Below are 56616 nucleotides of genomic sequence, written 5' to 3'. Positions count from 1 at the left end.
CGGCTCGTCCATCAGCCGAGCCTTAGCTGGGCGTGTCGGGCCCTCTTTCAACTCCACACCATCGCGCAAAGCCTTCAGGGCGGCTGCATCCGGCACACCTTCGACCTGAACCCAGTACGTTTTGGGCATCTTGTGTTTCGGATCCGAGATCTGCGCCTGCAGCTTGCCGATATCCGTCAGCAGCATCAGTCCTTCGCTGTCGCGATCCAGACGGCCCGCGGGATAGACGCCGGGCAGGTCTATGAAATCCGACAAAGTGTTTCGCGGCGAATCGGCATTCGCGCGGTCGGTGAACTGCGGCAGCACGTCGAACGGTTTGTTGAAGCGGATGAACCATGACATGGGCAACGCCATATCCCGGCGGCCAAATCGGTGCAACCTGTGGATAACTGTCACGATCTTGTCACGGATTGGGTTTAATCAATCCCCGAGATATTGTGGAAACTCAGGACTTGTCAGAGTTTTAACACGATATATAGTTAAGTTAAGGCCGGGGCGGGTGTTCCCCGCTCTGGTGTCAAAACGGGCAGAGCAGAGCGAGGAGCGATTCTGATATGGACGGAGACTTCAGGACCGAATTTGTCAGGGAACCCGGTGCTCTCAAGCATCATCCCGCGTTGGTTTTGAACGCTGATTATCGCCCACTTTCCTATTACCCACTATCACTCTGGCCATGGCAGGAGGCTATTAAAGCCGCATGGCTGGATCGGGTCGACATCGTCGCAGAGTATGACGAAGTGGTCCGCAGTCCCAGTACGCAGATACGAATACCATCGGTCGTTGTCCTGAAAGACTATGTAAAACCCAGAAAGCGCGTGGCCTTCACGCGCTTTAATTTATTTTTGAGGGACGAATTCTGTTGTCAGTACTGTGGCAGCCGCGGTGATCTGACCTTTGATCACGTGGTGCCGCGCGCTGCGGGGGGCGTGACAAGTTGGCAGAACGTGGTTGCTGCCTGCAGCCCGTGCAATCTGCGCAAGGGTTCGAAATCGCTGCGGCAGGCTAGAATGACGCTGCGAAAGCCGCCGCGACAGCCGGATGCCGAATCCCTACGTAATGTCGGGCGCAAATTCCCACCGAACCACCTGCACGACAGTTGGATTGATTTTCTCTATTGGGATGCCGAACTGGATCAGCAGTAGAGCTTAGCGCGCGCGCCAGGCAGCGATCCAGATCAGGGCCAATCCAGCGGATATGACGGCGTTCCAGCCTGCCATCGACAGACCAAACAATTCCCATGGAATATCATCACAACGAACCAGCGGGGCGGCCATAATCTGGTTCAGCAGATCTTCTGCCGACAATCCGCTTATGTCGCCCGAGGTACAGCTGGTTGGGCCTTCCCACCACTTTCGCTCGACACCTGCGTGATACGCACCGATCCCGGCGGTGATCATAGCTGCAACCGCTCCTAGGAGTGGAAGCGCCCGAAGGCTCGGCAGGGCCAGTGCAACGGCGCCGATCAGGAAAGCCGCCCCGTGCGGGTAGCGTTGCCAGATGCACATTTTGCAAGGCGCCATGCCGCCGAGATACTGGAAGCCCCATGCGGCCAACAACAAGGCGGCTGACCCGCCGGCTGCAAGAACAATTAGTGATGATCGATTTATCATAGGTACCGCACCGCAAAGAACCCGCCCAATAGCAGCAGAATGAACAGGGTGAACATTAATCCCAACCGTTTTTCGATGAAATCGCGGATCGGTTCACCAAATTTCCACAACAGTCCTGCGACAACGAAGAACCGCAATGCCCGCGCGAGGATGGATGTCGCAATAAATGTGCCCAGTGGCATTCCCGTCCAGCCGGACATGATCGTGATGACCTTATAAGGGAAAGGCGTGACCCCAGCGGTCAGCACCGCCCAAAAGCCGAAATCGTTGAACCGTACATTGAACTCTTCCATGGCTTGCGCTTTGCCCATGGCCTCGAGAATAGGCTGGCCGACACTTTCGTAAAAGAAGGCGCCGATTGCATATCCCAGCATTCCGCCCAACACCGAAGAAACAAGAGCCACCGATGCAATCAGCCAGGCGCGTGAAGGTCGTGCCAGGATCATGGGAATCATCAGAACGTCAGGAGGGATCGGGAAGAACGAGCTTTCGACAAAAGCCACAATGGCAAGCGCCCAAAGGGCATGAGGGTGATCCGCCAGACGAATGGTCCAGTCATACAGTGATCGCAACATAAAATACAAAATCCATGCCTCGGGACGGGCAATCCAAATCACGCACCCGAAGTACCGTCAACCTCCGTCGGGCGAACAAAGGTGGGAAAGGTTGATTTTTGCCTCTGGACCTTCCTGATGCGGGACGCTAATCCAAGGAACGTGGCCCAAGTGGCGGAATGGTAGACGCAGGGGATTCAAAATCCCCCGGTAGTGATACCGTGCCGGTTCGAGTCCGGCCTTGGGTACCAAAGTAAAAACAGAGAGTTAGGGGAACCTGCTCTCTGTTTTTTCTTTTCTGACATTGCGTACCCCCGCACAGCTAACTCACACTTTCACGCTCTCGTCTAATCTCAGATTCGACGTGTTTGCGCAACTTTGGACAGCTTGTGATTATCAGCAAGGCTTTGTCGAAGTGTGTAGTTAACCGTTTCGCAAGCCCACTTACTGAGGATGACCCACGTTCCGAGATCTCGTGGAACCGTGGTCGGGCAAGTGGAATAATTACACCTTACCCTTGATCGAACTGGCGGCGCGTAACCTTAGGGAGATACCCGCCGGCCAAAAACAAATCTAAAGGTCAGAGGAAGGCTGCTATTTGTAATGCTAGTCTACAACGCACGGCTTCACTAATGTGGAATTGATTTGACAGAAAAGTGGTTTAGCAATGCGGAAACAATTGGGCCGGGTTGATCGACAGGACCCCCGACTGGAACTTGACCGTATGCGTGACCGAGAAACCGCCACGCGGAAAATACTGCAGGCCATCAATGAAAACCGCCACGACGATCGGCCCGTTTTCGAGACGATCTTGGGCCATGCAGCACGCTTGTGCAACGCACCGATTGCTTGGCTGTTGCTCGCAGATGATGGTTTGAAGAAGCTGAGTCTGGCCGCACATCATGGGTTGCCACGCCGCGCGTTGGAAATCGACCAGACGTGGACTGTAAACTGGGATGGTCCTGTAACCGGTCTCGGGATCGCGTTGCGCGATGCTTACACAACTCAGGACGAAGACCTGTCGCAAAGCCAAGCGTATCTGACCGGCGATCAGGATATGTGCCAATTGGTTGATGATGAAGGTCTGCGGACCCGAATTTCTGTTCCGCTCGTCAAGGAAGGCCGCGCGATCGGGGTTATTGTTCTAAGTCGCCGTGAAGTCTCCAAATTCAGCGCTGACGACATCCGACTGGTCGACACTTTTGCCGAGCAGGCCGTAATGGCAATTGAAAATGTGCGCCAGTTTCGTGAGGTACAAGAGCGCTTGCAACGTGAGCGCGCCTCGTCCGAGGTACTGAAGGTTATCAGCCATAGCCGCGACGACGAAAAACCTGTCTTTGATGCGATTCTCAATAACGCCTGTAAGCTTTGCAATGCGCCCTTGGCCGGATTGATATTGGGAAGGCCTGAAGACAGCGTTCAGATTCTGGCTGCACATAATGGAATGTTTCCTGAGGCAATCGAGTTGTTCGAGACAGGGCAAATGCGGATGGACGGGGAACTGTCTTACGCCGCTAAATCCATTATCGAAGGCCGCTTGATCGCTTTTGATGATATGGGGGACAGTGATCTATACAAGGCGGGCAGTCCGGTTGTTCGCTCGATGGTGGATGCATCCGGTATACGAAGCGTGTTGTTTGTCCCGCTGATGAAAAACGGTAAGGGGATAGGGAATCTGACGCTCTTCCGCAACGAGGTCAGCCCGTTCAATCAGTCGGAAATCTCTCTAATCCAAACCTTCGCCGATCAGGCCGTGATTGCCATTGAAAATGTGCATCAATTCAATGCGCTGGAAAAACTCAACTCTGAATTGGGTGAACGGGTCGAAGAACAGGTGGGCCAGATTGAGCGGATGGGCCGCCTTAAGCGTTTTCTGCCGGCAGCGGTGGCCGACACCGTAATCTCTTCTGGTTCGGAACAGTTGCTCTCAAGTCATCGTGCGCTATTGGGTGTATTGTTTTGCGACATCCGAGGCTTTACCGCCTTTTGCGAAACGGCGGAGCCGGAAGAGACCATCGAAGTTCTGCAAACATATCATGAGGAAATGGGCAAGCTTATCAATGAGCACGAAGCTGGCGTCGACCACCGGATGGGCGACGGGATCATGGTCCTGTTCAACGACCCATTGCCATGTGACGATCCCGCAGGCGATGCTGTACGGCTGGCAAACGCGATGCGCGAAAAGATGGTTGAACTGAGTGGGAAATGGAAGCGACTGGGTTATCGGCTTGGGTTCGGCGTTGGTGTTTCTCTTGGGTATGCCACGGTAGGTTTGGTGGGTTTTGAGGGGCGTTTCGACTACACGGCTTCTGGAACCGCCATAAACCTTGCCGCACGTCTTTGCGACGAAGCCAGGGACGGGGAAATTCTTCTTAGTCCTCGGGCTGCTATTGCAGTTGAGGATCACTACCAAGTCGATACCAGAGGTGAAATCAGCCTGAAGGGTATTCGTGAGCCGCTCGAAGTCTTCAAGCTTGTAAGCTGAAAAGAAACACGAATCATGACAACGCCAGCAAATCTGGCGTTAGCGAGACTGGGTTGTACCGGAGCTTCGATACTCACCCATAGTGTTGCGAATTGGGTTGAACAGGCAATACCAGCATTCTTGGTGGGCAGTATCCGGATTAGTGACGAAGAACCGCAACAATTGAAAAACTGGTCAGGGGATGTTGCGCTTGTTCAGTTTCGGAAGGGTTATTGCCACAACTGTTGGTTTGAAAGGCTTTCATTATGTCGCTTACAATCCCACAGAGAACGCAGTCAAACCAATCTGTCACCACCAACACGAAAATTCGGGAAGCGTTTGATACACGCCCTGATGGTATTTTCACCTCTACGCCCACTAAGTGCGGAACCACTTGGATGCAGCCCATCTGCGCGACGCAGATATTTGAGGACCCATTGGTTGATCCTAGGCTCGGTGAGGTTTCCAGATGATTGGACAGCGCTTCTAACGAAGAGGGCGAAACCCTCTCTGAGTTGAATGCCCAGGCGCATCGTCGCTACCTGAAAACCCACACTCCACTGGATGGCATCACCTATGATGCAAACTGCAAGAATTTAGCTGGCTACCGGCATGCTCTTGATGCTGCCATTTACGCGCCCTCTGCAAATCGGGGATATGGAAGAAGGATACAAATTTACCTGACAGCGGAAGCAGTAACAAATGGAAGGTGTTTTGGCGCAGCATACGCTTTCAGTCTAAAGGGCGCGGATGAACGAACTGCCTGCGCGGGAAGAACGTACGTGGCTCGAGTTTGGCTATAAAGATTAGTTTTGTATGGCTTCCCGCGGCTGAACAGCGGGTGTTACGACACCATTGATGATAACCCTCAAACTCTATTTGGGACATGAAAACCCACGCCAGAAACGTCCGACAGGTTTCTGACTTCTTGTCTCCAAATCCGTTCTGTGTAGTCCCCGTGACGTCGCATTCTTAACTAACCAACCTTGGCGGTTGTGCCAAATAGCGGGGAAAGTTCGGTTTTTTCCGTCAAATCTGAAGCTTTGCGGAAATGATACTGGCTCTGGCCTTGACAAGCGTGATCTCGGAATGAAACCTCGAAATGGTTGGGAGACATTGGAAAATTCACATAGTTGCACCCGTTGCATGACGGGCTGAACTGGCTTATCGGCACGTTCCCCGGATATGGGGCATTCGCCTTTTTCCGCCCACAAAATAAAAATGGGAGTTCTTAAATGAAAAATAGCAGCAAGCTTAGCCTCGGCGCATTCGTGACCGCTGCAATGATGGCTCCGGCGGCTTATGCCGAAGAGTTCATCACCATCGGTACTGGCGGCGTCACCGGCGTTTATTATCCGACCGGCGGCGCGATCTGCCGTCTGGTGAACAAGGGCCGCAAGGAACATGGCGTTCGTTGTTCGGTCGAATCAACTGGTGGTTCGGTCTACAACATCAACACCATTCGCGAAGGCGAGCTGGAGTTCGGTGTGGCTCAGTCCGACTGGCAATACCACGCCTTCAACGGCAGCTCGAAATTCGAAGAGGCTGGCCCCTTCGAAAACCTGCGCGCTGTATTCTCGGTTCACCCCGAGCCGTTTACCGTTGTTGCACGTGCCGATTCCGGCATCACCAACTTCGAAGATCTGAAGGGAAAGCGCGTCAACATTGGTAACCCGGGCTCCGGTCAGCGCGGAACCATGGAAGTTCTACTTGGCGAAATGGGCTGGACCACCGGCGATTTCGAACTGGCGACCGAGTTGAAAGCAGCTGAACAGTCTGCCGCTCTGTGCGACAACCAGATTGACGCGATGGTCTACACCGTTGGTCACCCTTCGGGTTCGATCCAGGAAGCCACCACCGCTTGTGACTCGGTTCTGGTGAACGTAAGCGGCGATGCGGTTGACAAGCTGGTCAATGACAACTCGTTCTACCGGACCGCAACCATCCCAGGTGGCATGTACCGTGGTTCGGATGGCGACACCGCGACCTTCGGCGTTGGTGCTACTTTCGTGACCTCGGCGGATGTGTCTGAAGACGCGGTTTATGCGGTTGTCAGCTCGGTCTTCGAAAACTTCGATGACTTCAAAAAGCTGCACCCGGCATTTGCCAACCTCAAGCCCGAAGAAATGATTGCAGACGGCCTGTCGGCTCCGCTGCACCCGGGCGCCGAGAAGTACTACAAAGAAAAAGGCTGGATCCAGTAAGCCAGACCAAATGCAGGGTGCCTTCGGGCGCCCTGCACCAAACCCATTGAAACGGGTGTCATAAAAGGCCGAAAACGGCTGCGACGGGGAGACACTTCATGAGTTCCGACACACAATCCAATCGACCTCTATCTGAAGAAGAGCTGCAGGAGCTTGTAGCCTCGTCAGACGCGGGCGGGCGCAATCCAATTGGTAATGTCGGAATCTTTCTGGCCATAGTCGCGGCGATCTGGTCGATATTTCAGGTCGTGTTGGCGTCTCCGCTAGCGAATTATGTGCTGCCGGGCAGCGTTGTGAATAACGCGCGACAGTTTCACCTGGCTTTTGCGATGTTTCTGGCCTTTGCGGCCTATCCGGCGCTGAAATCCAGCCCACGCGATTATATCCCGATTCAGGATTGGTTGATGGGGATTCTGGGCGCGTTTGTAGCGCTTTACGGGTACTTCTTTTACAATAAGATCGTCGATGCAGGTGGTCTTGCGGATGACACCGACAAGTGGGTCGCTCTGGTCGGCCTGCTGTTGCTGTTTGAGGCCGCGCGTCGCGCGCTTGGCCCAGCGATGGCGATTATTGCCACGATCTTTCTGGCCTACGTGTTCTTCGGCTCGTCCGAATGGGTGCCGGAAGTTATCCGCTGGAAAGGCGCCAGCCTGAAAAAGGCGATGAGCCATATGTGGATCACGTCCGAGGGCGTGTTTGGCATAGCTTTGGGCGTATCAACTAAATTCGTGTTCCTGTTCGTCCTGTTCGGAGCGTTGCTCGATAAGGCCGGGGCAGGGAATTACTTCATCAAGATGGCGTTCGGCGCACTGGGTCACCTGCGCGGTGGTCCAGCCAAGGCCGCCGTTGTCGGTTCTGCCGCGACCGGTCTGATCTCGGGTTCGTCCATTGCAAACGTTGTAACCACCGGCACGTTCACCATTCCGCTGATGAAGCGGGTTGGGTTTTCCAGCGAGCAGGCGGGTTCGGTCGAGGTTGCCTCGTCGGTCAACGGTCAGATTATGCCGCCGGTTATGGGGGCTGCGGCCTTTCTGATGGTCGAGTATGTGGGTATTTCCTACGTTGAGGTTATTACCCACGCGTTCCTTCCTGCAGCAATCTCTTACATCGCGCTGGTCTACATCGTTCATCTTGAAGCGGTGAAGCGGAACATGCCCACATTGGGCGACCGCGATGTGCATTTGGCGCGGACCGTTGTAGGGATGTTGTCCTTCTTTCTGGTATTTGCAGGCCTCTGCTATGGTTCGCAGTACCCAGTTGAAGCGGTCACAAGCTGGGTGCCGTCTGCGGCAGGTCTGATCCTGAGCCTGATCGTTTGTGCTGTCTATGTGGGCCTGCTGTATCTCGCTGCGCAGGTGCCTGATCTTGAGCCTGATGATCCAAACGCCAAAGAGGTGACACTGCCGGTCATCGCAGATATCTACAAAGCGGGCCTGCATTACCTGTTGCCGATCATCGTTCTTGTTTACTTTCTGATGATTGAACAAAAATCGCCGGGGCTTTCGGCATTTTGGGCAACCGCGCTGCTGTTTGTAATCCTGCTGACACAAAAGCCGCTCAAGGCGTTGTTCCGGGGACAGAATAGTCTGAATGACAAATTCATCGACGGTGTCGCGGATCTTTGGCAGGGTTTGATTGATGGCGCGCGCAACATGATCGGTATCGCGCTTGCGACAGCCACGGCAGGCGTGATCGTGGGCACCGTGACCCTTACAGGTGTCGGACAGGTGATGGCCGATCTGGTTGAGTTCCTGTCGGGCGGCAACCTTATCCTTATGCTGGTGATGGTAGGTATCCTCAGCCTGATCCTGGGTATGGGCCTGCCGACCACGGCGAACTATATCGTTGTCAGCTCTCTGATGGCCGGGGTTGTAGTCGAACTTGGGGCACAAAGCGGATTGATTGTGCCGCTGATCGCCGTGCATCTGTTCGTCTTCTACTTTGGCATAATGGCGGATGTGACACCGCCGGTGGGTCTGGCCAGCTTTGCCGCCGCCGCTGTGTCGGGGGGTGATGCGATCAAGACTGGCTTTACCGCGTTCTTCTACAGCCTGCGGACCGTAGCTTTGCCGTTTGTCTTCATCTTCAATACCGATCTATTGCTGATCGATGTGACTTGGGTTGAAGGCATAATCGTTGCGATTTCGGCGACTATAGCCATCCTCGTCTTTACAGCCGGGACTATGGGTTATTTCATCACGCACAGCCGTATTTACGAGAGCGTTGCTCTGATCCTTGTGGCTTTTGCACTGTTTCGGCCCGATTACCTGATGGACCGTGTCTCACCGCCGTTTACTACGGTCGAGCCTGCGGCTTTCGAGGAGACAATCGGTCAAACTTCACCGGGGACTCAGGTCAGGCTTGTCATAGCAGGACCGGATTTCGATACATTGAAAATGGTGGATAAGACCGTCGTCGTTTCTGTCGGCGATGAAGAGGGCGGTGCTGCCCGTGTCGAAGCTATGGGCCTGCTGCTGATCCCTGAAGATGGGCTGGTCAAGCTAGAAGAGCCGGCGTTCGGTTCACCGGTCGCCGATGATCTGGACATCTTTGACTATTACGGGGATGAGGCCGTGCGCCTGACATCCGTCAGCCTTCCGGCAAGTCAGCCACCCAAACAGCTGATGTTTATTCCGGCGCTGATCCTGCTGGGTCTGATCGCCTTTCTGCAACGCGGCCGCGCCGCCAGACAAGAGGTGCCTGCATGACACGTTCTGTTTTATGCGCAGTAGACGCTGGAAAACCGGAATCAGACGCCGAGGTGTTGCGACAGGCAGCACGATTGGCTGATCTGGATGGTGCACAACTGGATGTGGTGACGGTGCTGCCGGATTTTGGCGAATCCTTTGTCGGCAGCTTCTTTGAGCCCGGACATCACGAGCATGCAGTTGAAAGCGCTCACAAGGCGCTGGAGAATTTAGGAAATTCTGTTCTGGGGGCCGAGCGCAACGCCAAAGTGCGCCATGTTGTGGCCACCGGTACAGCTTATCAGGAAATCCTGCACACAGCTGAGTCTGCTGGAAGCGATCTGATCGTTATTGGAGCGCATCGACCTGATCTAAAGGACTATCTTTTGGGTCCGAATGCTGCCCGAGTCGTTCGACACTCGACCGTTTCCGTCTACGTGGTCCGATAGTCTGCTTGCAGGAATCGTTTATTCAGCCGGCCAAACTTACACAGGCGTTCGAGTTTGGTCGTACATTTGCGCTGTTTCGCTGCTCCACCAATAGCAATGCGGATGGCTGGAGTTCGATCTTGCCAAGCGTCGACAGAGTTTTCTGTAAACGGAATCTACTAAACATCCTGGCCGCACAGCCGTCCATCAGGCGGGACTTCAGCTTACATCAATAGCCGGTCATTTCCAGATACCCGCGGCCCGAGTGGCTGCCCGAGACGCTTACCGGGCCTTCCCAGTATTCGAAACTTGTGCCCATCCATGCGTCAGGATTCAGGGCCATGACTTCGACATCCAACCCATGTTCAGGAAGGGTCACGTGCCATTTCACGGGAACTTCACGGCCTGCGACATCTGCCGTTTTCTGCGGTAGGAAAGTTGTCGAACCATCGGGCAGGGCGGCGCTTTGACTATCCGCATCGATCCAGGTGGCGGCGGTGAAGTCCCCGCGCGCTCCACGTAGGCGGAACGCCATCAGCTTGTTTCCGTCGTCAAGGCTGAGCGAGAACCAGTCCCAACCGCTCTGATCTGCGGCCAGGGGCTGTGATGACCACTCGCGGTCCAGCCAGCCTTTGCCGGTTACCGCCACTTCTCCGGTCGGCAGGCGCAGGACGCCTTCAACCGCGTAGGCGGGTTGTGAATAATAGTAGCTGGCCTGCCCATCTGCGGACTTTACGGAATAGCCTTGATCGCCATGAAAAACCAATGGCCCGGTGGCTTGCAGTGACAGGTCATACCCAAATTCTGCACCGCTGGCGGCCAATTCAAGCGTGTCGATCTCTTCCCCTCGCATGTGCCAATCGTCAATCCAGGCTTCGAAAGGAACGGCGGTAACCCCGGCCTGACCAATACCGCCGCGCGACAGTCGCTCGGCAAAGAAATGATCCTTGGGGGTGGTTACCGCGGCATGCCCCATCCACAATTGAGGGCTCTGCCAGCCCTCAGCCTCACCTGGTTTCAGGGCCGAACGGAACAGTGTCCACTGTATCCCATAATCCAGCCCGTCTTCGCCCCTCAGGTTTGCGGTCAGATACCACCATTCGATCTTGTAAGAGGGGTGCGGCCCATGATCCTGCGGAAATGTGAATTCGTAACCGGGTCGGGGAACATCAAAACCATCGGCCGTTCCACCCAGCCCGGCAAAACCTTGCGCCCAAGCGCCGAGCGGCAACCAGAGAAGTAGCAAGAGGATCTTAGCGTTCATTACCAAATACCCTCAGCAATTCCACAGGCGGCAGGCGCAGCAGTCGCCACGCAGGCAGGGCTGCAGCAATTGCTGCCGCCAGCAGCGTCAAGGCAAACAGACGAATCCAGTCTGCGGGAAAAAGAAACATGGGCAATCGCCAGCCGAAGGCCTGAACGTTGATTACAGCTAATAACACCCAGGCCAGCACCAACCCCAGTGGCAGTGCCAGACAGGCGGTCAGTGTCGCCAGCAGAATGCTACGCAACAGCTCCAGCCATGCGAGTTGAGCGCGCGTCAGGCCAAGAGCCCAAACCGGCGCAACCTGAGGCAGGCGCTGGGTCCAAAGGGTCAGCAGGCTGGTGAGGATCGCGAACCCGGCAACCCCCAGCGTCAGAACGTTCAACGCGGATGTGACCACGAATGTTTTGTCGAATATCGCCAGCGATTGCGCCTTCATCGCCCCCTGCGGGACGACTGCTCGGGTGGGCAGGTCGAACCGCTCACGCATGGTTTGCGCCAGATCGGCGGCGCGCTCAGGCGCCACACGAATACCAAAGCGCCGGGCCGAGGTTGATGGCGCGATAGCATCCAGTTGCGACATCGCAACGATGGCCTGGCCGGTTGGATTGCCATAGTCGGAATACACACCCGCGATCCTCAGGGTGTCGTTTGGCGTGAGGGCAAGAGTGTCGCCCGGCCACAGGTCAGCGCGACGCGCCAGTTGTTCGTTGATAAGAACAGCGCCGTGATCCATCACCATATCCCAGGCATCAGGACTGCGTGCGATCAAAGGCCAGTGCTGTCGATAGGTTTCGCTGTCGATGACTCCATACAGGAACAACGGTCCGGTTTCATGGGCCAGTTCGGTGCTGCGGATCGGAAGAACCGTATCGACCTGCGGTTTCAGCCAGTCCGCAATCCGGGCGGCCTGTTCGTCGTCAGTGGCTGTGACGTAGAGTTCAGAAGTCAGGCGCTGATCCAGCCAGCCGGTGAATGTCAGCCGGAAACTGGAAACCATTGTACTGACCCCAACATTTGCGGCCAGAGCCAGAAGCAAGGCCATCAGCGCCAGTGAAAGACCCGGGAGTTGCGCGCGCATGTCCGCCCAAACCCACTGGGCCAACGGTCCGCGGGCCCGCCGTGCCAAGGCGGCCAGCAGCCAGGACAGGATGACAGGCAACGTCAGGGCCGCACCAGTCAAAATGCAGGCCAGCATTGCAAACCCGGTGACCAGGTTTTCAACGCTTGCATACAGAACAAACCCTGCAATCAAAAGGGTGAAGCCAACGCCGCCTGCCACGCGCTGAGACATAGCACCCCTCCAAGCCAACAAGCCTGGTCCGGCAAGCAAGGGCATGTGCGACAGTTTCCAAAGGGCATGACCGCTGGCGACCAAAGTGCCCCCGACGGCCATCGTTAGGCCGGAAAGTACCCACAGTGGGCGCAAGGTAAGCTGGCCTTCAACCGGCGCGCCGTAAAGCCCACGCAAGGTTGCCGCCACATCGGGGATCAACGCGCCCGCAACTAGGTAACCCAGTACGAGCCCGAGTAGACCACCAGCAAAGGCGAGCAGGACAAGCTCGGACAGGATCAGCCAGACGAGGCGTCGCATCGGGACGCCCAGCGCTCGCAACGTACGGATCATCCCGCGTCGTTGGGCAAAGGCCAGGCCGACAGTGCCGTGGACAATGAACAGGCCAACGGCGAAAGACAGCAGACCAAAGGCAGACAGGTTCAGGTGAAAACTGTCAGTCAGCCGAGCGGTGTCGGTACGAGAGGAAGGGCTGGTACGTTCCAACTCGGGGGCAATCTGCGAAAGAGTTGGCAGATCCGCGGGCTGATCCGGGAGGATAACCAGACGCGAAATCAGATCGCGATGGTTTAGCAGGTTCTCGGCCACGCCGATATCGGTGAGGATGAGGTTCGGGGGCAGGGCGGTACTGGTGATGATTGGTGGATATCCCTCCAATCCGTCAAAGAACGTCTCCAGTTCGGAAGCCATCAGCAGGCGACCCGGGGATGTCAGAAAGTCTGAGGGGTCAGTAGGCGCTTCGCTTTGCTCGACTTGGGTAAAGGCGGGCAACGCGGGATAGCTGAGCATGTCCACACCCATCAGGCGGACTGAGCGTCCTTTCACCCGCAAGGTTCCTTCCAGCACGGTAGCCACTTGCCACCCCGCGCGGCGCAATGCGACGTAGCGGGACAATGGGATCATGCCGGACGGATCATGCAACTCGTCGAACTGACCAAGGGCAAGCTGGGCGCTGGCCTTTGCATAGCTGGCTCGGGCCTCGGCATTGATAGCTTGGACAGCAGACCACAATCCTGTCGCCAGTGCGATACCGGTTAGCAGGGTAGCAAGCTGCAACCGATGGGTGCGCCAATGGGACAGTAGAACCTGGAGGCACGCACCGGTCATGTGATGCGACCGCCAGCCAAATGCGCGCGCTGGTCCAGCCGTGCGGCGATGTCCGGTGAGTGAGTCACCAGTAACAGGGCTGTGCCCGTATCGGCGACCAGAGACAGCATGAGGTCCAGAACTACTGCGCTGGCGGTTTCGTCCAAATTTCCTGTTGGTTCATCCGCCAGTAAAAGTTTAGGCCGCGTTGCCATCGCGCGGCCAATCGCTACTCGTTGCTGCTGTCCACCTGACAATTGTTCAGGGTAACGATCCAATACATCGGAAAGGCCCAAATGATCAGCCAGGTGCGCGGTCCATTCTGGATCGTCGCGCCCAGCTAGGCGGGCATGGATCGAGAGGTTTTGGGCTGCTGTCAGCGAGGGGATCAGATTGAACTGCTGAAACACCAGCGACAAAGTCGTACGCCGCAATGCTGCCCGCCCTGCGTCGTCCAGAGATGAAAAACGCGCGCCGTCCAGCCTGATTTCGCCTGCATCGAACTCGTCCAATGCAGCGGCGAGATGCAGCAGAGTGCTCTTGCCGCTACCGCTCTCTCCAGTCAGGGCCAAGGTCTGGCCCGATGCAAGTGTCAGCGAGATGTCGTTGAGAACAGGGCGTCCACCGGGGTAGGATTTCCGAACATGTTCAATGGTAAGAAGCATTCTCAACCTCATCTGGTGCATGTCACAATGTGCAACCCGCGCTTGTTGTGTCCAGTGTTGAGAGCGGTCCGGTTCTATTCGCCGCAGCGCCACCCTTTGGGTCAGGGTTGTTCAATGCGCCGCAAAAGCTCATGCTGCCAAACAGCAAACTAAAAACACGAGGGGCACGCGCAATGACGTTGCCACAGCAAATACTGTGGGGCAGCCTTTATTTGGGGATCTGCTTTCTGATCGAAATCATGTTGCTGACGTGGTGTGTCCTGGTTGTTCGTCGCTTTCTGGAGAAATGGGATAGCAAGAGCGCGATCCTGGCCACGGCCGGCCCGATCACCATCGCGTTGTTGTTCATCATCTTCACGCATACTGTTCAGGTCTGGATCTGGGCTATCGTCTGGGTTTTTGGCGACGTGCTGCCGGATTGGAATACAGCTCTGTATTTCTCGCTAGTGACATTTACGACCCTCGGTTATGGCGACATCGTTCTGGACGAGGGTCTGCGTATCTTCGGTGCATTCGCCTCGGTCACCGGTCTGTTGGCCTTTGGCCTTTCAACGGCGTTTATGGTGGCGCTGATGACCCGCGTGTTTCAGGAAAGATTCCTGTCCTAGAGGATCGGGGCAAAGAGCCGTGCTATCGGAGCGCCAAACCGGATATGGCCGGGTTGTTGCGACAATGTTCGCGTCAGCTCGTAACTGGCCTCAAAGTCGGTTATCAGCATGTCCCGTGTCGACTTCGCGGCCCGAGCGTCAAAAAAGAGCGCCATCGCCTCGAAATTCAGCCGGAACGAGCGGTTGTCCAGATTGGTCGTTCCCACCGCTGCCAGCGTATCGTCAACCAGAATGACCTTTTGGTGCATGAAGCCGTCAGTGTAGCGAAAAATGCGCGCGCCGCATTCGCGGATTTCGTCGAAATAGGCAAAGGCGGCCAGCCAGGGCAGGCGATGGTCGATCACATCCGGGACTAGAATGCGCACATCGACGCCCCTTAGTGCGGCGTGTTGCAGCGCCGTCATGATGTCGATGTCGGGCACGAAATAAGGTGAGGCGATCCACAGGCGTTCTTTAGCCTCGGCGATGGCGGCAAAGAACATCATAGCGCCGGTTTCGGTGTCGTCTCCGGGGCCCGTTGCGACAAGCAGGGCGTTCATGTCCTGATCGGACTCGCTTCCGGCCCAGTCCAGCTGGTCGATCAGGTCTTCGTTGCGGGCCCAATGCCAGTCCTCGATAAAAATCAGCTGCAACTGACGAACGATGTGACCGGTCATTTTCAGGTGGGTATCGCGCCAGCGTCCGAACCGGGGATCCTGACCCAGATACTCAACCCCGATATTGTGGCCGCCGATGAACCCGGTCTCGCCATCTATGATCACGGTCTTGCGGTGATTGCGATAGTTGAGCTGAAAGCGAAAATTCGGCCCTCGCTGTTCTCGAGGGTCAGCTACATCTATTCCCGCGTTGCGGAGCGTTTCCAAGTAAGTGGATGGCAGCCCATAGCTGCCGACGGCATCGGTCATGAACCGCACATGAACGCCGCGGTGGGCGGCACTGATGAGTTTTTCCTGTAATTCCTGTCCCAAGGCATCATCTCGGACGATATAGAACTGGATCAGGATATAGTTTTTCGCGGTATCGATAGCGTCAAAGATAGACTGAAACGTCGCCTCGCCGTCGATTAGCAGCTCGGCCCCGTTGCCTCGGGAAACTGGCAGGTGGGCGAGCGCTTCGAATGGACGCGGGTTGATCCGCAATGTGTCCGGGTCGGGTTTCGAGAAGTCCGCGAAGGACTTGATGCCCTCGACCACGCGTTCGCTTTCCTTTCGTGCGATGCGGTAACCTCGAAACCGGTGGTGGCCCAGAAACAGGTAAAATGGCACTGCCAAAAAAGGTGACGTCAGCAGAAATACAACCCAGCCAACGGCCCCCTGAGGTGTCCTTGCTGTCTGTGCCGCGCGTACGGCAAAAACGACCGCAAAACAATAAAGTGCGAACAGGATTAGAGAGACAAGCAAAGTCCACATCAGAGCGTTGTAATCCGAATGGTTCAGTTCGCGCCAGTGTAGATGCGTGACCAGTCATTAGCCATATCAACGATGACCCACCCCATATCGGGACCTTTGTCGAGGCCGTCGACCAATTGCCCGATATGGCTTTCACGATCATAGGCCCATTCTCGTTCGGCATCCGTATGATGGACCAGTACTCCCAATCGAGGCCCGTCGCCGGCAGTCGTCCATTCCAGCATGGCAAAGTCGCCGTCCGAGTTTCCACCGGCCAGGATAGGTCGGCGACCTATGGTCCGTTCGATGTTGATCGGTTTGCCTTCCTTATCGTCAATAAATGCGATACCCGGCATCTTGGAAATCACGGGGTTGTCGCCTGAAGTGTCATAAGTGGTTTCGCCATAAGTGCCCAACACCTGTTCGGGCGGGATGCCGTAAGCCTCCTGGGCAAAGACACGCATGAAATGCAGCCCTCCACCCGACACGATGTAGGTCTTGAACCCTTCGTCACGAAGATAGCGCAGCAGTTCAACCATCGGCTGATAGGTCATCTGGTTATAAGGCAGGTCTGTGTCGGTGTGCCGTGCGTTTTCCAGCCATTCTGCGACAGCGTCCTGAAACTCGGTCACGCTAACACCTGAGTGCGAGGCGTTTACGACCTCAATCAGGGCGTCATGACCGCCTTTCAGGATAGGTTCGAGGTCTCCTTCCGCCGCAGCCTTCAGAATAGGAGAGGACAGGATCGCCGGATCTTGCTCGGCAAGTTCGGCCAGACGGTCCATGGCAAAGATGAACTGAAAATAGACCGGCTGTTCGGCCCAAAGTGTCCCGTCATTGTCGAAGACTGCGATACGTTCTGACGGCGTAACGTAGTCAGGATTCTCGGGATCTGTCACAGAGGTGACAAAGGATACAATCTGTTTCTTCGTCTCCGTGTCGGTCCAGCTTGGCAGTGGATCGGCAAATGCAATCAACGGAAGGGCGGCGAATAAGACTGAAAGAGATCGAATTTTCACGAGAAACCTCCTGATCAAATTGTCAGGGGCCGCTTGGCCAGCGGCCCCTGAACTGTCTTCAATATCTGACGCATCAGTTGGATGCAGGCGTCGTCAGTTTTTCCATAACCTGATTCAGGTTGAAACTGGCGGCTTTCTGGCGCGGCGGGTATTCTTGGAATGTCGCCAGGAAACTACCCACATACTGCTGTGCCGGAACCAGGAAATAGGCCCGGTCGAGCAGCCAGTCATAGTACGTGTTGGAAGTCCTGTACGCGCGCTCATACGGATCGCGGCGCAGGTTGATGATCAGCGGAACCCGAAGCTCGGTCCACGGTTCAATCCACGCACGCAGGGTCGCCCAGGCTTTCTGCTCCAGGAAGATCAGCTTCCAGTCATCAAAGCGCAATGCAGTCAGATCGCCGTCATCTGAGAAATAGAAAATCTCACGGCGCGGGCTATCCATTGTTTCACCGGTGAGCATAGGCAGGATGTTATACCCGTCCAGATGCACCCTGTAATCGCGCCCCATTGCCGGTGAGCTGTAACCCTCCTTCAGCTTCTCCTTGATGTCCGGATCTCCGGCCACGGCCAAAAAGGTCGGCAACCAATCCATGTGATGCACGATCTGATTGCTGACCGATCCTGCCTCGATCTGGCCGGGCCAACGCACCATCGAAGGCACACGCCATCCACCTTCCCAATTGGTGTTCTTTTCACCCCAGAACGGCGTCGCGGCGGCATCTGGCCAGGTGTTGTAGTGCGGTCCGTTATCCGTTGAGTAGTGCACGATCGTGTTGTCGGCGATACCAAGTTCGTCCAACAGATCGAGCAGCTGACCCACATGCATGTCATGTTCGATCATGCCGGCTGTGTATTCATCCGCTACACCACCGACGATTTCGTTTGCCTGCGCGCGCATCTCGTCTTTGACATGAGTGCGGAAGTGCATGCGGGTACCGTTCCACCAGACGTAGAATGGCTTACCTTGCTCATTCGCACGCTTGATGAAATCAATCGCGCCAGCGACAGTTTCCTCGTCAACTGTTTCCATTCGTTTCCTGGTCAGAGGACCCGTGTCCTGAATCTCGCCATCGGCACTGGATTTGATCACACCACGCGGCCCAAAGGACTCTCGGAAGGTGCGGCCATCCGACATTACGGCATCGCCCGGATAGTCTTCGTTTTCGGGCTCTTCTTCGGCGTTCAGGTGGTACAGATTCCCGAAAAATTCGTCAAAACCATGGTTTGTGGGCAGATGTTCATCTTTGTCGCCAAGGTGGTTCTTGCCAAATTGACCCGTCACATAGCCGTGGTCTTTCAGTAGGCCCGCAATGGTCGGATCCTCAACCTGCATGCCAAGATCCGCTCCGGGCAGGCCAACCTTGGACAATCCTGTCCGGAATACCGATTGGCCCATAATGTAAGAAGACCGCCCGGCGGTGCAGGATTGCTCACCGTAATAGTCAGTGAAAATCATTCCCTCGTTGGCAACCCGGTCGATATTGGGCGTTTGGTACCCCATCAAACCCATCGTGTAGGCTGAAATGTTTGATTGGCCGATATCATCGCCCCATATGACAAGGATATTGGGTTTTTGGTCTTGGGCCCAGGCAGGCAAGGCCATTGCAACCGCGATCGACGCCACGGCTGCCTGACGCATTCTCGTGCGCCAGTTTTTTAGGAACTGAGAGGAAGGTAACATGTGTTGCTCCTGAACTTATGGACCTGCAAAGTCCGACGAATAAATCAGCGTACGGGACTGGAAACAATTTCAATGCCCGCCATTAAGCTAAAGATTTCCCGCAGAAATTCAGTTTGCGCGGGAGTCGTGTAGCGATAACGTATGACAGTGCAGCAGTTCGAAATTTATCACATGATGAAGTTGAAAAATACAGATGTTAAAAAATTTGAGTAACGGGAAATCATTGAGGGAGTCTGGTTGGTTCGCGGCCCGGTCGCCGACATTTCAGGATGCGCTTTTGTCCTGCGCCGTCACCAAGAATTACGATCCGGATGAGGTTTTGTACCTTCAGGGTGATCCTGCAGATGGCATTCACGGGGTACTGCAGGGTGCAGTGAAAATCACTACGCCTGCTGATGATGGTCAGGAGTTTACAGTGCACCAGGAAGGCGCCGGATTCTGGGTCGGAGATCTGGCACTTTTCGCGTCGACACGCAGATTGATCAGCGTTGTGGCAACTCAGCCCACAGAAACCCTGTTTTTCCCAAGCTCGCGACTGGAGCGTCTGGTGAAAGACAACCCCGAATATCTCAGAGATTTTTACTCCCTCTCTTATGAAAACATGCAGAAAGCTCTGCGGATCATCGCCAATCTTGGGACAACCGGAAATATGAAGCGGCTGATCCTGCGCCTGTTGCATTTGGAAGAAGTCGCCACCGACCCGGACGGTTGGATTCATATTTCACAAGAAGAACTGGCCGCCATGATTGCCGTTTCTGCTCCTACACTGCATCGATCCTTGCAAAACCTGATCAAGCAAGAACTGGTCGAAGGTGGTTATGGCCGGTTGCGATTGAAGGACAGGAGTGCCCTGATCTCACTTTGTCAGAGCTGAACGGCGCGCGTCGCTTTAGGCGTCGTCCTCTGCTAACCGGCCGTCCAGTGACATGAGTATCGCGACAGGTCGCAAAGCCGGGATATGGCTGAAGATAATCAGAATGCAGACTGTCAGTGGGACGCTAAGAAAAGCTCCGATTAACCCCCATATTGTTGTCCAGAAGGTCAGAGCCAATATGACCAGAAATGTCGACATGTTCAGGGATCGTCCCAGCATAGCTGGGTCCAGAAAATTACCGATCAAGAACTGAAGGGTGCCGCAGCCCAGTACGATCACCAGAAACGGTCCGATGCTTTCGAATTGAACCAGCGCGATCATGGCCGGAAACACCACCGCGATGATCGAGCCAATCGACGGAATGAAGTTCAACGCAAAGGTCAGGACTGCCCAGGTCTCGGCGTATTCCAATCCCAGAACGCGGAACACGGTGTAGCTGATGGTCGCGGTGATCAGGCTGATGAAGGTTTTAACACCCACATACCGTTGCAGGCTGTAGGAAATCGCATCCAGAACCGATGCCAGATCGGCGCCGAGCTGAGGGTTTCCTGCTGCAAGCTGTATTTTTTTCCGAAATGCCAGCCGCTCTGCCATCAGGAAGGCCACATATAGGCTGATCAGAAAGAACTGATTGAGCAGTGAAGTCGCACTGCCAAGCAGCAGTCGCGCGACAAAGGACATGTCGATGCTGACCAGATTGTCGCGGATGAAGCTGGTGACGTCATTGCCCACCAGCCCGGTGATGCGATTGACGGCGGTGTCGAATTGGTTCTCGTATGTGTTAATCGAGCGGGCAAACTGCGTGGCCTGACTGCCGAGCACGTACATAATCATGAACAAGCCGGCCAGAACGACTGTGACACCGGCGATATTGGCCAGCCAGACCGGTGCCCGTGTCACCGCTCGAACCCGGTCGGCAAGCGCGATGATCAGAACATTGATCAGCAGCGCCATGGTCAAAGGGATCAGAAACTTGGAACCTGCGTACAGCGCCAGCACGACCAAAGTGGCCACAATGGCTATGTCCCGGACGACCGTCAAAGTCAGACGGGGGCGGGCAAGGTCGTTTTGGCTTTCAGAGGTCATGTGGTGGCCTTATCGCGTTTGTCGCGTGATCCTGCACAGGCTGACGGGTTTATGCAATCCGGTCAGTCGGTTATCGGCAAGAATTCAGCACCGGGGCGGGATTGTCTTGTTCAGCCCGGTTCCAACGTGGTTTAGGGTCCGATTATGACCCATGTATCGATTCCTTCATCAGGCCAATTTCTGCGCGCCCTTTGGCTGGCTGTGCGCAGGTTCAACAACAAAAACGGCTTCGTCATGAGTAGCCATGTGGCAATGTCCCTGATGATGGCGTTGTTCCCCTTCGTTCTGTTCACAGTTGCACTGGCTGGTGCGCTGTCGCAAGGCTATGTCACCGATGAGCTGATTGAACTGATTTTTGGTGCCTGGCCAAAGGATGTGGCTGATCCGATCGTTTCGGAACTGCGAGCCGTTCTGGACGGGGCAGGGACCGGAGTGATCACTCTGGGTGGTCTGTTGGCGATCTATTTTTCGTCCAACGGAGTTGCTGCCGTTCGCCAAGCCATGACGCAAGCCTACCACGATCAGGACAGCTGGCCATTCTGGAAGACACGTCTGTTGTGTTTCGCATTGGTCATTGCCGGCGGTGCTGCAATTTTGGCCATTGCGGCGGTCGAGGTCGTGTTGCCTGTTTATACCCGCTTGGTTACGGAAAAGACGGATGTGGATGTGGGGGAGTGGTTGTCAGTTGACCGTTTGCGTTGGACCTTTACCGTGGCGGTACCGACGGGGATGGTTCTTCTGGCACATTTGATCCTTCCGACGCGGCGGCACAGGTTTACACAGATTCTGCCGGGTGTCGTTCTGACCCTTGCGCTATGGGCTGCAGGTGGTTGGGGGTTCTCGATCTATATTGCACAGTTTGCCAGATACAGCGCGACATATGCGGGTCTCGCTGGCGCTATGGCCGCCCTTATCTTTCTTTATCTGTGTTCAGCAATGTTGATCCTAGGGGCCGAATATAACGGGGCATTGATCGACTTACAGAATGCGCAGAAAGGCAAGGAATCGGAGTGATAGCCTAGTGACCGCGTTGAGTTGACAGCAATTTAAACACTCATCTGAGGTGCCGAAACGGCACTGTACAGGCAGATTTGTGCCACGTTCCCGGCAGAATTGATCGTTAGGGACAGTAGGGTAACGATGTCCTCAGGTGTTCTATGTCGAAACGTTTTCCTACAAAAATACCGCCACTGGCAGGGTCACGCAAAACAACTCTGGATGACCGTATCGCTGAACTGCGTGCCAAGAAAACCGTCTATGTCAGTCACGGTGACGCCTTGCTTTTGCAAGGAATAGCGACCGCATCACTACGGGAACAGCGCATCATCGACGGCAAATTCGATTTGGACTAAGGCTCAGCCTCTGAACCCGGTGGCGACGACAAACTTTTCTGAACTGTCCGACCGGGACGCCGGTGGTTTCACATTGGCCACTTTCTGGAATTTTTGCTTCAGTAGCTTTTGCAAGTCGCCCTCTGCACCTCCTGCCAGTACCTTGGCGACAAACGTGCCGCCTTCTTCCAGCACATCAAACGCAAAATAAGCCGCCGTTTCGCACAAAGCCATGATGCGCAAGTGATCTGTCTGCTTGTGCCCCGATGACGATGCGGCCATATCCGACATCACTACATCCGCTTTGCCGCCCAGCCATTCCTTGACTTGCTCGTCGGCGCCATCATCCATGAAATCGAGCTGGTAGATCTCGACCCCGGCGATGGGTTCGACTTCTTGCAGGTCGATGCCCAGAACGGTGCCGACCTTTTTGTCCGTCCGCTCGCCCAGTGCATTCACCCGCTTCACAGCAACCTGGCACCACCCGCCGGGGGCACAGCCCAAATCTACGACGCGGGCGCCCGGAACGAGGAAGCGGAATTTTTCATCCAGTTCCAGAATCTTGAACGCCGCCCGTCCGCGGTACCCTTCGGTTTGGGCGCGTTTCACGTAGGGGTCATTCAACTGCCTTTGCAGCCAACGGGTCGAGCTGAGCTTGCGCCCGCGCGCGGTTTTAACCTGAACCTTCAGGTCGCGCTGTCCGCGACCCGAGGTGTTTTTACCAGTTGGTGTCTTCGCCATCAGAACGGTCCGTCTTCCAATACGCCATCCGCGCTCATCTGTGCATAAAGCAGACCTTCGCGCAGCCCCCGGTCCGCCACGGAAAGGCGGTCGGTGGGCCAGCAACGTAACAGAGCCTGCAATATGGCCGAGCCGGACATGATAAGAGCCTGCCTGTCGTCACCAATACGGGGATCACGACGCCGACCCTGAGGGCCGAGTTCTAGATAGCCACGTATGACTTTGTCAATCTGATCGCTGGTCATGCGCAATCCATCGACCTTGGTCCGGTCATAGCGTTTCAAGCCTAGGTGCGAGGCGGCGACAGTGGTCACCGTGCCGCTTGTGCCGACGATCTGAAATCCTTCGCGTGCCTGTTCGTCCTTGTAGGGGGCGAAATCGGCAAGGTTTTCCTCGAAAAACCAACTCATCAAGGCGAACCGGGCCGAGTCATCCTCCACATCGTGAAACTGGTCACGCAGTGTGGCCACCCCCAGGGGTACGCTGATCCAGTCTACAACTTTAGCCGCTGGAAACGGGCTTTCTGCAGGGTGGAACCCGTTGTGCAGTCGCATGATCGCCGCAGGCCGGTCACGGCGAGGAAGAGATGAAATGTCGATCCACACCAACTCGGTCGAGCCGCCACCAATATCGACGACCAGCAATTGTTCGGTCTTGGTCGAAACCAGTGGCGCGCATGAGATGACGGCCAGGCGTGCTTCTTCCTCGGGCTGGATGATCTCAAGGGTCAAACCGGTTTCGCGCTTTACCTGCCGGATGAACTCGCGCGAGTTCTTGGCCCGCCGACAGGCTTCGGTCGCAATCAGCCGCATCCGCCTGACTTTGTTACGCTTCAGTTTTTGCTGGCAGATTCGCAGGGCCTGCACGGTGCGCGCCATCGACGCCCGCGACAATCGTCCGGTGCGTTCCAGTCCGGCGCCCAGCTGCACGGACTTGGAAAAACTGTCTACCACATGGAACCCGCTGCCCTTGGGCTGGGCTATCAACATGCGGCAGCTATTAGTCCCCAGATCCAGCGCCGCATATAACGCATCTGGATCGGGTCTTGCCGGCGCGGGGCTTTCGACCGCCTTCGGGAACGCGCCCGCACCTTTGGGACGCTTGGGCGCCATCTTAACGCCCTCCGATTTTCGAGTTACCCCGACCATAGGTCGCGCACTGCGATCACGCAAGACGCTCATTATCGTCATGAAGATTTTGATGTCGGGAACTCGGAAAACTTCCGATACAAGCCCGGTATCCCATAGTGGGCAAAAACGTCGCTGGAAAAGCGTCGGGTGTCGAAAATCGACCGGCCCGAGCCCACATTGAAGTTTAGAACCAGCCCATCGGGTTAGGAGGAATCACAAAGATGCCTGACGTCACTATTGTATACTGGCGCGACATTCCCGCTCAGGTCATCGTCGGCAAAGGCCGGCGTGGCGCCAAGCGGCAGTTGGAGGAACGGTTCGAGCAAGCGATCGACCGTGCTGCCATGAAGGTGAATGCAAAGGACAGTGATGCCTATCTGGCCGAATGGCGCAAAGCCGAGCCTTTTGTAGTTGAGGGCGACCCGTCCGAGGTTGCCGAGGCAGAAGCCGTGCGTCTGGAAACGGAATACGATCAGGACCGCATCAAGACTCTGATCGCCAATGACGGTTGGGCGTGAGCCCAAAATCTTTATGGGAGGCCACGATGGCTTTGCTGAACTTCAAGAAACGTGATGCGGCCGAAAAGGCCCCGGTGAACCCGACCGTCGAAGCCTTTTTGCAAGGCTATTCGATCGAGGTGATGCCGCGGACCGCCGAAAAGGTCGAGGACTTCCGTGCGCTGCTGCCCGAAGGCACCCGCGTCTACATCGCCCATATCGAGGGCACTCCGATCGAGGATATGGTCAAAACGGCCAAGCGGATCACTGATGAAGGTTATCCGGTCATGCCGCACTTCCCGGCGCGCATCATCAAGGACGCGGCCACGCTGGAAAACTGGATTTCCATGTATCAAGGCGAAGCAGGTGTCGATCAGGCGCTGCTGCTGGCCGGTGGTGTTGCCAACCCGCATGGTGATTTCGACAGCTCGATGCAGCTGTTGGAAACCGGCCTGTTTGATAAGGCGGGCTTCAAGCGCCTGCATGTTGCGGGCCACCCCGAGGGCAACAAGGACATCGATCCGGACGGCTCGACCAAGAACGTGGATGACGCGTTGCGCTGGAAACAGAAGTTTAGCGAAACCACCGATGCCGAAATGGCGCTGGCAACGCAGTTCGCATTTGATGCAAAGCCGATCATCGAATGGGCCGACAGCCTGAAAGCTGCGGGCATCGACATTCCGGTTCACATCGGTATCGCAGGTCCGGCAAAGCTGCAGACGCTGATCAAGTTTGCTATCGCATGTGGCGTCGGCCCGTCGCTGAAGGTATTGCAGAAGCGCGCAATGGATGTGTCCAAGCTGCTGCTGCCGTATGAGCCGAACGATGTGATCACCGAACTGGCCAACCACAAGGCGGCCAACCCGGATTTCAACATCACCAACGTGCACTTCTTCCCGCTTGGCGGCATTAAGACCAACGCCAATTGGGCCATCAATAACGGCGGCGCTTCGGCAAAGCCTGTAAACTCCTAAGGATCGGACATGACCCGTACAGTCGTCGAATCAAAAACAAAAACCGCCGTCCTTGGCTTTGACGAACCGTTCTGCGTGATCGGTGAGCGGATTAACCCGACAGGCCGCAAGAAGCTGGCCGCCGAGCTTGAGGCCGGTGATTTCTCGACCGTCGAGAAAGATGCGCTGGCGCAGGTTGCTGCAGGTGCGACCGTTCTGGATATCAACGCAGGTGTTGTTTACAACTCGAACCCCAACCCGAACGAGACCGAGCCGCCGCTGATGACCAAGATCGTCGAGATGGTTCAGGGGCTGGTCGACGTGCCGCTGTGCATCGACTCGTCGGTTCCGGGCGCGCTTGAGGCAGGACTTGAAACGGCCGAGGGTCGCCCGCTGCTGAACTCGGTCACGGGCGAAGAAGATCGTCTGGAACTGGTGCTGCCGCTGGTCAAAAAGTACAATGTGCCGGTCGTTGCAATTTCGAACGATGACACCGGTATTTCCGAAGATCCCGACGTGCGTTTCGAGGTCGCCAAGAAGATCGTTGAACGGGCGGCTGATTTCGGAATCCCTGCGCATGATATCGTGGTTGACCCGTTGGTCATGCCGATCGGTGCGATGGCAACGGCCGGTCAGCAGGTCTTTGCGCTGGTCCGTCGCTTGCGCGAAGAACTGGGCGTGAACACCACCTGTGGCGCATCGAACGTGTCCTTCGGTCTGCCGAACCGCCACGGGATCAACAACGCTTTCCTGCCGATGGCGATGGGCGCCGGCATGACGTCGGCGATCATGAACCCGGTGGCGCTGCCGGTGGGGCCCAAGAAACTGGCTGAGAAAAAGGCCGAGGTTGAAGCAAAAGGCATCATCCTGCCTGCGGACATGGATGATGAAACCTTCTGTCAGCTGTTCGGTTTGGGCTCGACCCTTCCGCGCGCAGGCAAAGAGATGGAGGCCATCCGCGCTGCCAACCTGCTGACCAACAACGACCCGCATGGTGGTGAGTGGATCAGATTCAACAAAGCGCCGGGCGAAGCAGGCGCAGCCGGTGCTGCTGGTAGCCGTCGCGGTGGTGGCCGTCGCCGTCGCGCCTGATCTGCCTTAAGTTGGAGGTTCCAAAGGCCGGGTGTTAGCCCGGCCTTTTTCATTTTTGACACGGATCATTGTCACCGAAAATTAGAGTCATAAGACTGGGCCCATGAAATTTCCAAAACAGGTGTGCCCATGATTCATCATCCTCCAAAACTGTCGGATGCCGATTTGTCCAAACGGCTTGGGAAGGGGGAGTATCTCGACCGGCTGGTGGGCTTGCAAGCGCAGTTGGCGCTTATCCAGCAGGCTTTTCTTTTCCACGGACTCAAGGGAGTCATTGTGTTTGAAGGCTGGGACGCGGCCGGCAAAGGGGGCACGATCCGTCGCGTCAGCCAGGCGTTGGATCCGCGTAGTTTCAAAGTCTGGCCCATTGGAGCACCGCGCAATTACTACCTCAACCGCCACTATTTGCTGCGGTTTTGGGAACGTTTGCCGCCCGAAGGCGCGATTTCGGCATTCGACCGAAGTTGGTACGGTCGTGTAATGGTCGAACGGACTGAACAGTTCACCCCGGAAGAGCGATGGCGCGCTGCCTATCGAGAAATCAATGATTTTGAACGGATGCTAGTGGATGACGGGACACGCATCGTAAAACTGTTCTTCCATATCTCGCCGGAAGAACAGATGGCTCGGTTTACTGAACGCCTGCACAATCCGATGAAGCGCTGGAAACTCACCTATGAAGACTTCCGTAATCGCGAGAAATGGCAAGAGACTGAGGTCGCGGTGGATGAGATGCTGGCTCGAACGTCAACCGAAGTTGCACCCTGGCATGTCATTCCGGCCAACAACAAGAAATACGCCCGTATCAAAGCGATAACGGCCATTGTTGACGCGTTTTCGGACGGGGTTGATCTGAATCCGCAGCATCTGGACCACAAAACACTTGATGCGGCGGGTCGCATGCTGGAGGTGGATCAGGACCTGATCGAAAGTTTGCGTGCCCGAACGGATTGAACTGGCTTGAACCCGATCTTGGGGCAAGGTATCCAGTCAGAAGCGGCGGGTATGATGTAATGGTAGCCTGTCAGCTTCCCAAGCTGAACGCGCGGGTTCGATTCCCGCTACCCGCTCCATTTCCTTTTTCAATCAATCCAAACGCCGCGCTTGATATAGGTTGATGACCGCTGGAATCTTCAGGCTCTGGCCGTTGGCGAAAGGACGGAATTCTTCTGCGACTGTATCTCGAATAGCCCTGACATCCTGAGAAGTTCCATCGAAATACGATATAACTCGGGCTGCGGGGCCGACACGTGTACACAGGGCGGCCGTGTCCAGAATGGAACCAACACCCTCCAAATTAACGGGCACAGCATCTGCTTCGATTTTGGTCAGGCCCGCCCGTGCCATCATTCCGGTGACGTGATCGATGTCATGAAATGCCAATGGCCCGGGCGCAAAACGGTCTACCTTAGGTGGCTGTCCGAGGTGCGAAGTTGCCGCAATATGTGGGATTTTGAACCAGGGATTGTCGGCAAGCGGGCCCCAGGTTGCAAAAGTCATCTGCCCGCCGGGCTTCAACGCGCAAGCCATATTGGCAAACGCGGCGACAGAGTCCTCGAAGAACATCACGCCAAAGCGTGAGATCGCAGCGTCCCGTTCAGCCTCTGCAAACAAATGTGCCTGAGCGTCTGCGTATTGGAATTCGATGTTGCTCAGACCACTTTGGGACGCGCGGGTTTGAGCCCGGTCCAGAAAGGGTTGGGAAATATCAACCGCAAGGACATGGCCGGTTTTGCCGACTTGTTGCGCAGCAGCAATGGCGCTTACACCCGTGCCGCACCCGATATCGAGCACCCGCATACCCGGTTGCAGCTCGGCGCGCTTCAAAAGCAGGTCGAGTACAGGAGACATCAGAAGGTCAAGCTGATCTTCGTAGATTAACCATTTGGCACCTGAGGCCGACTTGCCCCAATACTCGGCTTGCTCGTCGTTTATTGTCTGCATTCGGGCCTCCTTGAATTGGCCCGACTATGACCTTCTGCGACGGCGGCGGCCAGATTTTTCCTCATCTCCACCAGTGTTAAAGCTGGGGTTGGGCAGGGTGACCACCTGCGACAATTCCGGGAACGGGTCGGTCTTGTGCGGGATCGCGTTGGCGGCCACGAAATGGTCCTGAAATTTGGGTTCGATTGCAGTTTCGATCTTGGTGATTTCGCGCACCACGCGCTCGATCTCGGCCCGTGAGCCAATGTTGCACAGGGCTATCCGCGCCCCGGTTCCGGCGGCGTTGCCTGCACTTGAGACCTTGTTCAGAGGTGCGTCCGGGATCATGCCCAGCACCATCGCGTGTTTGGTCGAGATATGGGCGCCGAATGCGCCGGCCAGAACCACGCGATCGACTTTGTCGACCTCCATCTCGTCCATCAGCAGGCGTGCGCCCGCATAAAGCGCTGACTTGGCCAGCTGGATTGCACGGATGTCACCTTGCGTGACTGTGATCCTCGGACCCCCATCTGCACTGGCATCGTGAATCAGATAGGCATGGGTACGCCCTTCCGGGATCGCACGTGCTGTTCCCGTCTGTTCAGCCGAGCCAATCAAACCGCTTTCGTCCAGAAGCCCGGCGATGCGCATCTCGGCTACGGCCTCGATGATGCCCGACCCACAAATCCCGGTAATCCCGGTTGTTGCAACATCCTGATCAAATCCGTCTTCGTCCGACCATTTCTCGGATCCGATGATGCGGAATCGGGGTTCTTTTGTGACAGGGTCGATCTCGATCCGCTCAATGGCGCCGGGCGCGGCGCGTTGGCCGGAACTGATCTGTGCACCCTCAAATGCGGGTCCTGTCGGGGAAGAACAGGCCAAAACGCGTCTGGTGTCGCCCAGCAGAATTTCGGCATTGGTGCCCACGTCCACAATCAGGACCAGATCATTGGACTTGCCGGGCTCTTCGGAAAGGGCCACGGCTGCACAGTCGGCGCCTACATGTCCCGCTATGCACGGTAGAATGTAGACCTGTGCGCGTGGGTTCATGTTGATCAGGTCCATCTCGCGTGCGGGCAGTGAAATGCTTTCAGATGTCGCCAAAGCAAACGGAGCCTGGCCCAGCTCGACCGGGTCCAGACCCAGCAGCAAGTGGTGCATGACGGGGTTACAGACAAAGACCGTCTCGACAATCAACTTGGCGTCGATACCGGCTTCTTCCGCGATCGAGGTCGTCAGATCATTGATCGCCTCGCGCACGGCTTTGGTCATCTCCCGATCTCCGCCGGGGTTCATCATCGAATAGGACACGCGGCTCATCAGGTCTTCGCCAAATCGAATCTGCGGATTCATCAAACCTGAAGACGCCTTTACCTCGCCGGTTTCCAGATCGGTCAGATGGGCGGCAATGGTGGTCGAGCCGAGGTCAATCGCAAGGCCATAGAGGCCGCTTTCATGCAGGCCGGGCCAGATTTCAACGATCCGGGCAACGGTGTCCTTGTGGCCCTTATGCACAGCCACCGTTACTTCCCATTTACCCTTGCGCAGAACAGGTTGCAGCTTGGACATCAGGGAAAGATCAGCTGTTACCGATTCGATGTGCCACTGCTCGCGCAGGGCGCGCTCCAGCCTCTCCAGATCGCCCGTGGGCGAGTGCATGTCGGGTTCTTCCACCACGACAAAATAGAGGCGCGTCGCCGGGTCCATCGTGATCGCGCGCGCAGTGGCCGCCTTACGGACAACCTGCCTGTGAACTTGGCTTTCAGGCGGTACGTCGATCACGATGTCACCTTGAACTGAGGCCTGACAACCCAACCGGCGGCCCGGCTTCAGGCCACGTTTGTCATCATATCGCTGTTCGACTGAGTTCCATTCGCTCAGTGCGTCTTCGTGAGCCGTCACGCCGTGCTTGGGAAACTCGCCATAGCTGGGCGTAATTTGACATTTCGAGCAGATGCCACGCCCTCCGCAGACCGAATCCAAGTCGACGCCCAATTGACGGGCGGCGGCCAATATCGGGGTGCCGACCGGGAAATGCCCGCGTTTACCGGACGGAGTGAAGACGACAAGAGGATCGGTGGTCATGGGTGACATGCCTTTTTGTATTCGCGCGTATCCCGCGCAAGATATGGGTTTGTGCGCAAAGGGAAAGGCCCGTCAGCGGCACGAATTGCACAGCTTGCGTCGTTTTCAACCGCGTCATCGCCCCGCAGGCGGAAACTACTTGAGGTCGGGGGCTTTTCCTTCGGTGCAATCCATGCAATAGGGTCACCGTCAAACGGGCTTTTGCATGGGGTTAACAGATGCAGATTCGTGAGGCACTCACCTTTGACGACGTTCTCTTGGTTCCGGGCGCATCTTCCGTGCTGCCGGCCACTGCGGATACGACCACGCGTGTGACGCGCGAAATCACCATGAACATCCCGTTGCTGAGTTCAGCAATGGACACGGTGACCGAGGCGCGCATGGCCATCGCGATGGCCCAGGCCGGTGGGATCGGCGTTGTTCACAAGAACCTGTCGGTCGAAGAACAGGCACGGGAAATTCGCCGCGTGAAACGGTTTGAATCGGGGATCGTCTACAATCCGGTCACCCTGGCGGCCAATCAGACGCTGGCCGACGCACAGGCGCTGGTCGAACGTTACAATTTCACCGGCTTTCCGGTTGTCGACGCTGACGGGCGAGTTGTCGGCATCGTCACCAACCGCGATATGCGGTTTGCCACGTCGGACGATACGCCGATCAGCGCGATGATGACGTCGGACAATCTGGCCATGTTACAGGAACCCGCCGATCTGGAAGAGGCCAAGAGCCTGATGCGCGCCCGACGGATCGAAAAGCTGTTGGTAGTTGATGGTTCGGGAAAACTGACCGGTCTGCTGACGCTCAAAGATACCGAACAGGCCGTATTGAACCCAACCGCGTGCAAGGACCATCTTGGCCGTTTGCGCGTGGCGGCGGCGACGTCGGTCGGCGATGCAGGTTTTGGCAGGTCCGAGCAACTGGTGGATTCCGGAGTTGACATCATAGTTGTTGATACTGCGCACGGCCATTCGCAGGGGGTTCTTGACGCGGTCAAACGCGTAAAAACATTGTCAAACGAAGTGCAGGTGATCGCAGGCAACGTGGCGACCGGTGAGGCAACCCGCGCCCTGATCGATGCAGGGGCGGACGCGATCAAGGTTGGTATCGGTCCGGGGTCGATCTGCACGACCCGCATGGTCGCCGGTGTGGGTGTGCCCCAGTTGACTGCCATTATGGATTGTTCCTCGGCCGCGGGAGACGTTCCGGTGATCGCTGACGGCGGCATCAAGTTCTCGGGCGATTTCGCCAAGGCCATCGCGGCCGGCGCATCCTGCGCCATGGTCGGTTCGATGATTGCGGGAACGGATGAAAGCCCAGGCGAGGTAATTCTTTATCAGGGCCGTTCGTTCAAATCGTATCGCGGCATGGGCAGCCTGGGTGCCATGGCTCGCGGGTCGGCCGACCGGTACTTCCAGAAAGACGCCGCCAATGACAAGCTGGTTCCTGAAGGGATCGAGGGGCAAGTGCCTTACAAGGGCTCGGCTAGCGCTGTGGTTCACCAGCTGGTTGGCGGATTGCGCGCGGCCATGGGATACACCGGTTGCGCCACGGTCGAAGAGATGCGCCGCAACTGCAACTTCGTGAAAATCACTGGCGCGGGCCTGAAAGAAAGCCACGTGCATGACGTTCAGATCACGCGTGAAAGCCCGAATTACAGGGTAATGTGATTTCAACACCTGTTCACGGCGCCCGGCCTCAAGGCGCCGTCCGGCAGCTGACGCGAAGGATCGGAAACCTCAATGATACCAGCTGCGCGCGTGCAGGCGTCGATAGAAATTCTCGATGACATCCTCGCTGGTGCGCCAGTGGAAAAGGCCCTGACAGGTTGGGCACGCCGCAGCCGGTTTGCGGGTTCCAAAGACCGTGCCGCCATTCGCGATCATGTTTTCGAAGCGTTGCGCCGAAAGCGCTCTTTTGCGGCGTTGGGAGGGGCGGAAACGGGCCGTGGCCTGATGATCGGTCAAACTCGCGCATCAGGGCAGGACCTGTCGATCGTATTTACCGGAACCCGCCATGCGCCTGACCCCGTAACTGATTCTGAGGTTGCACGGAATTTTTCCAGCACTGCCGAACAGCTGGACATCCCGGAATGGCTTTGGCCAGAGTTCGAGCGATCTCTGGGGAATGAGACTGAGGCAGCAGCGATAGCATTGCAAGAGCGCGCGCCGGTTCATTTGCGGGTCAATCTTTCCAAATGCGATTTGGCGCAGGCAATCCAGACACTGGGCCAAGATGAGATAGAAGCCCAGCCGCATTCTGCTTGCGAAACTGCGCTGGAAGTTACGGCAGGGGCCCGGAAAATTGCGCAAAGCCAGGCTTATGCATCGGGTTTGGTCGAGCTTCAGGATGCGGCCAGTCAGGCCATAGTTGCTGCATTGGATTTGCAGCCGGGCATGCGTGTCCTGGACTATTGCGCAGGCGGTGGCGGCAAGGCTTTGGCTCTGGCGGCTCGGAACGAGGGCGTGCGTGTTTTTGCCCATGATGCCAATCCAGGTCGCATGCGTGATCTGCCAGTGCGGGCAGACCGGGCAGGGGCGAAGATCACGGTATTGGCTGGCCGCGAGATCGCGGAGCAAGCGCCATTCGACGTTGTTTTGACGGACGTGCCTTGCTCCGGCAGCGGGTCATGGCGGCGGGCTCCTGCAGGGAAGTGGACCTTGACGCCTGAAGGTTTACAGGCCCTTACAGGTGTTCAATCCGAAATACTGGACGCGGCGGCACCTATGGTCGCGGCTCAGGGTGTGCTGGTCTATGCGACGTGCTCAATGTTGGCTGTGGAAAACGATGCCATCGTCGAGCAATTTGTCCGCAACAACCCGGCTTGGTCGGCTACTTATCGTAAAGCGTGGCGGGTTTCCCACGGAACCGATGGGTTTTACACGGCGCACTTGACGCGAAACTGATCTACTGAAAACAACTAAAAGAAGATTTTTGGCCGCCGAATTCGTTAAGCAGCGGTTAACCATTGTGATCCGATACTCATCGGAAACAATTCACGTTGAGTAGTTGATGTCTGACACCACAGAGAATTTGCCGCCGCCGACGACGGAATCGGGGCACGGTCGCGCGCGCATAATCTCACTGGGTTTAAGTGCCTTATTGCTATGTGCTCTCCCAGTTTTTCGCGTTTTACCCGGCCATTGGAATACTGGCCTGGTCGTTGTCGGCTTGTCATTTCTATCGGTCGCGTTGTTCCAAATTGTCCGCACCATGTTGGCGCTTCGAATAGCAGAACAGAAGAATTCTGTGTTAGCGGCGCTAATCGAACAAGAGGACGACGCCTGTTTCATCACTGACGCCAATGCAAATCTTCAGATCGCCAACGACCAAGCGCGTGCGCGTTTTCAAGCGCAAAAGGGACTCCGGCTCGACGTCACTCTGAGATCACTTTTTGCCAATCCGGCTGCGATACTATTTCGCCTTCAGGCACGAGCCCGGGACAAAGGACATTCCTGTGAAGAGATCGTAACGAGAGGACAAGCAACTACGATCAGCGTCACGAAACTTGAAAACGGTTTGTATTCTTGGCGGATCGGACTGGCGGCAAAAAGGCAATGGAACAGCCCCCTAGTTCCTATCATAACAACCGGGCGCAACGGCACCATCGTGCAGGCCAATGAGGCCGCTCGGCTGCTGCTTGGGCAGGAGGTGACTTCGCTGGAACACGTTATCTCAAGTGAAGTACCCCTAAACGGCGGGATGGCGCGTCTTCATACCGTAGACGGCCCGCAGACCGTGGTTGTGTCGACGCTTCGTGATGGCGGGGTAGACCGTGACCTTTTGCTGGTGCCGGTCAAAGGTGCCCGGCCCGAGGTTGGGGCGAAGTCTTTTGCTGATCTGCCTGTACCGATCATGCGCCTTTCCCCAGAGGGAGAAATCCTTGAAACAAACCGCCTTGCAGCTCGCCTGGTCGGAGAGTTGGGACCCGAAAGAGCAAATATAGAAGACATCATGCAGGGGCTGGGTCACCCGATTGGGGAGTGGCTAGTTCGCACGGCTGAACAGGATTTGCCCCCGCATTCGGAATTTTTACGACTCTCACGCGATGATAAAGAGGTTTTTGTCCAGGTCACTCTGTCCAGAGTGTTCTGGGATGGGAAGATTTGCCTGATCGCCGTTTTGAATGATGCGACCGAACTTAAGACTCTGGAAGCTCAGTTTGTACAAGGACAGAAAATGCAAGCCGTCGGGCAATTGGCTGGTGGTGTTGCGCATGACTTCAACAATCTATTGACGGCAATCTCGGGCCACTGTGATCTTCTGTTGCTGCGTCACGATCAGAATGATCCGAATTACGGGGACCTGGTCCAGATCAATCAGAACGCCAATCGGGCTGCGGCGCTTGTCAGCCAGTTATTAGCATTTTCCCGAAAACAAACGCTTAGGCCAGAAGTGCTGGATCTGAGGGATACAATCTCGGACCTCATCCATTTACTGAACCGTCTGGTTGGGGAAAAGGTACGACTGACACTCAGCCATGATCCGGTGCTCAAGCCGGTCAAGGCAGACAAGCGGCAACTTGAGCAGGTTCTGATGAATCTCGTCGTCAATGCCCGCGATGCAATGCCCGAAGGTGGTGAGATTAGGATTGAAACCGAAGTCACCACATTGGATCAGCCCTTGGCGAGAGATCGCGCAACGGTGCAACCCGGCGAATACGTAACGGTAAAGGTGATCGACAGCGGGGTGGGCATACCTGCAGATAAACTGCAGAAAGTGTTCGAACCCTTTTATACCACCAAGCGCACCGGAGAAGGGACTGGTCTGGGCCTTTCCACGGTTTATGGGATCGTAAAGCAAACCGGTGGATTCATTTTTGTCGACAGTGTTCTGTGTCACGGTACTGAGTTCACGGTATTCCTGCCTGTGTGCTCTATTGCAGAAACGATTGAACCCGAGGCCGTCGTTGCCCTCCCTGAGCAGGGGGCGCAACAGGGTGAAGGCGTAGTGCTGCTGGTTGAAGATGAGGCACCGGTGCGCGCTTTTGCCACCAGGGCTTTGCGATTGAAAGGCTACACAGTTCTTGAAGCGGATTCGGCCGAGGCGGCGTTGAACCTGCTGGAAGATCGCACATTGTCTGTCGACGTGTTCGTTACGGATGTGGTTATGCCCGGCATGGATGGCCCCACTTGGGTACGTGAAGCCTTAAAGACACGTCCCGACGTCCGTGTGGTGTTTATGTCCGGCTACACCGAAGGCGCATTTAATGACTCTGGTTCTGAAATCGAAAATTCGACATTCCTGCCGAAACCATTCTCGCTCACACAGTTAACCGAAGCAGTTTTTCAACAGCTTAACTGTGGGATTTAGCGCGCCGATGCGTGCAAGGCGAAGTCGTCAGAGAATTTCCGGCGATATTTCGCATAGATTTCATCGGACAAGTCTAGGGTCCGCATTGGTGACACATTTTCCGAAGGTAGGTGAATCTCACAGTTGAGGCGGTTTTGCAGGAATTCCAGTATCGCTGATTGGTTCTCGTATTTGAAAACATGTGCCGCCCCGGCGCCGTTGCTCCGAGTGCGAAAAAAATCAGACTGACAGCCGACATCGGCGAAGGCAGGAGGAGGGTTTTGCAAATATGCCTGAACGAACGCATTGAAACTGAGGTTTTGGGTCGAGTTGTCATAGCCGTCCAATTCTGGGCGGCCCCGGTACCTGTACCAGCTGCCCAGCCAGTCGACCGGTTCGCGTACAACGGCCATGATCTCCATTTCGGTATCGAACATCTTCTGAAAGATGTTCTGGAAAAACCGATCGAAACGACGAACAGACGCGTGCTTTAATTCCGGAGGGCCGGAAACGACCAGATCGGCGCGGTCCCGCAGGGCTGTCAGGTATGCCGAGCTGCCAGTTTTGGGAACGGACAAAAGCGCCAGACGCTCTTTGTAGAAAACAAGCATTTTTCCCTTTGCCTTCAATGCTTTTGAATTTTCAGATTGTCGTAAACGACTCCTTAACACAATTGGAGAACAGTAAGAATTGTAAGTTTTTGTTGAAATGTTCTCTTTTTGATCTCATAAGGAACAAGAGGCGAACAAAGCAGCGATTGCCGCCCGATCAAGGGTGTGACAAAAGGGAAGGCGACAGGACAATGGCGGATCTTCTGACGATGAGCGACAAGAAAAACGCAGATAAGCAAAAGGCGCTCGACAGCGCGCTGGCCCAGATTGAACGACAGTTTGGCAAAGGCTCGATCATGAAGCTTGGCGACGATACCAAGCAGGAGATCGAAGCAAGTTCGACCGGATCTTTGGGATTGGATATCGCGCTGGGTATTGGCGGTTTGCCGATGGGGCGAATTGTTGAGATTTATGGACCTGAAAGCTCCGGTAAAACGACGCTGACCCTGCATTGTATTGCCGAGCAGCAAAAACGTGGCGGTGTGTGTGCGTTCGTTGACGCGGAACATGCGCTTGACCCGCAATATGCTCGTAAACTGGGTGTCGACCTCGATGAGTTGCTGATTTCGCAACCCGACACTGGTGAACAGGCGCTTGAGATTACCGATACACTGGTGCGTTCGGGGGCGGTTAACATGGTTGTGGTCGACTCGGTTGCGGCTCTGACGCCAAAATCCGAGCTGGAGGGTGACATGGGCGACAGCAATGTCGGCGTTCAGGCCCGTTTGATGAGCCAGGCGATGCGCAAGTTGACCGGCTCGATCAGCCGCAGCAACTGTATGGTCATCTTCATTAACCAGATTCGGATGAAGATCGGCGTGATGTTCGGCAGCCCTGAAACCACGACCGGTGGTAATGCGCTGAAGTTCTATAGCTCGGTTCGTTTGGACATTCGCCGGATCGGTGCGATCAAGGACCGCGATGAGGTGGTTGGTAACCAGACCCGCGTAAAGGTCGTCAAGAACAAGGTGGCGCCGCCGTTCAAGCAGGTGGAATTCGACATCATGTATGGTGAAGGCATCAGCAAAATGGGCGAATTGCTGGATCTGGGCGTCAAGGCCGGGGTGGTTGAAAAGTCAGGCTCTTGGTTCAGTTATGGGGATGAGCGGATCGGGCAGGGGCGCGAGAACGCCAAGCAATACCTGCGTGATAACAGCCGTATCGCATTGGATATTGAGGATAAGATTCGCGCAGCGCACGGGTTGGATTTTGAAATGCCTCCTCAGGCGGATGAGGATGATATCTTAGAAGCCTAGCAATTGGTTATGTGAAGCATAGAAGCTGCGGTTACTCCGCAGGCGTCGTGAATGCCTTGAACAAGGCGGTCCAGTAGGGCCGCCTTGTTTTGTTCCGGTGTGCCAATCCTGTGGACACTCCCGGGGCACGGGGCTAAACCTGCGCAGAACATGATGATTGCGCGCTGAGAGAGCCCTATGCAAACGCTGAACGATATCCGCTCAACCTTTCTGAACTACTTTGCCAAGCAGGGTCACGAAGTGGTCGCGTCCAGTCCGTTGGTGCCGCGCAATGATCCGACGCTGATGTTCGTGAACTCGGGCATGGTGCAGTTCAAGAACCTGTTCACCGGCGTTGAGACCCGTGACTACCAACGTGCCACAACAGCGCAGAAATGCGTACGCGCTGGTGGCAAGCACAACGATCTGGACAATGTGGGTTACACAGCGCGCCACCATACGTTTTTCGAAATGCTGGGGAACTTCTCGTTCGGCGATTATTTCAAGCCCGAGGCGATTCCGTTCGCATGGGAGCTGATCACCAAGGAATTCGGCATCGACAAGAACCGTCTGCTGGCGACGGTCTATCACACCGATGATGAGGCGTTTGATATCTGGAAAAAGGTGGGCATCCCAGAAGATCGGATCATTCGCATCGCCACCAACGACAATTTTTGGCAGATGGGTCCGACAGGACCGTGCGGACCGTGCACCGAAATTTTCTACGATCATGGCGATCATATCTGGGGTGGTCCTCCGGGATCAGCCGAGGAAGATGGTGATCGGTTCATCGAGATCTGGAACATCGTTTTCATGCAGAACGAACAGTTCGAGGACGGCTCGATGGTCGAACTCGACATGCAGTCGATCGACACCGGAATGGGGCTGGAGCGGATCGGTGCGCTTCTGCAAGGTAGCCACGACAATTATGACACCGACCTGTTCAAGACGCTTATCGAGGCTTCGGCAGATGCAACTGGCGTCGATCCTTACGGGGATCAGAATGTGCATCATAGGGTGATCGCGGATCACCTGCGATCAACCTCTTTCCTTATTGCCGATGGTGTGATGCCGTCGAATGACGGGCGCGGCTACGTACTGCGCAGGATCATGCGGCGCGCCATGCGCCACGCCCATTTGCTGGGCGCCAAGGATCCGGTCATGTACCGTCTGGTACCAACTTTGGTACAGTTAATGGGGGCTCAGTATTCTGAACTGGGTCAGGCGCAGCCGCTGATCGAAGAGACTTTGCTGCTGGAAGAAACCCGGTTCAAGCAGACACTGGATCGTGGTCTCAAGCTGTTGGACGACGAAGTTTCTGGTTTGCGCGAGGGAGAGCCTTTGCCGGGTGACGCGGCGTTCAAACTGTATGATACGTACGGGTTCCCGCTGGACCTGACACAAGATGCGTTGCGGGAAAAGGGTCGGACCGTGGATACGGATGGCTTCGATTCCGCGATGGCGGAACAGAAAGCCAAGGCACGCGCTGCCTGGGCAGGGTCGGGCGAGGCCGCGGATCAGGCGGTGTGGTTTGACGTTCTGGATATTGCGGGTGCTACGGACTTCCTGGGATACGACACGGAAAAGGCCGAAGGTCAGGTGGCCGCGCTTGTTGTCGACGGTGCTCTGGTCGACGAGATCGAGCAGGGTGGCAATGGTTGGGTGATCGTGAACCAAACGCCGTTTTATGGTGAAGCAGGTGGTCAAATCGGCGATACCGGCAAGATCCGCCGCCTTGAAGACCGCGATCACGTGTCCCGGGTTGAGGACACACGGAAACATGCAGATGGCAAGATTTACGCCCACAAGGTAACAGTGGATCAAGGAACGATCTCCAAGGGTGACGCGGTCGAACTTGAGGTCGACCATGCTCGGCGCACCGCCATTCGTGCCAACCATTCGGCCACGCACCTGCTGCACGAAGCCTTGCGCGAGACACTCGGAGATCACGTTGCACAGCGTGGCTCGCTGAATGCGGCAGATCGGTTGCGTTTCGATTTCAGCCATTCCAAAGCACTTACGCTTGAAGAGGTGCAGAAAGTTGAACGCGAGGTGAATGACTTCATCCGTCAGAATTCAGCGGTCGAGACGAGGGTCATGACTCCGGATGACGCCCGTGAATTGGGCGCTCAGGCGTTGTTCGGTGAAAAGTATGGTGACGAGGTACGTGTCGTTTCGATGGGTAAAGCAGCCACCGGCAAAGGTCACGATGGTGACACTTGGTCGATCGAATTGTGTGGTGGCACCCATGTGCGACAAACCGGCGATATTGGAACGTTTGTTGTTCTCGGCGACAGCGCAAGCAGCGCGGGAGTACGTCGGATTGAGGCCCTGACCGGAGACGAGGCATTCCGTTACCTGTCCGCACAGGATCATCGTCTGGCCCAAATCGCGCTTGAACTGAAAGCACAGCCCAATGATGTCGTGGACCGGGTCAAATCCTTGCTGGATGAACGTAAGGCTTTGCAGAACGAAGTGGCGCAGTTGCGTCGGGATCTGGCCATGGCCGGCGGCGCTGGTCAGGGCGGCGGCACCGAAGCGCGAGAAGTCAATGGAACGAAATTCCTGGCACAGTCGTTGACCGGTGTATCCGGTAAGGACCTTCCTTCCTTGATTGACGAGCATAAGGCGCGGCTGGGGTCCGGTGCCGTATTGCTGATTGCAGATACAGGCGGCAAAGCAGCGGTTGCAGCAGGTGTGACCGCAGATTTGACGGACCAAGTGTCCGCCGTGGATCTGGTCAAAGCGGCCGTATCCGAATTGGGAGGAAAGGGCGGTGGTGGTCGTCCGGATATGGCGCAGGGTGGGGGCAAGGATGCCTCGAACTCTGACGCAGCTATAAAAGCGGCCGAAAAGGTATTGGGAGGATAAGATGCCTGCACTCTGGATTGCACACGTCACGGTGACGGATGCCGACGCCTATGGGAAATACGCTGAGCTGGCCGGACCGGCGCTTGCAAAGCATGGTGGTGAGTTCATCGCCCGCGCAGCGAGATATGTTCAGTTGGAAGGGAAAGAGCGGCCCCGGAATGTCGTCGCCCGGTTCCCGTCTCTCGAAGCAGCGGTAGAGTGCTATAACTCGCCTGAGTATCAAGAAGCGCTCGATCATGCTCGTGGCGCGAGCGAACGAGAACTCGTTGTCGTCGAGATAACGGATTGAATTATAGGGCTTCCTGACGCTTCATACCTGTGTGTCAAGAAGCACCCTATTTATTGAAATTCCGCGTCCCGTATTAAGCGGTTTGTTCCCGGATCCGGTCTTTATTTGACCCGTCAGTTCAGCGCGGGTCTTCAATTGTGGCCGCGACTGCCACTTTGTTGCGCTGAAATCGTCAAAAAGAAATACGAATTTCTGCCGCTTTTCCCCCTCAGATTGACCTTCGATTGCTTTGCCGTCTCCGTTTCCATAGATTATGGGAACGGAATATGGATGCACACAAAAGTAATCGCTCGGATGGTATTGGATCGAGGGATGGCCATGAAAGTGTTTTGTTCCAAATTATTTACGAGTTCAAAAGGTTCACCTGAAAGATTGAAGTCAGTCGGAGCTGCTATCGCTCTGGCAATTGGTGTGCTGTTGTTTGGCGCGAAACTCTCAATTGCAGAATCTGCGTTTATCCCCACGTCGGCGGTTTCTCCGCCGCCATCGGGCGCGCAAAGATTGTGCGCGCAATACTCATGGGCGTGTGCGACCAAGCAATCGATTCAGATGTCCAGTACTCAGGAAATGAAGCTGGTCAAAAGTATCAACCGAAAGGTAAATTCCAGTACACGGTCAGTGACCGATCAGTCGCAATACCGGACTCGCGAGTTTTGGGCGCTTCCGACGTCTCGGGGTGGGGACTGTGAGGATTTTGCTCTGCTGAAAAAGCGCGACCTGATTAGGGCAGGGTTAGACCCAAGCAAATTACTGATTGCAACGGTGTTGGACACTCGCCGCAATTCCCATGCCGTTCTGGTCTATCGGTCGAGCCGAGGTGACTTAGTTCTAGATAACCTTACGAACCGGGTTAAGCCGTGGGCGGCGACGCGGTATCTGTTTTTGAGAATGCAAAACCCAAAGCAGCCCAAAGGTTGGATCGGCGTCTACGCAAGCAGTTGAGGCCAGAAGGGGCTACAGTATTAGAACCAAATGATGGGCGATGAATTCATCGCCCATTGTGTTTTTCAGCTTCAGGCCTGAAGAGTTATCTTTTTTCTCTACTTTCGCGACCTTTGCCCTTGTGTCCGTCACCCTTGTGTCCGTCACCTTTGGGACCATTGCCCTTGTGTCCGTCACCTTTGGGACCTTTGCCCTTGTGTCCGTCACCTTTGGGACCTTTGCCCTTGTGTCCGTCACCCTTGGGACCTTTTCCCTTGTGTCCGTCACCCTTGGGGCCTTTGCCTTTGTGGCCGCCACCTTTATGGCCTTTGCCTTTAGGCCCATCGTCTTCAGGCCCATCATCTTCTGGTCCGTCGTCTTCAGGCCCATCGTCTTCAGGCCCATCATCTTCAGGCCCATCATCTTCTGGCCCATCATCTTCAGGCCCATCATCTTCTGGCCCATCATCTTCAGGCCCATCATCTTCAGGCCCATCATCTTCAGGCCCATCATCTTCTGGCCCATCATCTTCTGGCCCATCATCTTCAGGCCCATCATCTTCTGGCCCATCATCTTCTGGCCCATCGTCTTCTGGCCCATCGTCTTCAGGCCCATCGTCTTCAGGCCCATCGTCTTCTGGCCCATCGTCTTCTGGCCCGTCGTCTTCCGGTCCGTCGTCTTCCGGCCCGTCGTCTTCTGGCCCGTCGTTTTCTGGTCCGTCGCCTTTTGGTCCGTCGTCTTCAGGATCATCACCTTTAGGATCGTCGCCTTCGGGTTCTTCACCATCTGGTCCGCTGTCTGTGCCTGGGTCGGTTCCCGTAGGAGTCTCGCCATCACGCCCGTCGCCGCTTCGCCTTGGATTGCCGATGGTTGATGCTGTCGGGAAGTCTGTGAGAACAGCCGCAAATCTTGGGCAATCTAGGAGCGTACGTTGAAGTATCTCCTCGAAATCTGCGCGTCGATGGATGTAGCGCAACATGCGAGAACTGACGACATCACACGCACATAGTGTATTGGAAGACACAGATTGCCTTGCGGTTTTGACGGTACACATGTCCGACGCACTGGCTGCCCCGGTGGAAAGTACTGGTAACGAAACCGAAACAAAAACAAACGAAAGTAACTTTGATCTCATGCGCATAGCGCACCTCCTCAGAACTCGTAACCCTTAGCAACCACTGGAACTTGTGGCGCCACATTCTTGACACAAATACCGCTAAATGATGCCTTGTTTACAGAGGGATTAGAACCGTCATTTCCCGTGAAAGCGCACTTTAAAGTAGAAATTCGGGCAATAACAAAGAGAAAGCCCGGGCATATGCCGGGCTTTCAATGCCTTACTATTTTTCGGAGTGATTTAAAAATGTCACAGAAGTGCCATTGTTTCCAAATCAGGATGTAAAAAGGCGCTCTGCGTCACGCAGATTTAGCCATCCGCTTGCGTTCATGTGGGTCAAGAAAGCGCTTGCGGAGACGAATTGCGTTCGGCGTTACTTCGACCAGTTCATCGTCGTCGATATAAGCAATCGCCTCTTCCAGTGAGAACTGAATATGAGGCGTCAGGCGCACAGCATCGTCCGAGCCACTGGCCCGTACGTTCGTCAGTTTTTTGCCTTTAAGAGGATTCACTTCGAGATCGTTGTCACGTGAATGCTCTCCGATAACCATGCCTTGGTAGATGTCGGTTTGCGGGGCAACGAACATGCGGCCGCGCTCTTCCAAGTTCCACAGGGCGTAAGCCACGGCCTGGCCGTTCTCCATCGAGATCAGAACTCCGGCACGACGACCTGGGATCGGACCCTTGTGCGGGGCCCAGCCGTGGAACACGCGGTTCAGAACGCCGGTGCCCCGTGTGTCGGTCAGGAATTCGCCGTGATAACCGATCAGGCCGCGTGATGGGACATGCGCGATGATGCGTGTTTTGCCTGCGCCGGCGGGGCGCATCTCAGCCAGTTCACCCTTGCGCGCTCCGGTAATTTTTTCGATCACCGAACCGGAATATTCATCGTCCACGTCGATGGTGACTTCTTCGATGGGCTCCAGACGCTGACCATCTTCTTCACGGAACAGAACCTGCGGACGCGAGATGCTGAGTTCGAACCCTTCGCGTCGCATGTTCTCAATCAGAACGCCCATTTGCAATTCGCCGCGGCCAGCGACCTCGAAGGCCTCGCCGCCTGGGGTGTCGGAGATGCGGATGGCGACGTTCGACTCGGCTTCCTTCATCAGACGGTCGCGAATCACGCGGGATTGAACCTTTTTGCCGTCGCGCCCAGCCAGCGGAGAGTCGTTGATGCCGAAGGTGACAGTGATGGTGGGCGGGTCGATCGGCTGAGCGGGCAGGGCTTCGTCTACCTGAGGCGAAACGAGCGAGTCTGCCACGGTGGCTTTGCTCATCCCGGCGATGGTGACGATGTCGCCTGCTTCGGCCACGTCAATGGGTTGCTGACCCAGACCGCGGAAGGCCAGGATCTTGGAGGCGCGGAAGTTTTCGATCAGCGCGCCGTCGCGGCTAAGTGCTTTCAGGGTGTCGCCGGCTTTCAGAGTACCGCTTTCGACGCGGCCGGTCAGAATGCGGCCGATAAACGGGTCGCTACCCAGAGTCGTGGCCAACATTCGAAACGGTTCGTCCTTTTTCTCGGCCTGCTTTGGCGAGGGGACGTGATCAACGATCAGGTCGAACAGTGCGCTCAGATCCTTGCGGGGTCCGTCCAGCTCCATATCGGCCCAGCCCGAACGGCCCGAGGCGTACATGGCAGGGAAATCCAACTGATCATCATCCGCGCCGAGGTTGGCAAACAGATCGAAGCACTCGTCCAAGGCCCGGTCGGGTTCGGCGTCCGGCTTATCGACCTTGTTCAAAACCACGATGGGTCGCAGGCCCAAGGCCAGCGCCTTGGACGTCACGAATTTGGTCTGTGGCATCGGGCCTTCGGCCGCGTCGACCAACAAGACAACACCATCAACCATGCTGAGGATCCGTTCGACTTCGCCGCCGAAATCGGCGTGGCCGGGGGTGTCGACGATGTTGATACGTGTATCTTTCCACTCGACCGAAGTCGCTTTGGCCAAGATGGTGATGCCGCGTTCACGCTCCAGATCGTTGCTGTCCATGGCGCGTTCCGCCACGGCCTGATTTTCCCGGAACGCGCCGGATTGCTTAAGCAGCTCATCAACCAGGGTCGTCTTGCCGTGGTCCACGTGAGCGATGATTGCGATATTGCGCAGTTCCATGAGAGGTCAGCCTTTGAACGGGAAGTTGCCGCGCGCATAGCGCGGCTTGGGCAAAGTTACCAGCCCTAACGCGCTATCAATGCCCGGCCGTGCTGGAAAACAAGTGAATGACGAGGATACCGCCCAGAATCAACGCCAGTCCAAGGATCGCTGGCCAGTCCAGTTTCTGACCAAAAACAAAGAACCCAATCAGGGCGATCATAGCGATGCCCAGCCCGGACCAGATCGCGTAAACGATACCAACGGGCATCACCTTGAGCGTCAGAGACAATAGGAAAAACGCGAAACCGTATCCCACAATGACCAGCGCAGAGGGCCAGAAGCGTGTGAACTGCTGACTGGCCTGAAGGGCGGTTGTTCCGATGGTTTCAGCGGCAACGGCCAATAAGAGGATCAGGTAGATCTTAGGCACGGGATTTCTCGCAGATGATTTGACGGTTTGGTTGACCACATAATTGGGGTTTTCGGCAAGTGAATTCCTACCTGCAATCAGAACGAGAGTGACTCGAAGGTCAGGTAAACCCGACTATTCGGTTTACGGAGTATCGTGGTAACGTCACAGTGTTTATTAGTGTTTTTTTATGAGTTTGGAATGACGACATTTGCAAAATCCGTCATCATCATATCGTTTTTGATCGTGGCGCTGGGGTGGCTTGCAGACGGGGGGTCCGTCGACAAAGATGCAGCCATATTTGTTGAGCGGTTTTCGGGTTGATACAGTTTAAGCGCTAATCGCATACGATAGTGAAAAAGGAGCTCTCGGGCTCCTTTTTTGTTTTTCTTTGGCCCTCAGGGAAGCTATTGCTTTTCAATTGCCTTGAGCTTCGAACGATGCTCGGACAGTCTTTTGACCACGAACTGCCGGGCTTTTCGCTCAGCAAGCCGGACCCGAATTTCGGTCAAATATGCCTCTTCCAGGGACTGTGAAGCAGCACCCAGGACCTCCCCAACCTCGACAAAGAATCGATCTTCGCCGGTTTCATCCATCACCTTCATTGTGTCTTCAGCCAGTCTGGCCGCGAGGGTAGAAATCGTGTCGGACATTACCGGGTGTTCTCGGTCAGGCGGCGCTTTACGTAGTCCGTCACGTCGGTCATCAGCGTGTCCATGTGGCGGTCCTGGAAAAAGTGGTCAGCGCCTTCGACTTCGTTGTGGGTGATCGTTATGCCTTTTTGTTCGTGCAACTTGCCCACCAGCGTTGTTGTGTCCGCCGGCGGTGCCACGCGGTCGGCCGAGCCGTTGATGATCAAACCCGAGGACGGGCAGGGCGCCAAGAAAGAAAAGTCATACATGTTTGCGGGTGGCGAAACGCTGATGAACCCGGTGATTTCCGGGCGGCGCATCAACAACTGCATGCCGATCCATGCGCCAAACGAGAAACCTGCGACCCAGCAGTGTTTCGAGTTGTTGTTCATTGATTGCAGGTAATCAAGCGCCGAAGCCGCATCGCTCAGCTCACCGATACCCTGATCATATTCGCCTTGACTGCGGCCAACGCCGCGGAAGTTGAACCGCAACACGGTGAAGCCCATGTTGTAAAAGGCATAGTGCAGGTTGTAGACCACCTTGTTGTTCATGGTCCCGCCGAATTGAGGATGCGGGTGCAGCACGATAGCGATCGGTGCGTCTTTTTCCTTTTGCGGGTGGTAGCGGCCTTCCAGGCGGCCTTCGGGTCCGGGAAAAATCACCTCGGGCATGTGTGCTTTGGTCCTGTCTTTTTACCGTGTCGGCGCCCAGAAATACTTGACGATATTCGTCAGGCACCTTAGAACGGTTCTAATTACATTTGGGCCGCGTAAAATACGCTGCCAGTGGGAGATACGCACTGGCTGCGGCGGCGTCAATGATTTCGCGCTATTCTTGCCACGAGGGAATACAATGAAGCTGTCAACCAAGGGCCGATATGCAATGGTTGCGCTTGCAGACATTGCGCTGCAACCAGTCGACCAGCTCGTGACGCTTGCTGAAATATCCGAGCGGCAAGACATCTCGCTTCCGTATCTGGAGCAGCTGTTCGTCAAATTACGCCGTGCGGAGTTGGTCGCGTCGGTTCGTGGGCCAGGTGGCGGCTATAGGTTGGCCCGTCCGGCATCGGATATTCGTGTGGTTCAGGTTCTTGCCGCGGTAGATGAAACTGTCGATGCGCTGCAAAAAGGCGCGGGGGCGTCCGGTGCGTCTTCTGGTAGCAGGGCGCAGTCGCTGACCAACCGGCTGTGGGAAGGTTTGAGCGCTCAAGTCTATGTGTTTCTGCACCAAACTCGCCTATCGGATGTCATTCAAAATGATCTGGCGCCGTGTCCTGCCGTACCTAGCCTGTTCTCCGTCGTGGACGACTGACGGAATGTCATGTAGTTCCACGTCCCAAGACACCAAAAGCCCGTTTGAAAAGATGTATCCATGAAACGTATTTATCTGGATCATAATGCGACGACCTTGCTTCGGCCTGAGGCGCGCGCTGCCATGGTTGCGGCGATGGATGCTGCCGGAAACCCGTCTTCGGTTCACGCCGAAGGCCGGGCTGCTAAAGCGTTGGTCGAAAGGGCGCGCGCTCAGGTCGCGGCAGCTTTCGGCGCGGACGGTGCCGATGTTGTTTTCACGTCTGGCGCAACGGAAGGTGCTGCGCTGGCCCTCGCGGGGCGTGGGTTGAAGGGTGCCGCGGTTGAACATGACGCAGTTCGCGCCTGGACAGATGACAGCCTGCCCGTTTCAGGCTCTGGCCAAGTCGAAGTATCCAACCCTGAGTCTTCGACGCTGCAACTGGCTAACTCCGAAACAGGTATTGTTCAGACCTTGCCGGTCGGGCTCGCCGTGACGGATGCGACCCAGGCATTTGGTAAACTACCGGTCGCGTTCAACTGGCTGGGCGCAAAGATGGCTTTGATCTCGGCTCACAAACTGGGGGGGCCCAAGGGCATAGGCGCTGTGGTTATGAACCGCGGTACAGATCTACCTGCCCAAATCAAGGGAGGTGGCCAAGAGATGGGCCGCCGCTCGGGTACCGAAAATGTCATTGGAATAGCGGGTTTCGGGGCTGCTGCTGAAGCTGCGGCGCGTGATTTGGCGAATGGCGTCTGGGAAAAAGTTGCCGAACTTAGAAATATTCTAGAAAACGCTCTTGAGGCCGGCTCTAAATCTACTATTTTTGTCGGGAAAGATCAGGAGCGACTCCCGAATACTCTGTGTTTTGCCACCCCGGGTTGGAAAGGCGAGACACAGGTCATGCAGATGGATTTGTCCGGTTTTGCGATCAGCGCCGGGTCTGCCTGTTCCAGCGGCAAAGTACGTGCCAGTACGGTTCTGACGGCCATGGGTTACGACGAGCTGACGGCAGCGAGCGCGATCCGCGTATCGCTTGGACCGGAGACGACTGAAGAAGATGTGCTGCGTTTCGCCGAAACGTGGCTTGAAAAAGAGAAAAAGCATCATGCGCGTGCCGCGTGATCGGACGGAGGATGTCATGGCCGCTTTGGACCAGACTCAGGTAAAAGAAGGCGTCGATCAGGACACCGTGGATGCGGTGCGCGAGGTCGGAGGCGCCTACAAATATGGTTGGGAAACCGATATCGAGATGGAATACGCCCCTAAGGGGCTGACACCGGATATCGTCCGGCTGATCTCGGAAAAGAACGAAGAGCCTGAGTGGATGACCGAATGGCGGCTGCAAGCGTACGAGCGCTGGCTGCAAAAGGATGAGCCCGAATGGGCGATGATCGACTACCCCGAGATCGATTTTCAGGACCAGTATTACTATGCCCGGCCTAAGTCGATGGAGGTCAAGCCCAAGTCTCTGGATGAAGTCGACCCCAAACTGCTTGCCACATACGAAAAGCTTGGTATCCCGCTGAAAGAGCAGATGATTCTGGCAGGCGTCGAGGGCGCGGAAGCGGCACCAGCCGAGGGTCGTAAGGTTGCCGTGGACGCGGTGTTCGACTCGGTTTCGGTCGGCACCACCTTCCAGGCCGAACTTAAAAAGGCCGGGGTAATCTTCTGCTCGATCTCCGAGGCCATTCGCGAGCATCCAGAACTGGTCAAGAAATACCTGGGTTCGGTCGTGCCGGTGTCTGACAATTTCTACGCTACATTGAATTCAGCCGTGTTCTCGGATGGCTCGTTTGTCTATGTGCCGCCCGGTGTGCGCTGCCCGATGGAGCTGTCGACCTATTTCCGGATCAACGCTGAAAACACCGGTCAATTCGAACGCACATTGATCATCGCCGACAAAGGCTCTTACGTGTCCTATCTTGAGGGCTGCACCGCACCTGCACGTGACATCGCGCAGTTGCATGCCGCTGTGGTCGAGATCATCGTCGAGGAAGACGCCGAGGTGAAGTATTCCACCGTCCAGAACTGGTATCCGGGCGATGAGAACGGCAAGGGTGGCATCTACAACTTTGTCACCAAACGCGCCGATTGCCGGGGTGACCGGGCCAAGGTGATGTGGACGCAGGTTGAAACCGGCTCGGCCGTGACGTGGAAATACCCGTCATGCATCCTGCGCGGTGATGACAGCCAGGGTGAATTTTATTCAATCGCCATCACTAACAATATGCAGCAGGCCGATACCGGCACCAAAATGGTTCACTTGGGCAAGAACACCAAATCACGGATCGTGTCCAAAGGGATCAGCGCGGGTAAAGCGCAGAACACCTATCGCGGTCTTGTGTCGATGCATCCCAAGGCTAAGAACTCGCGTAACTACACGCAGTGCGACAGTTTGTTGATCGGTGATAAATGCGGCGCACATACAGTGCCTTACATTGAAGTTCGCAATAATTCTTCACGCGTCGAGCACGAGGCGACAACCTCGAAGGTGGATGACGATCAGCTGTTCTATTGCCGCCAGCGTGGAATGGACGAAGAAGAGGCCGTCGCCCTTGTGGTTAACGGCTTCTGCAAAGACGTCTTGCAGGCCTTGCCGATGGAGTTCGCGATGGAAGCGCAGCAACTTGTGGCGATCTCACTGGAAGGCTCGGTCGGTTGATGGCTCGTACGCCGCGCAAACGCATCCAACGGGATGATGTGTTGACCGTTCTGGGATATGCGCTTCCGGTTCTGGGCGGGTTGTTGGGCGTGGCCTACGTAAACACCAACTACATGGAATTTATCAACCCGGTCTGGGCGGTTGGTGGAGGGGCCATCCTTGGTTGGATAGCCGCCCGCGTGATCCGCAAGATACTGGGATAAGAATACATCGGGGCCGGGGCGCCCCTTGCGATACGCAAAAGGACAAATCATGCTGGAAATCAAGAACCTGCACGTCAAACTTGAGGAAGAAGAAAAAGAGATCCTCAAAGGTGTTGACCTGACCGTCGAACCTGGAACGGTGCATGCGATCATGGGACCGAATGGTTCGGGCAAATCGACTCTCAGCTATGTGCTGTCGGGACGTGACGGGTATGAGGTCACGGCGGGTTCGGCCGCGCTTGAAGGAGAGGACCTGTTGGATATGGAGCCGGAAGAACGCGCCGCTGCGGGCCTGTTCCTGGCGTTCCAGTATCCGGTTGAAATCCCGGGCGTCGGTAACATGACATTCCTTCGTACTGCCGTAAATGCGCAGCGCAAGGCACGCGGCGAAGAGGAACTGTCGGCGGCGGACTTCCTGAAAGTCATCCGCGCCAAGGCAAAATCGCTGAAGATCGATGCGGATATGCTCAAGCGTCCGGTAAATGTGGGCTTTTCGGGCGGTGAGAAAAAACGCAACGAAATCCTGCAGATGGCGATGCTGGAGCCCAAGATGTGCATCCTGGACGAGACCGACTCGGGCCTTGATGTTGACGCGATGAAGCTGGTTTCCGAAGGCGTGAACGCTTTGCGTGGCGAAGGGCGCAGCTTTTTGGTCATCACCCACTATCAGCGCCTGCTGGACCACATCAAACCGGATGTTGTTCATATCATGGCTGACGGTCGTATCGTGAAATCCGGTGGCCCCGAGCTGGCGCTGGAGGTGGAACACAACGGTTATGCAGATATTCTGGCTGAGGTGAACTAATGGCGTTGCCACAAGCGAAACAGACCGCGACGGAAGAGCGGCTTGCCTCTCTGACCATGCCCGACGCAGGCTGCACGCGCAAAGCGCGCGAAGCCGCTTTGGCTCGCGTTCGGGAAATGGGTTTGCCCGGGCGGCGGGATGAGTATTGGAAATACACCAGGCCGGACACTTTGATTTCGCCTGAAGCGCCTCCCGCAGCCGTATTCAGCACTGATGAACCCATGATGTTCCATGAGTTCGATCGGTTGAAGATCGTATTTGTCGACGGTGTATTCAGCCCGGATGATTCCGACGAACTGTCACTGGAAGGTGTCACCATTGATCGGCTCGAGGATATCTGCTGCAAGGATATCCATTGGGCCAAGGAGTTGTACGGCGTACTGGAGGCCAAGGGCCAGTCACCGGTGCCACGCCCATTGGCGGCACTGAATACGGCGTTTGCTTCGGATGGGGTAGCGATTCATGTAAGCGGCAAACCGTCTAAACCGATCAGCCTTATCTACCATCATACGTCCGAGGATTCGGATGCGATTTTGCATCATGTCATCCGAGTGGAAAGCGGCGCAGAAGTGACCATTCTCGAAAACGGTCCTGCGGCGTCGCGGTTCAACAAATGTATGGAAATCGACATCGCAGACGGTGGCACGTTTCACCATGTCCGCGCGCAGGGACGTGACCATCAGCGCCGCGCCGCAACTCATATGTTCACTCGTATGGGAGCCGAGTCGGTGTACAAGTCCTTTACCCTGACTGTGAACGGCGTACTGACACGCAATGAACAGGTCGTTGAGCTGACGGGCGATAACGCAATCGCTCACATAGCAGGGGCATGCGTTGGTGACGGAGAGTTTCTCCACGATGATACGGTCTTTGTGACTCATGATGCTGTGAACTGTGAAAGCCGACAGGTTTTCAAAAAGGTTTTGCGCAACGGAGCTACTGGCGTGTTTCAGGGCAAGATCCTGGTGAAGGAGGGTGCCCAGAAAACCGATGGGTACCAAATAAGCCAGTCGCTGCTTCTGGACGACGACAGTCAATTCCTGGCTAAGCCGGAACTCGAAATCTACGCAGATGACGTGGCGTGTTCGCATGGCTCGACGTCCGGTGCGATTGACGAAACGGCATTGTTCTATCTCCGTTCGCGTGGGGTGCCGGCTGAAGAGGCGACCGATATGTTGACGTTGGCGTTTCTGGCTGAAGCTGTGGATGAAATCGAAGACAAGGCTCTGACAGAAGTCATCGTGTCGCGCCTGCAAGAATGGCTGGCACGCCGCCGCTGATGCCCGTTACATCGGATATCGTGGCCACGTATCGCGGTCCGGGGCGAGTTGTGCGTCGTCTGTTGGAAATGGGACAGCGGGAAGACCGTGCGCTGGCCATTGTGATGGCAGGCTGTGTTCTGGTGTTCATAGGTCAGACCCCGCGTCTGGCACGCGAAGCGCATCTGACCGGGCAGGAGTTAAATGCTCTGCTGGCGGGGGCACTGTTTGCCTGGGTGCTGAGCGCGCCTTTGATCCTATATCTTGTTGCCGGGCTCAGCCACATTGTGGCCCGTCTGTTCGGTGGCCAAGGCGATTGGTTCGGGGCGCGGATTGCTCTTTTCTGGTCTTTTTTGGCGGCCAGTCCATTGTTGATGCTGTTCGGCCTTGTTGCCGGATTTATCGGGCAGGGTGCGGCGATGAACCTTGTTGGCGTGGCGTGGGTGGCCGTGTTCCTGTGGTTCTGGATTTCTGGTCTCATTCAGGCAGAAGGTCGCAATTCATGACAGCATCCGCCCTGCGCAGTCTGGCCGTTTTGACGGTCGCCAATCCGGCCGAGGCTGCTCGGCAAGTCCTTGCAAACTGTCCGGGACGCGACGTGTTGTGGTTGGGCTTTAGCCTCGCGGTTGTTCTGAATACGCTGGTCCAGTCGGCATCCAGTTTGATCTACCCGATCGTCGACCCGGAACTTCCGCTTTTGTTCGAGCCGGTAATGCAAATACTGGTCACCACTGCAGGAGCGTTGGCCCTCAGCATTTGCGCATTTTTTGTTGTCGGTCGACTCTTGGGCGGGCAGGGAACGTTTGACGGGATCGCCGCTCTAATGATCTGGCTGCAATTTCTGCAGATTGCGGCCCAGGTTGTTATCTTTTTCCTTGCGATTGCGCTTCCGCCGATGTTGCGCCCCCTTATTTTGGCGATGAGCCTTTTCAGCCTTTACATCACCTTGCATTTTCTCAATCAGGCGCATCAGTTCGGTTCGCTCGGAAAATCCTTTCTGGTGATCCTGGTCTCGGGCCTCGCGGCCGTTCCTTTTGTTCTTCTGATGACCCCAAACGGGCCGGAGTAGGGAAACACTGTCTATGTACGATGTACAGAAAATCCGTTCTGACTTTCCGATCCTGTCCCGACAGGTGAATGGCAAGCCATTGACATACCTGGATAATGGCGCGTCGGCGCAAAAACCTCAGGTGGTGATAGATGCGGTGACACAGGCCTATTCCCAAGAATACTCGAATGTTCATCGCGGCCTGCATTATCTGTCAAACCTTGCGACCGAAAAATACGAAGCCGTGCGCGGCACCGTGGCGCGGTTCCTGGGCGTTCGGGATGAGAATGAAATCGTATTGAACTCGGGCACGACCGAGGGGATCAATCTGGTCGCCTATGGGTGGGCGATGCCGCATCTTCAAGCCGGGGATGAGATTGTCCTGAGCGTGATGGAGCATCACGCCAACATCGTCCCCTGGCATTTTCTGCGAGAACGCCAAGGGGTCGTGCTGAAGTGGGTGGATGTTGATGCGGCGGGGCATCTGGATCCGCAAGCAGTCATCGATGCCATCGGTCCCAAGACCAAACTGGTTGCTGTGACCCATTGCTCAAACGTTTTGGGAACAGTGGTTGACGTCAAAGCCATAACTGAAGGCGCTCATGCCAAGGGCGTTCCTGTAATGGTGGATGGAAGTCAGGGCGCTGTGCACATGCCGGTTAACGTTCAGGATATCGGCTGCGATTTCTATGCGATTACCGGCCACAAGCTTTACGGCCCGTCGGGTTCGGGGGCGATCTACATCAAGTCTGAACGCATGGCCGAAATGCGTCCGTTCATCGGCGGCGGTGACATGATCAAGGAAGTCTCGAAGGATCAGGTGATCTATAACGATCCGCCAATGAAGTTCGAGGCCGGAACGCCCGGTATCGTGCAGACGATCGGTATGGGTGTCGCTCTGGATTACATGATGGATCTCGGAATGGATTCGATTGCCGCGCATGAAGCAGGTTTGCGCGACTACGCAATGCAGCGCCTGACCGGGTTGAACTGGTTGCAAGTTCAGGGCACGACCGCCAACAAGGCCGCCATCTTCAGCTTTACGCTGGATGGTGCGGGGCATGCGCATGACGTGTCGACGATCCTGGACAAAAAAGGCGTTGCCGTGCGGGCAGGGCACCATTGCGCGGGTCCCTTGATGGACCATCTTGGGGTAACCGCAACATGCCGCGCCAGCTTTGGACTCTACAACACCACCGACGAGGTCGACACGTTGATCGACGCACTGGAATTGGCGCATGATCTGTTTGCTTAGGGCGGAGTAAAAGCAGCAAATGTAATGCGGATTTGCAGTTGCACCCGGACTTGAACGAGGGTAGCTAACCCTCAAGGCACCTGTAGCTCAGCTGGATAGAGCGCTGCCCTCCGAAGGCAGAGGCCAGAGGTTCGAATCCTCTCAGGTGCGCCATTTTCCTAAAACACCGTTCCAGGCAACAGATTTTCCACTTTTGGAATGCGAGCTGTGCTCGTTTTCAAGTTTCCCGGGATACGTGTATTTTTGTTCACGTCTTTCGTGTAACCTTATATTTTTCCAAGCTATAACGACCTCTTCCACTGCCGACCTGACGATTGTGTCCGCTTGGCAAAGACACCAGGCAAGTGATCTTAAAAGGGAAAGCGGTTCTTTCACCCGGCGAAGAGTGTCGTTTTGGATCATATTCAGGGGTCAAGCCTGCTTTCAGCAATACAAAACGCTCTCAACCACATTAAAGGAAGTATCAACTGAGCGGCAACAATCTTGCTCCAAGCCTCTCAATGTCCTTAAAAGCTTTGAGATTTCCTCGCTTCATGCGACATATGGCTGACAAATACCTGATTTCTGCGGTTATACTTTAGGGTAGAGTTTTGGTTTTAGGTTTCATTGTGCGATGAGTATGCCATTTTTGTCAGTCGTAGTGCCCTGCTTCAACGAAGAGGAGTCGCTGCCCGAACTGGTGCGCCGGGTTGTAGCTGTGTGCACGACAGTCGCCGGTGAGGACTATGAAATAGTTCTTGTCGATGATGGTTCAGGCGATAACACCCGCTCTCTGATCCGCAAATTCAGCGACGAATACCCGACGATCGTGGGTGTTTTCCTCTCTCGAAATTTTGGACACCAATTGGCATTGACCGCAGGGTTGAATTTTTGCCGGGGCCAGCGTGTTCTTATTCTGGATGCAGATCTGCAGGACCCGCCAGAGCTGCTTTCCGATATGATGCAACTGATGGATGACGGTGCTGACGTCGTCTATGGCAAACGGACGGAACGGCAGGGCGAAACCCGTGCGAAACGCTTTTCTGCCCATGTTTTTTACCGTTTTTTGAACCTGCTGATAGATATCGACATTCCGCCTGATACAGGTGACTTCCGTCTTCTAAGCCGCCGGGCTCTGACGGCACTCAACGAGATGCCTGAACAACACAGATTTATCCGGGGGATGGTTAGCTGGGTTGGGTTCAAACAAGTTCCCTTGGAATACTCCCGTTCCGCCCGTTTTGCCGGGGACACAAAATACCCTTTGCGGAAAATGATCGGCTTTGCGATGGATGCGATTGCGGGTTTTTCGATCCTGCCGTTGCGCCTTTCGATTTATCTAGGGTTTATCTGCGCACTATTGGGGGTCGTGTTCCTTGCCTACACCGCATACAGCTACCTGACAGGGATCGCCATTCAGGGTTGGACAACGCTGATGTCCGTTGTCCTGATCCTTGGCAGCGGGCAACTTCTGGTCTTAGGTGTGATCGGCGAATATCTTGGCCGGCTTTATATCCAATCCAAGAAACGCCCCTTGTTCATCGTGGAAGAGATAATCGGGCAAGGAGACCATCCCGAAACAAATCATGATAACGATTCTAACGACCTGACGGTGCCAGAGGGGATCAGATCCTCAAGGCATGCAGCGCAATAGAACGGGCAGTTCAGCATGTCAGCCAGAAGCGTTGTTACATTTGTTTTGACAGGCGGGATCGTCACAGGCGTTCATGTCGCAGTTGGCTTGGCCGCACATCATTTCGGCGGCCTCGAGCCTTTAAGCGCCAATCTTGTGGCCTATTCGGTCGCATTTTTCGTTTCCTACTTCGGTCACCGAAATTATTCATTCAGATCACCCGGTCGCATTCAGCGGTCCATGCCAAAGTTTTTTGTCATTTCCGTCATTAACCTGTTTCTGAACCAGATCATCGTATTCACCGTTTCAGATGTATTGGGGCAGCCATATTGG

At 55.7% G+C, this 56616-nt stretch carries 52 protein-coding genes and 3 tRNA genes (2 of these 55 running past the window's edge); 35 read left to right on the top strand and 20 right to left on the bottom strand.

What is annotated here, in order from left to right; genetic code table 11:
- Window positions 1–342, bottom strand: partial view of a pseudouridine synthase gene (locus tag AC2TCY_RS13475; protein WP_480848011.1) — the 5' portion only. 264 nt of this gene lie to the left of the window's left edge; only the first 342 of its 606 coding nucleotides appear in the window; the start codon lies at window positions 340–342; its stop codon lies beyond the left edge, outside the window.
- 212 nt (window positions 343–554) lie between these two features.
- Here AC2TCY_RS13475 and AC2TCY_RS13470 point away from each other — a divergent pair, with 212 nt between their 5' ends.
- Entirely contained in the window at window positions 555–1142 is a 588-nt protein-coding gene (locus AC2TCY_RS13470; RefSeq protein WP_480848009.1) for an HNH endonuclease, read from the top strand.
- A gap of 3 nt (window positions 1143–1145) precedes the next feature.
- Here AC2TCY_RS13470 and AC2TCY_RS13465 read toward each other — a convergent pair whose 3' ends face one another.
- Both AC2TCY_RS13465 and AC2TCY_RS13460 read right to left on the bottom strand, forming a co-directional pair.
- Entirely contained in the window at window positions 1146–1610 is a 465-nt protein-coding gene (locus AC2TCY_RS13465; protein WP_480848007.1) for a disulfide bond formation protein B, read from the bottom strand.
- Window positions 1607–2185 (bottom strand): YqaA family protein, encoded by a 579-nt coding sequence (locus tag AC2TCY_RS13460; protein WP_480848005.1) that lies wholly within the window; start codon window positions 2183–2185, stop codon window positions 1607–1609. The genes AC2TCY_RS13465 and AC2TCY_RS13460 overlap by 4 nt, the downstream gene beginning before the upstream one ends.
- Window positions 2186–2329: 144 nt before the next feature.
- On the opposite strand from AC2TCY_RS13460, the gene AC2TCY_RS13455 reads away from it, so the two are divergent.
- From AC2TCY_RS13455 to AC2TCY_RS13435, 5 genes are all read left to right on the top strand, one after another.
- Window positions 2330–2415, top strand: a tRNA-Leu gene (locus AC2TCY_RS13455).
- A 416-nt stretch (window positions 2416–2831) separates the two neighbouring features.
- Window positions 2832–4649, top strand: a complete 1818-nt coding sequence (locus AC2TCY_RS13450; protein WP_480848003.1) for a GAF domain-containing protein — start codon at window positions 2832–2834, stop codon at window positions 4647–4649.
- Between the two features lie 1214 nt (window positions 4650–5863).
- On the top strand, window positions 5864–6832 hold the full coding sequence (locus tag AC2TCY_RS13445; RefSeq protein WP_480848001.1) for a TAXI family TRAP transporter solute-binding subunit: 969 nt from the start codon (window positions 5864–5866) through the stop codon (window positions 6830–6832).
- A 98-nt stretch (window positions 6833–6930) separates the two neighbouring features.
- Window positions 6931–9540, top strand: coding sequence for a TRAP transporter permease (locus tag AC2TCY_RS13440; RefSeq protein ID WP_480847999.1), 2610 nt, complete (start codon window positions 6931–6933; stop codon window positions 9538–9540).
- The gene (locus tag AC2TCY_RS13435; RefSeq protein WP_480847997.1) at window positions 9537–9968 is read left to right on the top strand and encodes a universal stress protein; all 432 of its coding nucleotides are present in this window, start codon (window positions 9537–9539) and stop codon (window positions 9966–9968) included. The genes AC2TCY_RS13440 and AC2TCY_RS13435 overlap by 4 nt, the downstream gene beginning before the upstream one ends.
- 208 nt (window positions 9969–10176) lie before the next feature.
- Here AC2TCY_RS13435 and AC2TCY_RS13430 read toward each other — a convergent pair whose 3' ends face one another.
- The 3 genes from AC2TCY_RS13430 to AC2TCY_RS13420 are packed head-to-tail and all read right to left on the bottom strand — an operon-like array spanning window position 10177 to window position 14256.
- Window positions 10177–11211: a lipocalin-like domain-containing protein gene (locus AC2TCY_RS13430; RefSeq protein WP_480847995.1), complete on the bottom strand. Its 1035-nt coding sequence runs from the start codon at window positions 11209–11211 to the stop codon at window positions 10177–10179.
- A complete protein-coding gene (locus AC2TCY_RS13425; RefSeq protein WP_480847993.1) occupies window positions 11201–13612 on the bottom strand; it encodes an ABC transporter permease in 2412 nt (803 codons plus the stop codon). The genes AC2TCY_RS13430 and AC2TCY_RS13425 overlap by 11 nt, the downstream gene beginning before the upstream one ends.
- Window positions 13609–14256: an ABC transporter ATP-binding protein gene (locus tag AC2TCY_RS13420; protein WP_480847991.1), complete on the bottom strand. Its 648-nt coding sequence runs from the start codon at window positions 14254–14256 to the stop codon at window positions 13609–13611. The genes AC2TCY_RS13425 and AC2TCY_RS13420 overlap by 4 nt, the downstream gene beginning before the upstream one ends.
- Before the next feature lie 173 nt (window positions 14257–14429).
- Between AC2TCY_RS13420 and AC2TCY_RS13415 the strand changes: the two genes are divergently transcribed.
- Window positions 14430–14864, top strand: coding sequence for an ion channel (locus tag AC2TCY_RS13415; protein ID WP_480847989.1), 435 nt, complete (start codon window positions 14430–14432; stop codon window positions 14862–14864).
- Here the strand turns inward: AC2TCY_RS13415 and cls are convergent.
- From cls to AC2TCY_RS13400, 3 genes are all read right to left on the bottom strand, one after another.
- A complete protein-coding gene (gene cls, locus AC2TCY_RS13410) occupies window positions 14861–16273 on the bottom strand; it encodes a cardiolipin synthase (protein WP_480847987.1) in 1413 nt (470 codons plus the stop codon). The two genes, AC2TCY_RS13415 and cls, sit on opposite strands and share 4 nt — an antisense overlap.
- Before the next feature lie 23 nt (window positions 16274–16296).
- Complete coding sequence (locus tag AC2TCY_RS13405) at window positions 16297–17271, bottom strand: HAD family hydrolase (protein ID WP_480847986.1); 975 nt, start codon at window positions 17269–17271, stop codon at window positions 16297–16299.
- Window positions 17272–17344: 73 nt separating this feature from the next.
- On the bottom strand, window positions 17345–18877 hold the full coding sequence (locus AC2TCY_RS13400; protein WP_480848285.1) for an arylsulfatase: 1533 nt from the start codon (window positions 18875–18877) through the stop codon (window positions 17345–17347).
- Window positions 18878–19178: 301 nt separating this feature from the next.
- Between AC2TCY_RS13400 and AC2TCY_RS13395 the strand changes: the two genes are divergently transcribed.
- Complete coding sequence (locus AC2TCY_RS13395; protein WP_480847985.1) at window positions 19179–19829, top strand: Crp/Fnr family transcriptional regulator; 651 nt, start codon at window positions 19179–19181, stop codon at window positions 19827–19829.
- A 15-nt stretch (window positions 19830–19844) separates the two neighbouring features.
- Here the strand turns inward: AC2TCY_RS13395 and AC2TCY_RS13390 are convergent, their stop codons facing one another.
- Entirely contained in the window at window positions 19845–20915 is a 1071-nt protein-coding gene (locus tag AC2TCY_RS13390; RefSeq protein WP_480847983.1) for an AI-2E family transporter, read from the bottom strand.
- A gap of 144 nt (window positions 20916–21059) precedes the next feature.
- On the opposite strand from AC2TCY_RS13390, the gene AC2TCY_RS13385 reads away from it, so the two are divergent.
- Together AC2TCY_RS13385 and AC2TCY_RS13380 are read left to right on the top strand one after the other, a co-directional pair.
- On the top strand, window positions 21060–21929 hold the full coding sequence (locus tag AC2TCY_RS13385; RefSeq protein WP_480847981.1) for a YihY/virulence factor BrkB family protein: 870 nt from the start codon (window positions 21060–21062) through the stop codon (window positions 21927–21929).
- Between the two features lie 143 nt (window positions 21930–22072).
- The gene (locus AC2TCY_RS13380; protein WP_480847979.1) at window positions 22073–22267 is read left to right on the top strand and encodes a hypothetical protein; all 195 of its coding nucleotides are present in this window, start codon (window positions 22073–22075) and stop codon (window positions 22265–22267) included.
- A 3-nt stretch (window positions 22268–22270) separates the two neighbouring features.
- Here the strand turns inward: AC2TCY_RS13380 and AC2TCY_RS13375 are convergent, their stop codons facing one another.
- Both AC2TCY_RS13375 and AC2TCY_RS13370 read right to left on the bottom strand, forming a co-directional pair.
- Window positions 22271–22987, bottom strand: coding sequence for an RlmE family RNA methyltransferase (locus AC2TCY_RS13375; RefSeq protein WP_480847977.1), 717 nt, complete (start codon window positions 22985–22987; stop codon window positions 22271–22273).
- Window positions 22987–24099: a Ppx/GppA phosphatase family protein gene (locus AC2TCY_RS13370; RefSeq protein ID WP_480847975.1), complete on the bottom strand. Its 1113-nt coding sequence runs from the start codon at window positions 24097–24099 to the stop codon at window positions 22987–22989. The genes AC2TCY_RS13375 and AC2TCY_RS13370 overlap by 1 nt, the downstream gene beginning before the upstream one ends.
- A 239-nt stretch (window positions 24100–24338) precedes the next feature.
- On the opposite strand from AC2TCY_RS13370, the gene AC2TCY_RS13365 reads away from it, so the two are divergent.
- From AC2TCY_RS13365 to AC2TCY_RS13345, 5 genes are all read left to right on the top strand, one after another.
- Entirely contained in the window at window positions 24339–24635 is a 297-nt protein-coding gene (locus AC2TCY_RS13365; RefSeq protein ID WP_480847974.1) for a virulence factor, read from the top strand.
- A gap of 26 nt (window positions 24636–24661) precedes the next feature.
- A complete protein-coding gene (locus AC2TCY_RS13360; protein ID WP_480847972.1) occupies window positions 24662–25588 on the top strand; it encodes a methylenetetrahydrofolate reductase in 927 nt (308 codons plus the stop codon).
- A 9-nt stretch (window positions 25589–25597) separates the two neighbouring features.
- Window positions 25598–26659, top strand: a complete 1062-nt coding sequence (locus AC2TCY_RS13355) for a methyltetrahydrofolate cobalamin methyltransferase (protein WP_480847970.1) — start codon at window positions 25598–25600, stop codon at window positions 26657–26659.
- A 129-nt stretch (window positions 26660–26788) separates the two neighbouring features.
- Window positions 26789–27613, top strand: coding sequence for a polyphosphate kinase 2 family protein (locus AC2TCY_RS13350; protein WP_480847969.1), 825 nt, complete (start codon window positions 26789–26791; stop codon window positions 27611–27613).
- Between the two features lie 45 nt (window positions 27614–27658).
- Window positions 27659–27732, top strand: a tRNA-Gly gene (locus AC2TCY_RS13345).
- A gap of 13 nt (window positions 27733–27745) precedes the next feature.
- Here the strand turns inward: AC2TCY_RS13345 and AC2TCY_RS13340 are convergent.
- Both AC2TCY_RS13340 and AC2TCY_RS13335 read right to left on the bottom strand, forming a co-directional pair.
- Complete coding sequence (locus AC2TCY_RS13340; protein WP_480847967.1) at window positions 27746–28603, bottom strand: class I SAM-dependent methyltransferase; 858 nt, start codon at window positions 28601–28603, stop codon at window positions 27746–27748.
- Window positions 28604–28627: 24 nt separating this feature from the next.
- Entirely contained in the window at window positions 28628–30670 is a 2043-nt protein-coding gene (locus AC2TCY_RS13335; RefSeq protein ID WP_480847965.1) for an ASKHA domain-containing protein, read from the bottom strand.
- A 218-nt stretch (window positions 30671–30888) separates the two neighbouring features.
- Between AC2TCY_RS13335 and guaB the strand changes: the two genes are divergently transcribed.
- The 3 genes from guaB to AC2TCY_RS13320 all read left to right on the top strand — a co-directional run bounded on the left by guaB (window position 30889) and on the right by AC2TCY_RS13320 (window position 35980).
- Window positions 30889–32337, top strand: a complete 1449-nt coding sequence (gene guaB, locus AC2TCY_RS13330; RefSeq protein ID WP_480847964.1) for an IMP dehydrogenase — start codon at window positions 30889–30891, stop codon at window positions 32335–32337.
- A gap of 72 nt (window positions 32338–32409) precedes the next feature.
- Complete coding sequence (locus AC2TCY_RS13325) at window positions 32410–33573, top strand: RsmB/NOP family class I SAM-dependent RNA methyltransferase (protein WP_480847963.1); 1164 nt, start codon at window positions 32410–32412, stop codon at window positions 33571–33573.
- 106 nt (window positions 33574–33679) lie between these two features.
- On the top strand, window positions 33680–35980 hold the full coding sequence (locus tag AC2TCY_RS13320) for a hybrid sensor histidine kinase/response regulator (RefSeq protein WP_480847961.1): 2301 nt from the start codon (window positions 33680–33682) through the stop codon (window positions 35978–35980).
- On the opposite strand, the gene AC2TCY_RS13315 is transcribed toward AC2TCY_RS13320, so the two are convergent.
- Window positions 35977–36570: a gamma-glutamyl kinase gene (locus AC2TCY_RS13315; protein ID WP_480847959.1), complete on the bottom strand. Its 594-nt coding sequence runs from the start codon at window positions 36568–36570 to the stop codon at window positions 35977–35979. The two genes, AC2TCY_RS13320 and AC2TCY_RS13315, sit on opposite strands and share 4 nt — an antisense overlap.
- A 191-nt stretch (window positions 36571–36761) precedes the next feature.
- Here AC2TCY_RS13315 and recA point away from each other — a divergent pair, with 191 nt between their 5' ends.
- The 4 genes from recA to AC2TCY_RS13295 all read left to right on the top strand — a co-directional run bounded on the left by recA (window position 36762) and on the right by AC2TCY_RS13295 (window position 41907).
- Complete coding sequence (gene recA / locus AC2TCY_RS13310; RefSeq protein WP_480847957.1) at window positions 36762–37826, top strand: recombinase RecA; 1065 nt, start codon at window positions 36762–36764, stop codon at window positions 37824–37826.
- A gap of 177 nt (window positions 37827–38003) precedes the next feature.
- The gene (gene alaS / locus AC2TCY_RS13305; protein ID WP_480847956.1) at window positions 38004–40676 is read left to right on the top strand and encodes an alanine--tRNA ligase; all 2673 of its coding nucleotides are present in this window, start codon (window positions 38004–38006) and stop codon (window positions 40674–40676) included.
- 1 nt (window position 40677) lies between these two features.
- Window positions 40678–40965 (top strand): DUF1330 domain-containing protein, encoded by a 288-nt coding sequence (locus AC2TCY_RS13300; RefSeq protein ID WP_480847954.1) that lies wholly within the window; start codon window positions 40678–40680, stop codon window positions 40963–40965.
- Between the two features lie 105 nt (window positions 40966–41070).
- On the top strand, window positions 41071–41907 hold the full coding sequence (locus AC2TCY_RS13295) for a transglutaminase-like cysteine peptidase (protein WP_480847952.1): 837 nt from the start codon (window positions 41071–41073) through the stop codon (window positions 41905–41907).
- A 12-nt stretch (window positions 41908–41919) separates the two neighbouring features.
- On the opposite strand, the gene AC2TCY_RS13290 is transcribed toward AC2TCY_RS13295, so the two are convergent.
- The 3 genes from AC2TCY_RS13290 to AC2TCY_RS13280 form a co-directional block, all read right to left on the bottom strand.
- Window positions 41920–42720, bottom strand: a complete 801-nt coding sequence (locus tag AC2TCY_RS13290; RefSeq protein WP_480847950.1) for a hypothetical protein — start codon at window positions 42718–42720, stop codon at window positions 41920–41922.
- 582 nt (window positions 42721–43302) lie between these two features.
- Window positions 43303–45120 (bottom strand): translational GTPase TypA, encoded by a 1818-nt coding sequence (gene typA / locus AC2TCY_RS13285; RefSeq protein WP_480847948.1) that lies wholly within the window; start codon window positions 45118–45120, stop codon window positions 43303–43305.
- 76 nt (window positions 45121–45196) lie between these two features.
- Complete coding sequence (locus tag AC2TCY_RS13280; protein WP_480847947.1) at window positions 45197–45532, bottom strand: DMT family transporter; 336 nt, start codon at window positions 45530–45532, stop codon at window positions 45197–45199.
- Window positions 45533–45712: 180 nt separating this feature from the next.
- Between AC2TCY_RS13280 and AC2TCY_RS13275 the strand changes: the two genes are divergently transcribed.
- A complete protein-coding gene (locus tag AC2TCY_RS13275) occupies window positions 45713–45835 on the top strand; it encodes a hypothetical protein (protein ID WP_480847946.1) in 123 nt (40 codons plus the stop codon).
- 83 nt (window positions 45836–45918) lie between these two features.
- On the opposite strand, the gene AC2TCY_RS13270 is transcribed toward AC2TCY_RS13275, so the two are convergent.
- Entirely contained in the window at window positions 45919–46164 is a 246-nt protein-coding gene (locus AC2TCY_RS13270; protein WP_480847944.1) for a hypothetical protein, read from the bottom strand.
- Complete coding sequence (locus AC2TCY_RS13265) at window positions 46164–46817, bottom strand: alpha/beta hydrolase (protein ID WP_480847942.1); 654 nt, start codon at window positions 46815–46817, stop codon at window positions 46164–46166. The genes AC2TCY_RS13270 and AC2TCY_RS13265 overlap by 1 nt, the downstream gene beginning before the upstream one ends.
- A 181-nt stretch (window positions 46818–46998) precedes the next feature.
- On the opposite strand from AC2TCY_RS13265, the gene iscR reads away from it, so the two are divergent.
- From iscR to AC2TCY_RS13205, 12 genes are all read left to right on the top strand, one after another.
- Window positions 46999–47457 (top strand): Fe-S cluster assembly transcriptional regulator IscR, encoded by a 459-nt coding sequence (iscR, locus tag AC2TCY_RS13260; protein WP_480847941.1) that lies wholly within the window; start codon window positions 46999–47001, stop codon window positions 47455–47457.
- A 60-nt stretch (window positions 47458–47517) separates the two neighbouring features.
- Window positions 47518–48561, top strand: a complete 1044-nt coding sequence (locus tag AC2TCY_RS13255) for a cysteine desulfurase family protein (protein ID WP_480847939.1) — start codon at window positions 47518–47520, stop codon at window positions 48559–48561.
- A gap of 16 nt (window positions 48562–48577) precedes the next feature.
- Window positions 48578–50101, top strand: coding sequence for a Fe-S cluster assembly protein SufB (gene sufB, locus AC2TCY_RS13250; protein WP_480848283.1), 1524 nt, complete (start codon window positions 48578–48580; stop codon window positions 50099–50101).
- A complete protein-coding gene (locus tag AC2TCY_RS13245; protein WP_480847938.1) occupies window positions 50101–50304 on the top strand; it encodes a hypothetical protein in 204 nt (67 codons plus the stop codon). Before sufB ends, AC2TCY_RS13245 begins: the two co-directional genes overlap by 1 nt.
- A gap of 49 nt (window positions 50305–50353) precedes the next feature.
- The gene (gene sufC, locus AC2TCY_RS13240) at window positions 50354–51109 is read left to right on the top strand and encodes a Fe-S cluster assembly ATPase SufC (RefSeq protein WP_480847937.1); all 756 of its coding nucleotides are present in this window, start codon (window positions 50354–50356) and stop codon (window positions 51107–51109) included.
- A complete protein-coding gene (locus tag AC2TCY_RS13235; protein WP_480847935.1) occupies window positions 51109–52389 on the top strand; it encodes a SufB/SufD family protein in 1281 nt (426 codons plus the stop codon). Before sufC ends, AC2TCY_RS13235 begins: the two co-directional genes overlap by 1 nt.
- Window positions 52389–52874 (top strand): YIP1 family protein, encoded by a 486-nt coding sequence (locus AC2TCY_RS13230; protein ID WP_480847933.1) that lies wholly within the window; start codon window positions 52389–52391, stop codon window positions 52872–52874. Before AC2TCY_RS13235 ends, AC2TCY_RS13230 begins: the two co-directional genes overlap by 1 nt.
- Complete coding sequence (locus AC2TCY_RS13225; RefSeq protein WP_480847931.1) at window positions 52871–53437, top strand: YIP1 family protein; 567 nt, start codon at window positions 52871–52873, stop codon at window positions 53435–53437. The genes AC2TCY_RS13230 and AC2TCY_RS13225 overlap by 4 nt, the downstream gene beginning before the upstream one ends.
- Window positions 53438–53450: 13 nt before the next feature.
- Window positions 53451–54671, top strand: coding sequence for a cysteine desulfurase (locus tag AC2TCY_RS13220; protein ID WP_480847929.1), 1221 nt, complete (start codon window positions 53451–53453; stop codon window positions 54669–54671).
- Window positions 54672–54747: 76 nt separating this feature from the next.
- Window positions 54748–54824 (top strand) — tRNA-Arg (locus tag AC2TCY_RS13215).
- Between the two features lie 460 nt (window positions 54825–55284).
- The gene (locus AC2TCY_RS13210; protein WP_480847928.1) at window positions 55285–56304 is read left to right on the top strand and encodes a glycosyltransferase family 2 protein; all 1020 of its coding nucleotides are present in this window, start codon (window positions 55285–55287) and stop codon (window positions 56302–56304) included.
- A 15-nt stretch (window positions 56305–56319) separates the two neighbouring features.
- Window positions 56320–56616, top strand: partial view of a GtrA family protein gene (locus AC2TCY_RS13205; RefSeq protein WP_480847926.1) — the 5' portion only. Its footprint extends 87 nt past the window's final position; only the first 297 of its 384 coding nucleotides appear in the window; it begins with the start codon at window positions 56320–56322; the stop codon falls past the right edge of the window.

Source organism: Ruegeria sp. HKCCD7181 (genome assembly GCF_057221055.1).
Note: the sequence above shows the minus strand (reverse complement) of the source record. Positions and strands in the feature narration are given on the sequence as shown.

What these genes read in the sequence shown, in the direction of transcription:
- AC2TCY_RS13430 (WP_480847995.1), bottom strand. Translation starts at nt 11,211, where the DNA reads ATGAACGCTAAGATCCTCTTGCTACTTCTCTGGTTGCCGCTCGGCGCT.
- AC2TCY_RS13440 (WP_480847999.1), top strand. Translation starts at nt 6,931, where the DNA reads ATGAGTTCCGACACACAATCCAATCGACCTCTATCTGAAGAAGAGCTG.
- AC2TCY_RS13380 (WP_480847979.1), top strand. Translation starts at nt 22,073, where the DNA reads ATGTCGAAACGTTTTCCTACAAAAATACCGCCACTGGCAGGGTCACGC.
- AC2TCY_RS13445 (WP_480848001.1), top strand. Translation starts at nt 5,864, where the DNA reads ATGAAAAATAGCAGCAAGCTTAGCCTCGGCGCATTCGTGACCGCTGCA.
- AC2TCY_RS13265 (WP_480847942.1), bottom strand. Translation starts at nt 46,817, where the DNA reads ATGCCCGAGGTGATTTTTCCCGGACCCGAAGGCCGCCTGGAAGGCCGC.
- AC2TCY_RS13470 (WP_480848009.1), top strand. Translation starts at nt 555, where the DNA reads ATGGACGGAGACTTCAGGACCGAATTTGTCAGGGAACCCGGTGCTCTC.
- AC2TCY_RS13375 (WP_480847977.1), bottom strand. Translation starts at nt 22,987, where the DNA reads ATGGCGAAGACACCAACTGGTAAAAACACCTCGGGTCGCGGACAGCGC.
- alaS (WP_480847956.1), top strand. Translation starts at nt 38,004, where the DNA reads ATGCAAACGCTGAACGATATCCGCTCAACCTTTCTGAACTACTTTGCC.
- AC2TCY_RS13350 (WP_480847969.1), top strand. Translation starts at nt 26,789, where the DNA reads ATGATTCATCATCCTCCAAAACTGTCGGATGCCGATTTGTCCAAACGG.
- AC2TCY_RS13340 (WP_480847967.1), bottom strand. Translation starts at nt 28,603, where the DNA reads ATGCAGACAATAAACGACGAGCAAGCCGAGTATTGGGGCAAGTCGGCC.
- AC2TCY_RS13355 (WP_480847970.1), top strand. Translation starts at nt 25,598, where the DNA reads ATGACCCGTACAGTCGTCGAATCAAAAACAAAAACCGCCGTCCTTGGC.
- cls (WP_480847987.1), bottom strand. Translation starts at nt 16,273, where the DNA reads ATGTGGACTTTGCTTGTCTCTCTAATCCTGTTCGCACTTTATTGTTTT.
- AC2TCY_RS13255 (WP_480847939.1), top strand. Translation starts at nt 47,518, where the DNA reads ATGAAACGTATTTATCTGGATCATAATGCGACGACCTTGCTTCGGCCT.
- AC2TCY_RS13390 (WP_480847983.1), bottom strand. Translation starts at nt 20,915, where the DNA reads ATGACCTCTGAAAGCCAAAACGACCTTGCCCGCCCCCGTCTGACTTTG.
- AC2TCY_RS13365 (WP_480847974.1), top strand. Translation starts at nt 24,339, where the DNA reads ATGCCTGACGTCACTATTGTATACTGGCGCGACATTCCCGCTCAGGTC.
- iscR (WP_480847941.1), top strand. Translation starts at nt 46,999, where the DNA reads ATGAAGCTGTCAACCAAGGGCCGATATGCAATGGTTGCGCTTGCAGAC.
- AC2TCY_RS13385 (WP_480847981.1), top strand. Translation starts at nt 21,060, where the DNA reads ATGACCCATGTATCGATTCCTTCATCAGGCCAATTTCTGCGCGCCCTT.
- AC2TCY_RS13300 (WP_480847954.1), top strand. Translation starts at nt 40,678, where the DNA reads ATGCCTGCACTCTGGATTGCACACGTCACGGTGACGGATGCCGACGCC.
- AC2TCY_RS13315 (WP_480847959.1), bottom strand. Translation starts at nt 36,570, where the DNA reads ATGCTTGTTTTCTACAAAGAGCGTCTGGCGCTTTTGTCCGTTCCCAAA.
- AC2TCY_RS13435 (WP_480847997.1), top strand. Translation starts at nt 9,537, where the DNA reads ATGACACGTTCTGTTTTATGCGCAGTAGACGCTGGAAAACCGGAATCA.
- guaB (WP_480847964.1), top strand. Translation starts at nt 30,889, where the DNA reads ATGCAGATTCGTGAGGCACTCACCTTTGACGACGTTCTCTTGGTTCCG.
- AC2TCY_RS13320 (WP_480847961.1), top strand. Translation starts at nt 33,680, where the DNA reads ATGTCTGACACCACAGAGAATTTGCCGCCGCCGACGACGGAATCGGGG.
- AC2TCY_RS13460 (WP_480848005.1), bottom strand. Translation starts at nt 2,185, where the DNA reads ATGTTGCGATCACTGTATGACTGGACCATTCGTCTGGCGGATCACCCT.
- AC2TCY_RS13225 (WP_480847931.1), top strand. Translation starts at nt 52,871, where the DNA reads ATGACAGCATCCGCCCTGCGCAGTCTGGCCGTTTTGACGGTCGCCAAT.
- AC2TCY_RS13290 (WP_480847950.1), bottom strand. Translation starts at nt 42,720, where the DNA reads ATGGCGAGACTCCTACGGGAACCGACCCAGGCACAGACAGCGGACCAG.
- AC2TCY_RS13415 (WP_480847989.1), top strand. Translation starts at nt 14,430, where the DNA reads ATGACGTTGCCACAGCAAATACTGTGGGGCAGCCTTTATTTGGGGATC.
- AC2TCY_RS13275 (WP_480847946.1), top strand. Translation starts at nt 45,713, where the DNA reads ATGACGACATTTGCAAAATCCGTCATCATCATATCGTTTTTGATCGTG.
- typA (WP_480847948.1), bottom strand. Translation starts at nt 45,120, where the DNA reads ATGGAACTGCGCAATATCGCAATCATCGCTCACGTGGACCACGGCAAG.
- AC2TCY_RS13270 (WP_480847944.1), bottom strand. Translation starts at nt 46,164, where the DNA reads ATGTCCGACACGATTTCTACCCTCGCGGCCAGACTGGCTGAAGACACA.
- AC2TCY_RS13370 (WP_480847975.1), bottom strand. Translation starts at nt 24,099, where the DNA reads ATGGCGCCCAAGCGTCCCAAAGGTGCGGGCGCGTTCCCGAAGGCGGTC.
- AC2TCY_RS13335 (WP_480847965.1), bottom strand. Translation starts at nt 30,670, where the DNA reads ATGACCACCGATCCTCTTGTCGTCTTCACTCCGTCCGGTAAACGCGGG.
- AC2TCY_RS13245 (WP_480847938.1), top strand. Translation starts at nt 50,101, where the DNA reads ATGGCTCGTACGCCGCGCAAACGCATCCAACGGGATGATGTGTTGACC.
- recA (WP_480847957.1), top strand. Translation starts at nt 36,762, where the DNA reads ATGGCGGATCTTCTGACGATGAGCGACAAGAAAAACGCAGATAAGCAA.
- AC2TCY_RS13325 (WP_480847963.1), top strand. Translation starts at nt 32,410, where the DNA reads ATGATACCAGCTGCGCGCGTGCAGGCGTCGATAGAAATTCTCGATGAC.
- AC2TCY_RS13220 (WP_480847929.1), top strand. Translation starts at nt 53,451, where the DNA reads ATGTACGATGTACAGAAAATCCGTTCTGACTTTCCGATCCTGTCCCGA.
- AC2TCY_RS13210 (WP_480847928.1), top strand. Translation starts at nt 55,285, where the DNA reads ATGAGTATGCCATTTTTGTCAGTCGTAGTGCCCTGCTTCAACGAAGAG.
- sufB (WP_480848283.1), top strand. Translation starts at nt 48,578, where the DNA reads ATGGCCGCTTTGGACCAGACTCAGGTAAAAGAAGGCGTCGATCAGGAC.
- AC2TCY_RS13400 (WP_480848285.1), bottom strand. Translation starts at nt 18,877, where the DNA reads ATGGCCTTGCCTGCCTGGGCCCAAGACCAAAAACCCAATATCCTTGTC.
- AC2TCY_RS13465 (WP_480848007.1), bottom strand. Translation starts at nt 1,610, where the DNA reads ATGATAAATCGATCATCACTAATTGTTCTTGCAGCCGGCGGGTCAGCC.
- AC2TCY_RS13230 (WP_480847933.1), top strand. Translation starts at nt 52,389, where the DNA reads ATGCCCGTTACATCGGATATCGTGGCCACGTATCGCGGTCCGGGGCGA.
- sufC (WP_480847937.1), top strand. Translation starts at nt 50,354, where the DNA reads ATGCTGGAAATCAAGAACCTGCACGTCAAACTTGAGGAAGAAGAAAAA.
- AC2TCY_RS13235 (WP_480847935.1), top strand. Translation starts at nt 51,109, where the DNA reads ATGGCGTTGCCACAAGCGAAACAGACCGCGACGGAAGAGCGGCTTGCC.
- AC2TCY_RS13420 (WP_480847991.1), bottom strand. Translation starts at nt 14,256, where the DNA reads ATGCTTCTTACCATTGAACATGTTCGGAAATCCTACCCCGGTGGACGC.
- AC2TCY_RS13360 (WP_480847972.1), top strand. Translation starts at nt 24,662, where the DNA reads ATGGCTTTGCTGAACTTCAAGAAACGTGATGCGGCCGAAAAGGCCCCG.
- AC2TCY_RS13450 (WP_480848003.1), top strand. Translation starts at nt 2,832, where the DNA reads ATGCGGAAACAATTGGGCCGGGTTGATCGACAGGACCCCCGACTGGAA.
- AC2TCY_RS13425 (WP_480847993.1), bottom strand. Translation starts at nt 13,612, where the DNA reads ATGACCGGTGCGTGCCTCCAGGTTCTACTGTCCCATTGGCGCACCCAT.